This is a genomic window from Pseudomonas koreensis (assembly GCF_024169245.1).
Lineage (GTDB): Bacteria > Pseudomonadota > Gammaproteobacteria > Pseudomonadales > Pseudomonadaceae > Aquipseudomonas > Aquipseudomonas koreensis_F.
In genome coordinates this window covers 3,205,825-3,261,831 of sequence record NZ_JALJWP010000001.1, presented here as the reverse complement: position 1 = coordinate 3,261,831, position 56,007 = coordinate 3,205,825, and the positions used below count along the sequence as shown (strand labels likewise).

General features: G+C 59.0%; 57 protein-coding genes, 1 tRNA gene and 1 pseudogene (1 of these 59 only partly in view). 29 read left to right on the top strand and 30 right to left on the bottom strand.

The annotated features are described in order from the left end of the window. The first annotated feature begins 90 nt into the window (after window positions 1-90). On the top strand, window positions 91-1,434 hold the full coding sequence (gene pabB / locus J2Y90_RS14710) for an aminodeoxychorismate synthase component I (RefSeq protein ID WP_253500615.1): 1,344 nt from the start codon (window positions 91-93) through the stop codon (window positions 1,432-1,434). Between the two features lie 54 nt (window positions 1,435-1,488). Here pabB and thrH read toward each other — a convergent pair whose 3' ends face one another. After that, window positions 1,489-2,106, bottom strand: a complete 618-nt coding sequence (gene thrH, locus J2Y90_RS14705; protein WP_253500614.1) for a bifunctional phosphoserine phosphatase/homoserine phosphotransferase ThrH — start codon at window positions 2,104-2,106, stop codon at window positions 1,489-1,491. Window positions 2,107-2,270: 164 nt separating this feature from the next. Here thrH and J2Y90_RS14700 point away from each other — a divergent pair, with 164 nt between their 5' ends. From J2Y90_RS14700 to J2Y90_RS14690, 3 genes are all read left to right on the top strand, one after another. Then, on the top strand, window positions 2,271-3,011 hold the full coding sequence (locus J2Y90_RS14700; RefSeq protein WP_253500613.1) for a phosphoadenylyl-sulfate reductase: 741 nt from the start codon (window positions 2,271-2,273) through the stop codon (window positions 3,009-3,011). A 575-nt stretch (window positions 3,012-3,586) separates the two neighbouring features. After that, window positions 3,587-5,125 carry an NCS1 family nucleobase:cation symporter-1 gene (locus J2Y90_RS14695; protein ID WP_253500612.1) on the top strand — a complete coding sequence of 513 codons (1,539 nt, stop codon included), beginning with the start codon at window positions 3,587-3,589 and terminating at the stop codon, window positions 5,123-5,125. A gap of 54 nt (window positions 5,126-5,179) precedes the next feature. Further along, window positions 5,180-5,908, top strand: a complete 729-nt coding sequence (locus J2Y90_RS14690) for an aspartate/glutamate racemase family protein (RefSeq protein WP_253500611.1) — start codon at window positions 5,180-5,182, stop codon at window positions 5,906-5,908. Window positions 5,909-6,014: 106 nt separating this feature from the next. On the opposite strand, the gene J2Y90_RS14685 is transcribed toward J2Y90_RS14690, so the two are convergent. Next, on the bottom strand, window positions 6,015-6,938 hold the full coding sequence (locus J2Y90_RS14685; RefSeq protein ID WP_253500610.1) for a LysR family transcriptional regulator: 924 nt from the start codon (window positions 6,936-6,938) through the stop codon (window positions 6,015-6,017). A gap of 125 nt (window positions 6,939-7,063) precedes the next feature. Between J2Y90_RS14685 and J2Y90_RS14680 the strand changes: the two genes are divergently transcribed. Beyond that, entirely contained in the window at window positions 7,064-7,810 is a 747-nt protein-coding gene (locus tag J2Y90_RS14680; RefSeq protein WP_056784118.1) for a 3-oxoacyl-ACP reductase family protein, read from the top strand. Window positions 7,811-7,871: 61 nt separating this feature from the next. Here J2Y90_RS14680 and J2Y90_RS14675 read toward each other — a convergent pair whose 3' ends face one another. Next, window positions 7,872-8,567 (bottom strand): HAD-IA family hydrolase, encoded by a 696-nt coding sequence (locus J2Y90_RS14675; protein WP_253500609.1) that lies wholly within the window; start codon window positions 8,565-8,567, stop codon window positions 7,872-7,874. A 240-nt stretch (window positions 8,568-8,807) separates the two neighbouring features. On the opposite strand from J2Y90_RS14675, the gene J2Y90_RS14670 reads away from it, so the two are divergent. The 4 genes from J2Y90_RS14670 to J2Y90_RS14660 are packed head-to-tail and all read left to right on the top strand — an operon-like array spanning window position 8,808 to window position 14,842. After that, entirely contained in the window at window positions 8,808-13,601 is a 4,794-nt protein-coding gene (locus J2Y90_RS14670) for an RHS repeat-associated core domain-containing protein (RefSeq protein ID WP_253500608.1), read from the top strand. Continuing rightward, on the top strand, window positions 13,598-13,993 hold the full coding sequence (locus tag J2Y90_RS26630; protein WP_367399437.1) for an Imm50 family immunity protein: 396 nt from the start codon (window positions 13,598-13,600) through the stop codon (window positions 13,991-13,993). The genes J2Y90_RS14670 and J2Y90_RS26630 overlap by 4 nt, the downstream gene beginning before the upstream one ends. Window positions 13,994-14,047: 54 nt before the next feature. Beyond that, the gene (locus J2Y90_RS14665; protein ID WP_253500607.1) at window positions 14,048-14,446 is read left to right on the top strand and encodes a DUF6896 domain-containing protein; all 399 of its coding nucleotides are present in this window, start codon (window positions 14,048-14,050) and stop codon (window positions 14,444-14,446) included. Between the two features lie 21 nt (window positions 14,447-14,467). Continuing rightward, window positions 14,468-14,842, top strand: coding sequence for a hypothetical protein (locus J2Y90_RS14660; protein WP_253500606.1), 375 nt, complete (start codon window positions 14,468-14,470; stop codon window positions 14,840-14,842). A gap of 68 nt (window positions 14,843-14,910) precedes the next feature. On the opposite strand, the gene J2Y90_RS14655 is transcribed toward J2Y90_RS14660, so the two are convergent. From J2Y90_RS14655 to J2Y90_RS14640, 4 genes are all read right to left on the bottom strand, one after another. Continuing rightward, window positions 14,911-15,078 carry a hypothetical protein gene (locus tag J2Y90_RS14655; protein WP_253500605.1) on the bottom strand — a complete coding sequence of 56 codons (168 nt, stop codon included), beginning with the start codon at window positions 15,076-15,078 and terminating at the stop codon, window positions 14,911-14,913. A gap of 117 nt (window positions 15,079-15,195) precedes the next feature. Beyond that, entirely contained in the window at window positions 15,196-15,615 is a 420-nt protein-coding gene (locus tag J2Y90_RS14650) for a YMGG-like glycine zipper-containing protein (RefSeq protein WP_042608469.1), read from the bottom strand. A 135-nt stretch (window positions 15,616-15,750) separates the two neighbouring features. Continuing rightward, a complete protein-coding gene (locus J2Y90_RS14645) occupies window positions 15,751-16,122 on the bottom strand; it encodes a bacteriocin (RefSeq protein WP_123418714.1) in 372 nt (123 codons plus the stop codon). Between the two features lie 300 nt (window positions 16,123-16,422). Next, a complete protein-coding gene (locus tag J2Y90_RS14640) occupies window positions 16,423-16,611 on the bottom strand; it encodes a hypothetical protein (RefSeq protein WP_253500604.1) in 189 nt (62 codons plus the stop codon). Window positions 16,612-16,654: 43 nt separating this feature from the next. Here J2Y90_RS14640 and J2Y90_RS14635 point away from each other — a divergent pair, with 43 nt between their 5' ends. After that, window positions 16,655-17,104, top strand: a complete 450-nt coding sequence (locus J2Y90_RS14635; protein ID WP_253500603.1) for a hypothetical protein — start codon at window positions 16,655-16,657, stop codon at window positions 17,102-17,104. Window positions 17,105-17,166: 62 nt separating this feature from the next. On the opposite strand, the gene J2Y90_RS14630 is transcribed toward J2Y90_RS14635, so the two are convergent. The 3 genes from J2Y90_RS14630 to J2Y90_RS14620 form a co-directional block, all read right to left on the bottom strand. After that, window positions 17,167-17,487 carry a YbjQ family protein gene (locus J2Y90_RS14630; protein ID WP_016773801.1) on the bottom strand — a complete coding sequence of 107 codons (321 nt, stop codon included), beginning with the start codon at window positions 17,485-17,487 and terminating at the stop codon, window positions 17,167-17,169. Between the two features lie 150 nt (window positions 17,488-17,637). Then, window positions 17,638-17,727, bottom strand: a tRNA-Ser gene (locus J2Y90_RS14625). Next, window positions 17,723-17,959: a hypothetical protein gene (locus J2Y90_RS14620; RefSeq protein ID WP_253500602.1), complete on the bottom strand. Its 237-nt coding sequence runs from the start codon at window positions 17,957-17,959 to the stop codon at window positions 17,723-17,725. The genes J2Y90_RS14625 and J2Y90_RS14620 overlap by 5 nt, the downstream gene beginning before the upstream one ends. A gap of 64 nt (window positions 17,960-18,023) precedes the next feature. Between J2Y90_RS14620 and J2Y90_RS14615 the strand changes: the two genes are divergently transcribed. The 3 genes from J2Y90_RS14615 to J2Y90_RS14605 all read left to right on the top strand — a co-directional run bounded on the left by J2Y90_RS14615 (window position 18,024) and on the right by J2Y90_RS14605 (window position 20,762). Beyond that, the gene (locus J2Y90_RS14615; RefSeq protein WP_076566844.1) at window positions 18,024-18,713 is read left to right on the top strand and encodes a crotonase/enoyl-CoA hydratase family protein; all 690 of its coding nucleotides are present in this window, start codon (window positions 18,024-18,026) and stop codon (window positions 18,711-18,713) included. 220 nt (window positions 18,714-18,933) lie between these two features. Beyond that, the gene (locus J2Y90_RS14610) at window positions 18,934-19,656 is read left to right on the top strand and encodes a 1-acylglycerol-3-phosphate O-acyltransferase (RefSeq protein ID WP_253500601.1); all 723 of its coding nucleotides are present in this window, start codon (window positions 18,934-18,936) and stop codon (window positions 19,654-19,656) included. A 134-nt stretch (window positions 19,657-19,790) separates the two neighbouring features. Continuing rightward, a complete protein-coding gene (locus tag J2Y90_RS14605) occupies window positions 19,791-20,762 on the top strand; it encodes a magnesium and cobalt transport protein CorA (RefSeq protein WP_042608479.1) in 972 nt (323 codons plus the stop codon). A 69-nt stretch (window positions 20,763-20,831) separates the two neighbouring features. Here J2Y90_RS14605 and J2Y90_RS14600 read toward each other — a convergent pair whose 3' ends face one another. From J2Y90_RS14600 to J2Y90_RS14590, 3 genes are all read right to left on the bottom strand, one after another. Further along, entirely contained in the window at window positions 20,832-21,560 is a 729-nt protein-coding gene (locus J2Y90_RS14600; RefSeq protein WP_253500600.1) for an amidotransferase, read from the bottom strand. Between the two features lie 91 nt (window positions 21,561-21,651). Further along, window positions 21,652-23,796 carry a 3-hydroxyacyl-CoA dehydrogenase NAD-binding domain-containing protein gene (locus tag J2Y90_RS14595; RefSeq protein ID WP_253500599.1) on the bottom strand — a complete coding sequence of 715 codons (2,145 nt, stop codon included), beginning with the start codon at window positions 23,794-23,796 and terminating at the stop codon, window positions 21,652-21,654. A 24-nt stretch (window positions 23,797-23,820) separates the two neighbouring features. Beyond that, a complete protein-coding gene (locus J2Y90_RS14590; RefSeq protein ID WP_253500598.1) occupies window positions 23,821-25,026 on the bottom strand; it encodes an acetyl-CoA C-acetyltransferase in 1,206 nt (401 codons plus the stop codon). A 592-nt stretch (window positions 25,027-25,618) separates the two neighbouring features. Here J2Y90_RS14590 and J2Y90_RS14585 point away from each other — a divergent pair. Beyond that, window positions 25,619-26,425 carry a c-type cytochrome gene (locus tag J2Y90_RS14585; RefSeq protein WP_253500597.1) on the top strand — a complete coding sequence of 269 codons (807 nt, stop codon included), beginning with the start codon at window positions 25,619-25,621 and terminating at the stop codon, window positions 26,423-26,425. A 118-nt stretch (window positions 26,426-26,543) separates the two neighbouring features. Here the strand turns inward: J2Y90_RS14585 and J2Y90_RS14580 are convergent, their stop codons facing one another. From J2Y90_RS14580 to J2Y90_RS14535, 10 genes are all read right to left on the bottom strand, one after another. Next, a complete protein-coding gene (locus J2Y90_RS14580; RefSeq protein ID WP_253500596.1) occupies window positions 26,544-27,347 on the bottom strand; it encodes a transglutaminase family protein in 804 nt (267 codons plus the stop codon). Then, entirely contained in the window at window positions 27,344-28,294 is a 951-nt protein-coding gene (locus J2Y90_RS14575; protein WP_042608485.1) for an alpha-E domain-containing protein, read from the bottom strand. Before J2Y90_RS14575 ends, J2Y90_RS14580 begins: the two co-directional genes overlap by 4 nt. A gap of 12 nt (window positions 28,295-28,306) precedes the next feature. Continuing rightward, window positions 28,307-29,716 carry a circularly permuted type 2 ATP-grasp protein gene (locus J2Y90_RS14570; protein WP_042608486.1) on the bottom strand — a complete coding sequence of 470 codons (1,410 nt, stop codon included), beginning with the start codon at window positions 29,714-29,716 and terminating at the stop codon, window positions 28,307-28,309. A 532-nt stretch (window positions 29,717-30,248) separates the two neighbouring features. After that, window positions 30,249-30,596: a ribonuclease E inhibitor RraB gene (locus J2Y90_RS14565; protein ID WP_003223226.1), complete on the bottom strand. Its 348-nt coding sequence runs from the start codon at window positions 30,594-30,596 to the stop codon at window positions 30,249-30,251. Between the two features lie 208 nt (window positions 30,597-30,804). Continuing rightward, window positions 30,805-31,038 (bottom strand): hypothetical protein, encoded by a 234-nt coding sequence (locus J2Y90_RS14560; protein WP_253500595.1) that lies wholly within the window; start codon window positions 31,036-31,038, stop codon window positions 30,805-30,807. A gap of 220 nt (window positions 31,039-31,258) precedes the next feature. Next, window positions 31,259-32,134 (bottom strand): polyamine aminopropyltransferase, encoded by an 876-nt coding sequence (gene speE / locus J2Y90_RS14555; protein WP_016773785.1) that lies wholly within the window; start codon window positions 32,132-32,134, stop codon window positions 31,259-31,261. A gap of 241 nt (window positions 32,135-32,375) precedes the next feature. Then, on the bottom strand, window positions 32,376-32,567 hold the full coding sequence (locus J2Y90_RS14550) for a PLDc N-terminal domain-containing protein (protein WP_016773784.1): 192 nt from the start codon (window positions 32,565-32,567) through the stop codon (window positions 32,376-32,378). A gap of 71 nt (window positions 32,568-32,638) precedes the next feature. Then, window positions 32,639-33,169: a hypothetical protein gene (locus tag J2Y90_RS14545; RefSeq protein WP_253500594.1), complete on the bottom strand. Its 531-nt coding sequence runs from the start codon at window positions 33,167-33,169 to the stop codon at window positions 32,639-32,641. Window positions 33,170-33,299: 130 nt separating this feature from the next. After that, entirely contained in the window at window positions 33,300-33,818 is a 519-nt protein-coding gene (locus J2Y90_RS14540) for an ankyrin repeat domain-containing protein (protein ID WP_039763836.1), read from the bottom strand. 95 nt (window positions 33,819-33,913) lie between these two features. Further along, window positions 33,914-35,752 carry a long-chain-acyl-CoA synthetase gene (locus J2Y90_RS14535; RefSeq protein ID WP_253500593.1) on the bottom strand — a complete coding sequence of 613 codons (1,839 nt, stop codon included), beginning with the start codon at window positions 35,750-35,752 and terminating at the stop codon, window positions 33,914-33,916. 385 nt (window positions 35,753-36,137) lie between these two features. On the opposite strand from J2Y90_RS14535, the gene J2Y90_RS14530 reads away from it, so the two are divergent. After that, window positions 36,138-36,416 carry a DUF3509 domain-containing protein gene (locus tag J2Y90_RS14530; protein WP_016773780.1) on the top strand — a complete coding sequence of 93 codons (279 nt, stop codon included), beginning with the start codon at window positions 36,138-36,140 and terminating at the stop codon, window positions 36,414-36,416. Window positions 36,417-36,590: 174 nt separating this feature from the next. Here the strand turns inward: J2Y90_RS14530 and mtnC are convergent, their stop codons facing one another. The 5 genes from mtnC to aroC all read right to left on the bottom strand — a co-directional run bounded on the left by mtnC (window position 36,591) and on the right by aroC (window position 40,811). Continuing rightward, window positions 36,591-37,274: an acireductone synthase gene (gene mtnC, locus J2Y90_RS14525; RefSeq protein ID WP_253500592.1), complete on the bottom strand. Its 684-nt coding sequence runs from the start codon at window positions 37,272-37,274 to the stop codon at window positions 36,591-36,593. A 4-nt stretch (window positions 37,275-37,278) separates the two neighbouring features. After that, a complete protein-coding gene (locus J2Y90_RS14520) occupies window positions 37,279-37,824 on the bottom strand; it encodes a 1,2-dihydroxy-3-keto-5-methylthiopentene dioxygenase (RefSeq protein WP_038861971.1) in 546 nt (181 codons plus the stop codon). A 92-nt stretch (window positions 37,825-37,916) separates the two neighbouring features. Continuing rightward, the gene (locus J2Y90_RS14515; protein WP_253500591.1) at window positions 37,917-38,543 is read right to left on the bottom strand and encodes a methylthioribulose 1-phosphate dehydratase; all 627 of its coding nucleotides are present in this window, start codon (window positions 38,541-38,543) and stop codon (window positions 37,917-37,919) included. Then, window positions 38,540-39,685 carry an MFS transporter gene (locus J2Y90_RS14510; protein WP_253500590.1) on the bottom strand — a complete coding sequence of 382 codons (1,146 nt, stop codon included), beginning with the start codon at window positions 39,683-39,685 and terminating at the stop codon, window positions 38,540-38,542. Before J2Y90_RS14510 ends, J2Y90_RS14515 begins: the two co-directional genes overlap by 4 nt. Before the next feature lie 34 nt (window positions 39,686-39,719). Continuing rightward, window positions 39,720-40,811: a chorismate synthase gene (aroC, locus tag J2Y90_RS14505; RefSeq protein WP_253500589.1), complete on the bottom strand. Its 1,092-nt coding sequence runs from the start codon at window positions 40,809-40,811 to the stop codon at window positions 39,720-39,722. Window positions 40,812-40,941: 130 nt separating this feature from the next. Between aroC and J2Y90_RS14500 the strand changes: the two genes are divergently transcribed. Together J2Y90_RS14500 and J2Y90_RS14495 are read left to right on the top strand one after the other, a co-directional pair. Continuing rightward, window positions 40,942-41,895 carry an alpha/beta hydrolase gene (locus J2Y90_RS14500; RefSeq protein ID WP_253500588.1) on the top strand — a complete coding sequence of 318 codons (954 nt, stop codon included), beginning with the start codon at window positions 40,942-40,944 and terminating at the stop codon, window positions 41,893-41,895. A 99-nt stretch (window positions 41,896-41,994) separates the two neighbouring features. Continuing rightward, window positions 41,995-42,786, top strand: coding sequence for a hypothetical protein (locus tag J2Y90_RS14495; RefSeq protein ID WP_042608495.1), 792 nt, complete (start codon window positions 41,995-41,997; stop codon window positions 42,784-42,786). Window positions 42,787-42,920: 134 nt separating this feature from the next. Here J2Y90_RS14495 and prmB read toward each other — a convergent pair whose 3' ends face one another. Continuing rightward, window positions 42,921-43,829: a 50S ribosomal protein L3 N(5)-glutamine methyltransferase gene (gene prmB / locus J2Y90_RS14490; RefSeq protein WP_253500587.1), complete on the bottom strand. Its 909-nt coding sequence runs from the start codon at window positions 43,827-43,829 to the stop codon at window positions 42,921-42,923. Window positions 43,830-44,068: 239 nt separating this feature from the next. Here prmB and J2Y90_RS14485 point away from each other — a divergent pair, with 239 nt between their 5' ends. The 7 genes and pseudogenes from J2Y90_RS14485 to J2Y90_RS14455 all read left to right on the top strand — a co-directional run bounded on the left by J2Y90_RS14485 (window position 44,069) and on the right by J2Y90_RS14455 (window position 47,586). Then, complete coding sequence (locus J2Y90_RS14485; RefSeq protein ID WP_253500586.1) at window positions 44,069-44,659, top strand: cysteine hydrolase family protein; 591 nt, start codon at window positions 44,069-44,071, stop codon at window positions 44,657-44,659. A gap of 131 nt (window positions 44,660-44,790) precedes the next feature. Beyond that, the gene (locus J2Y90_RS14480; RefSeq protein WP_016773771.1) at window positions 44,791-45,111 is read left to right on the top strand and encodes a hypothetical protein; all 321 of its coding nucleotides are present in this window, start codon (window positions 44,791-44,793) and stop codon (window positions 45,109-45,111) included. Window positions 45,112-45,184: 73 nt separating this feature from the next. Then, window positions 45,185-45,742, top strand: a complete 558-nt coding sequence (locus tag J2Y90_RS14475; RefSeq protein ID WP_042608498.1) for a Smr/MutS family protein — start codon at window positions 45,185-45,187, stop codon at window positions 45,740-45,742. Window positions 45,743-45,852: 110 nt separating this feature from the next. After that, the gene (locus tag J2Y90_RS14470; RefSeq protein ID WP_253500585.1) at window positions 45,853-46,287 is read left to right on the top strand and encodes a low affinity iron permease family protein; all 435 of its coding nucleotides are present in this window, start codon (window positions 45,853-45,855) and stop codon (window positions 46,285-46,287) included. Window positions 46,288-46,299: 12 nt separating this feature from the next. Further along, a pseudogene (locus tag J2Y90_RS14465) lies at window positions 46,300-46,543 on the top strand (site-specific integrase); the annotation flags it as partial. Window positions 46,544-46,565: 22 nt separating this feature from the next. Beyond that, entirely contained in the window at window positions 46,566-47,111 is a 546-nt protein-coding gene (gene folE, locus J2Y90_RS14460) for a GTP cyclohydrolase I FolE (protein WP_064364569.1), read from the top strand. A gap of 103 nt (window positions 47,112-47,214) precedes the next feature. Continuing rightward, window positions 47,215-47,586 (top strand): glutathione S-transferase N-terminal domain-containing protein, encoded by a 372-nt coding sequence (locus J2Y90_RS14455; RefSeq protein WP_253500584.1) that lies wholly within the window; start codon window positions 47,215-47,217, stop codon window positions 47,584-47,586. A gap of 155 nt (window positions 47,587-47,741) precedes the next feature. On the opposite strand, the gene J2Y90_RS14450 is transcribed toward J2Y90_RS14455, so the two are convergent. Then, the gene (locus J2Y90_RS14450; RefSeq protein WP_253500583.1) at window positions 47,742-48,908 is read right to left on the bottom strand and encodes a PLP-dependent aminotransferase family protein; all 1,167 of its coding nucleotides are present in this window, start codon (window positions 48,906-48,908) and stop codon (window positions 47,742-47,744) included. Between the two features lie 81 nt (window positions 48,909-48,989). Here J2Y90_RS14450 and J2Y90_RS14445 point away from each other — a divergent pair, with 81 nt between their 5' ends. The 5 genes from J2Y90_RS14445 to J2Y90_RS14425 all read left to right on the top strand — a co-directional run. After that, a complete protein-coding gene (locus J2Y90_RS14445; protein ID WP_253500582.1) occupies window positions 48,990-49,433 on the top strand; it encodes a MarR family winged helix-turn-helix transcriptional regulator in 444 nt (147 codons plus the stop codon). A 295-nt stretch (window positions 49,434-49,728) separates the two neighbouring features. Then, window positions 49,729-51,078, top strand: coding sequence for an NCS2 family permease (locus J2Y90_RS14440; RefSeq protein WP_024012217.1), 1,350 nt, complete (start codon window positions 49,729-49,731; stop codon window positions 51,076-51,078). An 84-nt stretch (window positions 51,079-51,162) separates the two neighbouring features. Further along, window positions 51,163-51,792, top strand: a complete 630-nt coding sequence (locus J2Y90_RS14435; RefSeq protein ID WP_253500581.1) for a LysE family translocator — start codon at window positions 51,163-51,165, stop codon at window positions 51,790-51,792. A 198-nt stretch (window positions 51,793-51,990) separates the two neighbouring features. Beyond that, window positions 51,991-55,512, top strand: coding sequence for a calcium-binding protein (locus tag J2Y90_RS14430; protein WP_253500580.1), 3,522 nt, complete (start codon window positions 51,991-51,993; stop codon window positions 55,510-55,512). 92 nt (window positions 55,513-55,604) lie between these two features. Further along, window positions 55,605-56,007, top strand: the 5' portion of a protein-coding gene (locus J2Y90_RS14425) for a hypothetical protein (RefSeq protein WP_253500579.1). The gene runs 1,433 nt beyond the window's last position; 403 of the gene's 1,836 nt are visible here — the first part of the coding sequence; its start codon is at window positions 55,605-55,607; its stop codon lies off the right edge, out of view.

Below are 56,007 nucleotides of genomic sequence, written 5' to 3'. Positions count from 1 at the left end.
CATCTGCCAATCGCCGACATCCCCTCTAGGAGCAATTCCCGCAGAGGACTACAATCCCCACCCCGCCTCAACGGCCGATCTGCCCCGCCCATGTTGACCTGTTCCGTACACCCGCTGCCCTACCGCGCCAATCCCGCCGACTATTTCGCGGCCATCCGCCACGCTCCCGGCGCCGTGCTGCTCGACAGCGGCCGGCCGAGCGCCGAACGCGGCCGTTATGACCTGCTCAGCGCCTGGCCGCTGGAACAACTGGCGGTACTGCCGGACGAAAGCGGTGCGCATTTCCTCCAGCGCATGCGCGACAACCTCAGCCGCTTGGGCGAAGCACAATTGCCTGCCGGGTACGAATTGCCGTTCGCCGGCGGACTGATCGGTTACCTGAGCTACGACTTCGGCCGGCATCTGGAGAACCTGCCGAGTCAGGCGCTGGATGACCTGCAACTGCCCGATGCGCGTTTTGGTCTTTATGACTGGGCATTGATTAGCGATCACCAGGCGCAAACCAGCCAATTGGTCTTTCATCCATCGCTTGCTGACAGTGAACGGCAGCGACTGGTCGCGCTGTTCACTCAGCCTCAAGTTGACGCGCTGGCGCCCTTCAAACTGAATGCGCCGATGGCCGCTGATCTCTCGGCTGACGATTACCGCCAGGCCTTCGAGCGCATTCAGAATTACATCCAGGCCGGCGATTGCTATCAGGTCAACTTCGCGCAACGCTTCCGCGCTGAATGTCAGGGCGACCCATGGCTGGCTTATTGCGCATTGCGCCTAGCCTGCCCGACACCGTTCTCCGGTTTCCAGAGCCTGCCCGACGGTGGCGCGGTGCTTAGCCTGTCGCCGGAACGCTTCGTCAGAGTCAGCCAGCGCCAGGTCGAAACCCGTCCGATCAAAGGCACCCGCCCCCGCGGCCTGACCCCAGCCGAAGACGCCGCCAACGCCACCGAACTGTTGGCCAGCCCCAAGGATCGCGCGGAAAACCTGATGATCGTCGACCTGCTGCGCAACGATCTCGGGCGCACCTGCCGCATCGGCTCGGTGCGCGTGCCGGAGCTGTTCAGTCTGGAGAGCTATCCGAATGTGCATCATCTGGTCAGCAGCGTGACCGGTGAATTGGCGGCAGAGCGTGATGCGCTGGATCTGATCGCCGGCAGCTTCCCCGGCGGGTCGATCACCGGCGCACCGAAGATTCGGGCGATGCAGATCATCGACGAGCTGGAGCCGACCCGGCGCGGTTTGTATTGCGGATCGTTGCTGTACCTGGACGTGCGCGGTGAGATGGACAGCTCCATCGCCATTCGCAGTCTGTTGGTCAAGGATGGCCAGGTATGCTGTTGGGGCGGCGGCGGGATCGTCGCCGATTCCGACTGGCAGGCGGAGTATCAGGAATCGATGACCAAAGTCAGAATCCTCTTGGAAACCCTGCAAAACCTCTGAGGAATGATCATCGTGTGGGAGCGAGCCTGCTCGCGAAGACGTCCTTCCAGACGACTACAAACTTAACTCTCTATTAGAGGCCTTGAGAAATTCCTGCTTCAGCTCTTCAAACGTATGCACCGCCGGGAACTGCGGAAACTCGCGAATCACGTTGTCCGGCGCATGAAACAGAATCCCTGCATCTGCCTCACCGAGCATCGTCGTGTCGTTGTACGAATCGCCCGCCGCGATCACCCGGTAATACAGGCTCTTGAACGCCAGCACCGACTGACGCTTGGGATCTTTCTGACGCAACTGATAGCTGGTCACCCGCCCGCTTTCGTCAGTGATCAACCGATGGCAAAGCAGAGTCGGGAAGCCCAGCTGGCGCATCAGCGGCTGCGAGAATTCATAAAAAGTGTCCGAGAGAATCACCACCTGAAAGCGCTCGCGCAGCCAGTTGACGAACTCCACCGCGCCGTCCAGCGGTTTCAGCGTGGCGATCACTTCCTGAATGTCCGAGAGCTTGAGGCCGTGTTCATCGAGGATGCGCAGACGCTGCTTCATCAATACGTCGTAATCGGGAATGTCCCGGGTGGTGGCCTTGAGGGCGTCGATTCCGGTTTGTTCGGCGAAGGCGATCCAGATTTCCGGTACCAGTACCCCTTCAAGATCCAGGCAAGCAATTTCCACAGGACACTCCCGTTTGTAGTGATTATTGGGTCGAGCGAGGCCGAACTCTAGCCTTTGAACATGAGGCGCGCAACGCAGAGGACGCCCCGGGCGCGGCAGCTTTTTGTTACCATCGGCCCCCTATAGAGCGCCCGAGCGCCACTGACCTGTAGGAAGCCGCCCTGATGAGCCCAACGTTCGACGTCGTGGAACTCGCCACGACCTATGCCAACAAATCCGCCCAGGACATCCTCAAGCTCGCCTTCGCCGAATTCGGCGATGACTTGTGGATATCTTTCAGCGGCGCCGAGGACGTGGTGTTGGTGGACATGGCGTGGAAGCTGAACAAGAACGTCAAAGTGTTCAGCCTCGACACCGGCCGCCTGCACCCGGAGACCTACCGCTTCATCGAGCAAGTGCGCGAGCACTACCGGATCGACATCGAAATCGTCTCGCCGGACTACACGAAACTCGAACCGTTCGTGAAGGAAAAAGGCCTGTTCAGTTTTTATAAGGACGGCCATGGCGAGTGCTGCGGCATCCGCAAGATCGAACCGCTGCGCCGCAAGCTGTCCGACGTCAAAGCCTGGGCCACCGGCCAGCGCCGCGATCAGAGCCCGGGCACTCGCAGCGCTGTGGCAGTGCTGGAAATCGACACAGCTTTCTCTACGCCGGAACGCACTCTATACAAGTTCAACCCCCTGGCGCAGATGACCAGCGAAGAGATCTGGGGCTACATCCGCATGCTCGAACTGCCCTACAACAGCCTGCATGAGCGCGGCTTCATCAGCATCGGCTGCGAACCCTGCACCCGTCCGGTACTGCCGAACCAGCACGAGCGCGAAGGCCGCTGGTGGTGGGAAGAAGCCACGCAGAAAGAATGCGGGTTGCATGCGGGGAATATCATCAGCAAGAGCAAGGCTTGATCCCCTGCTGAATGACGTCCCCTTGTAGGAGTGAGCCTGCTCGCGATAGCGGTATATCAGTCGAAGAATTTATTGGCTGACACACCGCTATCGCGAGCAGGCTCACTCCTACAGTTATCTGATGCGATTCGAAAAAATGTGTACACAGAAATGTCACCATCGGTGCCATTTATGTGTGCACTTTCAGTTTTTAACGCCCTGAAAAGTTACATTCCTCAGCAGAGTTCCATCTGCCTGCCTTTCTGCAAAATCCCTCCCCGGAAAAAATACCTGTCCAGTCGATCAATTTATATCGCCGTTTTTTCAGCGACTTATGATCCATCGATAACTATTCGGAATGAGCCGCGGTGCCGCTAGATCTGCATCTGGCACAAATCTGGCTTTATCGCATACATGTTTTGTATACAAAACTGCAAAACATGCACACTTTCGATCCGCAAGCCTGAAGCGCCCTATCCCGTACAGGCTGCAGATGCCCCGTAATTAGTGATGGTTTCACCGCCGCGCCGAAGATTTGTCGAGCCTGAGCGCTCATGCACAGTCATCGCGGCGGTGAACGTCAGGAGCCTGCCGGAATGCGTACAAGTCTTTCGAATAACATTGCGCTGAATCTGCCCTCCTCCACGCTTGATCAACCGTTGCCCCACGACGGACTGAGCGAGCCTCTGCACCTCAGCCCGCGTTTGCACAACAGCGATCTGGCGCCGACCAAAGCCGAGGGCCGGCGCTGGGGTCAGTACAGCATCTTCGCCCTGTGGACGAATGACGTGCACAACATCGCCAACTACTCGTTCGCCATCGGCCTGTATGCGTTGGGCCTGGGCGGCTGGCAGATTCTTCTGTCGCTGGGGATCGGCGCGGCGCTGGTGTACTTCTTCATGAACCTGTCCGGCTACATGGGGCAGAAAACCGGGGTGCCGTTTCCGGTGATCAGCCGGATCAGTTTCGGCATCCATGGTGCGCAAATTCCTGCATTAATCAGGGCAGTTATCGCCATCGCCTGGTTCGGTATTCAGACTTATCTTGCCTCGGTGGTATTCCGCGTCTTGCTCACCGCCGTGCATCCCGGCTTCGCCGAATACGATCACAACTCGATTCTCGGCCTGTCGAGCCTGGGCTGGGTGTGCTTTGTGGCGATCTGGCTGGTGCAACTGGCGATCCTCGCCTACGGCATGGAGATGGTGCGCCGTTACGAGGCGTTTGCCGGGCCGGTGATTCTGCTGACGGTCGCCGCCCTCGCCGCGTGGATGTACTTCCAGGCCAATGCAACCATTGCCTGGTCGATCCGCGAGCCGCTGACCGGTGCTGAGATGTGGCGCAACATTTTTGCTGGCGGCGCGTTGTGGCTGGCGATCTACGGCACGCTCATCCTTAATTTCTGCGACTTCGCCCGCTCTTCGCCGTGCCGCAAGACCATCAAAGTGGGAAATTTCTGGGGCTTGCCGGTGAACATTCTGGTCTTCGCGGCGATTACCGTGCTGCTGTGTGGCGCCCAGTTCCAGATCAACGGGCGAATCATCGAAAGCCCGACCGAAATCATCGCCTCGATCCCCAACACATTCTTTCTGGTGCTCGGCTGCCTGGCTTTTCTGATCGTCACCGTCGCGGTGAACATCATGGCCAACTTCGTCGCCCCGGCGTTCGTCCTCAGCAACCTCGCGCCGAAGTACCTCACCTTCCGCCGCGCCGGGCTGATCAGCGCGACCATCGCCGTGTTGATCCTGCCGTGGAACCTCTACAACAGCCCGCTGGTGATCGTTTACTTCCTGTCGGGCCTCGGTGCCCTGCTCGGTCCGTTGTACGGGGTGATCATGGTCGACTACTGGCTGATTCGCAAAGGCCGGATCAACGTGCCGCAGCTCTACAGTGAAGACCCCGATGGCGCTTATTACTACAGCCGCGGCATCAATTTCCGCGCGGTGGCGGCGTTTATTCCTGCAGCGCTGATCGCCATCGTCCTGGCGCTGGTGCCAGGTTTCCACAGCGTTTCGCCGTTCTCCTGGCTGATCGGTGCCGGCATCGCCGGCATGCTTTACCTGATCATCGCCAAACGCCAGCCGCACTACGCCGAAGTCAGCGGCGAATGCATCGCTGTGGATAACGTCAGCCACTGATCCCTTCGCGGCCCGGTTTTCGGGCCGCACCACTGCCCGCAATAAGGATTTTCCATGCGTATTCTCGTGGTCAACGTCAACACCACCGAATCCATCACCGACGCCATCGCCCGCTCGGCGCAGGCCGTCGCCTCACCCGGTACCGAAATCGTCGGCCTGACGCCGTACTTCGGCGCCGAATCGATCGAAGGCAATTTCGAAAGCTACCTGGCCGCCATCGCCGTGATGGACCGGGTGATGGCCTACGACCACCCGTTCGATGCGGTGATCCAGGCCGGCTACGGCGAGCATGGCCGCGAAGGCCTGCAGGAATTACTCAACGTGCCGGTGGTGGACATCACCGACGCGGCGGCCAGCACCGCGATGTTCCTTGGCCATGCCTACTCGGTGGTGACCACGCTGGATCGCACCGTGCCGCTAATCGAGGATCGGCTGAAATTGTCCGGCCTGTGGGATCGCTGTGCCTCGGTGCGCGCCAGTGGTCTGGCGGTTCTCGAGCTGGAACATGAGCCGCAGCGCGCACTGGAAGCGATCGTGCAGCAGGCGGAATTGGCGGTTACCCAAGACAAGGCCGAGGTGATTTGCCTGGGCTGCGGCGGCATGGCCGGACTGGACGAGCAGATTCGCCGACGCACCGGCGTGCCGGTGGTGGATGGGGTTACGGCGGCGGTGACGATTGCCGAATCGCTGGTGCGCTTGAAGTTGTCTACGTCCAAGGTACGAACGTATGCGACGCCACGGCCGAAGAGCATTATTGGTTGGGGGCAGCGGTTTGCTCGATAGACCGCGTTATCGTTCATCGCGAGCAGGCTCACTCCTACAGAGGAACGCATTCCAATTGAAGGAGTGAGCCTGCTCGCGATAGCCGCAACTCGGTTTGATGCCTGGCTCAGACAGCACTAAACCGCCGCGCCAATCCCTGCTCAGCAAACTGCTCAATCACAAAATCCACAAACGCCCGGGTCTTGCCCGGCAACAATTTGTGCTCGGCGTAATAGATCGAAATGTTGCCGTCATCGACAAACCAGTCCGGCAGCACCCGCTGCAATGTCCCCGCCTGAAGGTACGGGACCGCAAACGGCATGCTCACCAGTGCGATCCCCAAACCTTGCATCGCCGTCGCACACGCCGCCTCGGAATCACTCATGGTCATCCGCGCCCGCAACGTCAGCGGACTGTGTTGTTGATCGCGATGGCTGAGTTGCCAGGAACGCACACGCCCGGTCTGCGGTGAGCGAATCAGAATACCGTCGTGCAGGTTGAGATCTTCGGGATGGCTAATCGGCGCATGGTTCTGCAGATAATCCTGCGACGCCACCAGCACCCGATGCGCCGGCGTCAGTCTGCGCGCAACCACGCCTTGTGGCAGTTCAAAGCCGCCGCCAATCGCCGCGTCGAAGCCCTGCGCAATGAGGTCGACCTGACGGTTATCGAAATGCCAGTCCGGGTTGATCGCCGGATAACGCCGCAAGAATTCGCCGAGCAGCGGCACGATATACAGACGCCCGAACACCGTGCCCATGCTGACTTTCAGCGTCCCGGCCGGCTGCCCTCCAGCGCTGGCCAGATTGGCCACGGCATTCTGGATGGTGGTCAGGCTGGCGCTGACCTCACTCAAAAACAGCTGCCCCGCTTCGGTCAACGTCAGGCTGCGTGTACTACGCTGGAACAGCCGCACGCCAAGCCGCGCTTCCAGTTTCGCCACACTTTTGCCTACCGCCGCCGGGGTCAGGCTCAAGCGCCGCGCGGCTTCGGCAAAGCTGCCGACCTCGGCGCTGCGCACAAAGCATTCGATACTGCTGAACGTTTCCATGATCGCCACTATAAACTTCTGGTTTACACAGACTATAGCAATCATGGTCTACACGGTTGTCGATGCCACGCCGATACTCGGCACCAACACCAAGGCATTCCGCCTTGAACACTTGGAGATCGAACATGACCACTCAACACCTCAGCGGCAAAGTCGCTCTGATTCAAGGCGGTTCGCGCGGCATCGGCGCGGCCATTGTCAAACGTCTGGCCGCCGAAGGCGCCGCCGTGGCTTTCACTTACGTCAGCTCCGCCGCAAAAGCCGAAGAACTGCAGAACAGCATCACAGGCAACGGCGGCAAGGCCTTGGCGATCAAGGCCGACAGCGCCGATGCCAGCGCGATTCGCCACGCCGTCAGCGCCACCGTCGAAGCGTTTGGCCGGCTGGACATCCTGGTCAACAACGCCGGCGTGCTGGCCATCGCGCCGCTGGAAGATTTCAAACTGGAAGACTTCGATCAGACCTTGGCCATCAACGTGCGCAGCGTGTTTATCGCTTCGCAGGAAGCGGCGAAGCACATGGGCGAAGGCTCACGGATCATCAACATCGGCAGCACCAACGCCGACCGCATGCCCTTCGGCGGTGGCGGCGTCTACGCGATGAGCAAATCGGCCCTGGTCGGCCTGACCAAAGGTCTGGCCCGCGACCTCGGCCCACGGGGCATCACCATCAATAACGTACAGCCTGGCCCGGTCGACACCGACATGAACCCGGCCCATGGCGAATTTGCCGATAGCCTGATCCCGTTGATGGCGGTGGGTCGTTACGGCACTGCCGATGAAATCGCCAGCTTCGTCGCCTACCTCGCCGGGCCGGAAGCCGGCTACATCACCGGTGCCAGCCTGACCATCGACGGTGGTTTCGGCGCCTGACAGACCGGCAAAAAAAACGCCGCCCTTCTTTATAGGAAGGGCGGCGTTTTTATCTGGGCGATCAGGCCAGTTCCAGCGTCGGCAGACCAAAAGCGCTTGGCCTGAAGTCTTTCAGCGAGCGAAGAATGCCGTCGGCGTGGGCATACTTCTCATCGGCCATCGCGGCGTCAGGGATGGCAATCGCGGTCATGCCTGCTGCTTTCGCCGCAGTGACGCCGAACGGCGAATCCTCAAACACCAGACAATCCTTGGGCGCAACGCCCAGCCGCCGGGCGGCGGTGAGGAAGATGTCCGGCGCCGGTTTGGCCGCGCCGACTTCCGGATCGTCCGCCGTGACAATGAAATCGAACAGCGCGAACCAGTCACGGTGCAAGGTGGTTTTCTGGCCGAACGACTGGCGCGACGAACTGGTGCCGACCGCAATCGGAATGTTATGCGCCTTGAGGTGACGCACCAGCGCCTCGGCCCCCGGCATCGCCTGCGCCCTGGGGAAACGCTCGCGCATCAGCGGCTCGCGAATCTCAAGAAACTCTTGTGGGGTGATCGGTAGCTCCAGCGCCTGCACCACGTAATTGGCCAGGTCATTGGCACCGCGACCAATGATGTTCTGCTTGACGCTCCAGTCAAAGGTTTTCCCGTAGCGCCCGGCAATCAGCGAGGTGACCTCGGTGTAAATGCCCTCGGTGTCGAGCAGCAAACCGTCCATATCGAAAATCACGGCCTTGATCGGGCCGAACGTCTTCAGCGGTGCATTCATCATCGGATCCGTTAACAAAGACATCCCGGGCGACAGGCAACGTGCCGCAACGCGGATCTGATTAATGGGTTCAGCAGCATAGCGAGGCCGATGGACATTGGGCAACGGGCAATCCCGTCGACGCGCTCTGCGCATTTAGCGAAACCTCCTACAGATACTGCCTACTTCCCCGACTTCTTTCCTTTTTGATCCCCCGCAAAGTCCGCGCTCCCGTTTCTTCCTATGCGCGAGCGACTGCGAATGTTTCAACCCGATCGGCTCCTGGCCCTGAACAACAGCATCGGATTGCTGGTGGTGGCCGCCCTGAATCCCCAGCAGCCAGATTTCGAAGCGCTGATCGATGAGTTCCGCCTGTGTCTGAACACCTACGAGACCTGGGCCGAGCAGTTCTGGAGCGGGACGGCGCTGGGCATCGAACAGGTGTTCAAGGTTGGTAACGACGTACAACTGAGCGCGCCGATCACCTCGCGCGCACCTGTCAGCTCATCGGTAGTCATGTGTTCGGCCAGCGGCCCGTTGACCTTGGTGCACATGTTTGAAGCGGCGCGCTTCGTGCCGATCGGCGACACCCCGGTAACCCTCGAACCGCTGCTCAGCGAAGTCGACGGCGTGCAGACCTACGGCGAGCCACTGCGCTACACCATCGGCCCGAGCGGGATCCTTGAGGTGACCGATTGCATGCGCGGCCAGCGCTATCGCGTCACCTTGTTTCCCGATGCTTCCACTGCCCACGTGCGCGCGCTGTATGCCTCTTATGAAGGTGTCATCGCCGGTCTGGAAAACTGGCTGCGCGTTGAATGGAAGGGCTTCCAGCCGCAGTGGACGGAGTTTTCCAGCGGCGGTTTTCTTGATCGTTACGGGCAGTTGCAACGGGCCGATTGGCGCGGTCTGGAAAAAGCTTTGAATGGCGTCTGGGATGACATCCAACAGCTGTTCGCCCTCCTCGCTGATCTGCAGGAGCACAGCGCAAAGCTCCTGGAATACCTGAGCGAAGTCGAACTTGAGGCGCTGCTTGCCGCTTCAAATGAAGCGATTGCCAACGCCTTGCTGATGCTCAGCGACGAGCCGTTGCTGTTCATTCATCTGGCGGCGTTCACCAGTTGGCTGAAGATGCTGCCGCCGCAATACCTCGCCGAAGTGGTAGCCGAAGTCCGTACCGAGTTGCTGATCAGTTTCCTGTTGATGCGCGTGGCGGGCGGTGCCGGCGTATCGCTGCGTCTGAGCAGCAAGGTCTTGGCCAGGATCAAGTCGCCACGGGCGCGGGAATGGCTGGTCGCTTCAGCCTTGCGTCTTGCTGAGCTGACTTCGACGCCGGAACTCAAGCAGCACGCGAGCACGCTAAAGCCGCTGATGATTCACGCCCGGAATGTTCAGCTGAAGCCGACGCCGTCGATTCCGCTGAACATTCGCCAGGCCGACGCGGTGGTGCTCAACGTGCCGAATCCGGCAACCCTCGCGCGGGAAAAATCCCAAGGCATGGCGCGCCTTGAGCGCCATGAGCCCCACGACGATGTCCCCGACCAGGCGAAAAACCCCAACGGCGATGCTGCCGATTGCGTGCCCAACACCTGCACCAACGGCTGTCCGGTGTCGATGGTCACCGGCGAAGAACTCCTGACCCTGACCGACGCGGTGCTCGACGGTGTGCTGCCCTTCGAGTTCACTCGTTTGTACCGCAGCAGCGCCGTCGAGATCGACATCGGCCTGGGTTTCGGCTGGAGCCATACCCTCGCCCATCGCCTGGCTTTCGACGGCGACAGCGTGATCTGGATCGACCACGAGAACCGCCGCACCCGTTTTCCCTTGCCCAATGTCGCGCGTCCGGCGATTCACAACAGCCTGTCGCGGGCGGCGATTTTTCTCGGTGATGAACCGGAAGAACTGATCCTCGCCATGGCCGGCGACAGCGCACGGTTCTATCACTTTCGCGCCGGCCGGCTGACGGCGATCAGCGATGTCTACGGCAATCGTCTGACCCTACACCGTGATCGCTCCGACCGCATTCAGCGTCTGGACAACGGCGCCGGCCGCTCGCTGCTGTTGCGTTATGACCGGGCGCAACTGGTGGCGGTTGATTATCAGGTCTTCGTGCAGGGTGAGTGGACCACCGAGCAAAACCTCGCCACCTACCGCTTCGATGCCCGCCAACGCCTGCTGACCGCGACCAACGCGGCGGGCGACAGCGAGCGCTACGACTACGACGACCACCACGTCATTCTCCAGCGCCAGCTCACCGGCGGCGCGAGCTTTTTCTGGGAGTGGCAACGCGAGGGCAAGGCGGCGCGTTGCGTGCGCCATTGGGCCTCGTTCTCGCAGATGAACACCCGCTACGTCTGGAACGATGACGACGCCAGCGTGACCGTGCATTACGTCGACGGCACCGAAGAAGTCTACGTCCACGACGAGCGCGCGCGGCTGGTGCGTCAGGTCGCGGCCGATGGCGGTGAGCAGCTCAAGGCCTATGACGAGCAGGGCCGCTTGATCGCCGAGCAGGATGCTCTGGGCGCGGTCACCGAATACCGCTACGACGAGGTCGGACGGCTGATCGCGCTGATTCCGCCGGACGAGGCGCCAACGTCCTACGAGTACCGCAACGGTTTTCTCCACAAGCGCTGCCGCGGTGATGCGGTGTGGATCTATCGGCGCAACGCCGAAGGCGCCGTCACCGAAGCGGTTGATCCTGACGGTCAGGTCACCCATTACTACTACAACCTGCGCGGTCAGTTGCTGTCGTTGCGTTACCCGGACAGCAGCCGCCATCGCTGGGTGTGGAACGAACTCGGTCAGCTCATCGAAGAAACTCTGCCCGACGGTGGCGTGCGGCGCTTTTCCTACGATGCGCTGGGCCGGCGGATTACCACCCAGGACGAATTTGGTGTCGTCAGCCGTCAGCAGTGGGACGCGGCCGGCCGACTGATCCTGACGACTTCTCCTACGGGAAGCACGCGCGCCTACAGCTACGGCGCCTACGGCCAGATCACCGCCGAACGCGATGAACTGGGGCGTATCACCCGCTATGAATATGACGACGACCTGCACCTGGTCTCGCGGCGGATCAACCCCGACGGCACCCGCGTGCAGTACCGCTATGACCATGCGCGGTTGCTGCTCACCGAGATTGAAAACGAGTCCGGAGAAAAGTACCGACTGGATTACACGCCGACCGGATTGATCCGACAGGAAACCGGGTTTGATGGACGTCGCACTGCGTACGTTTACGACCTCAATGGCCATCTGCTGGAAAAAACCGAGTTTGGTGATTTCGGCCCCAGTCTGGTCACCCACTACCAGCGCGACAAGGCCGGGCGTCTGCTCGTCAAAATCCTGCCCGACGGGATCAAGGTGCGTTATGACTACGACCGCCTCGGCCGCTTGGTTGCCGTCGATGACGGGCAAAATCATCCGCTGGCCTTCGAGTATGACCGTCAGGACCGCTTGATCACCGAGCATCAGGGCTGGGGCACCCTGCGTTATGCCTACGATGCTTGCGGTCAGCTCAAACGCCTGCGCCTGCCAGACAACAGCAAGCTCGATTATCACTACGCCAAGGGCGGTGCGCTTTCAGCCATCGACCTCAACGGCACGCCGCTGACCCGGCATGTGTATCAGTCAGGTCGCGAACAGCAACGCCAGCAAGGTCTGTTGCTCAGCGAATATGCCTACGACGATCAGGGTCGCTTGCTCGCCCACGCCGTAGGCCACCGCCACGCCTCGCTGTACCGCCGCGATTATGCCTACAGCGCCAACGGCAATCTCGAGCACATCGCCGACAGTCGCCACGGCCAGCGCACCTACGGCTACGACGCCCTCGATCGGCTGATCCGCGTCCGCCACTCACGCGACGAACTGCCCGAATCCTTCGCCCACGACCCGGCCGGCAACCTGCTGATGCAGGACCGTCCCGGCCCCGCGCAGATCAAGGGCAATCGCCTGCTGATGCAGGGCGACCGTCATTACGACTACGACGCCTTCGGCAACCTGATCCGCGAACGCCGCGGCCACGGCCAGACCCTGGTCACCGAATACCGCTACGACTGCCAGCACCGCCTCATCGGCCTGACCCGCCCCGACGGCCAGACCGCCAGTTACCAGTACGACGCCTTCGGCCGGCGCATCCGCAAAACCGTCGGCGACGCCGTCACCGAATTCTTCTGGCAAGGCGAACACCTTGTCGCCGAAAGCAGCGCCACGCAATACCGCAGCTTCCTCTACGAACCCGGCACCTTCCGCCCACTGGCAATGCTCGACGGCAAAGGCCCGAAAAAAGCCTGCCCGTTCTACTACCAACTCGACCACCTCGGCACCCCGCAGGAACTCACCGACTACAGCGGCGAAATCGTCTGGTCCGCGCAATACGACGCCTACGGCAAAGTCGCCGCCGTCACCCTCGCCGGCGAAGACTACCTCGACCAGCCGCTGCGTTTTCAGGGGCAGTACTTCGATGTTGAAAGCGGCCTGCATTACAACCGCCATCGGTATTACGACCCGAGGCTTGGGCGGTATCTGACGCCGGACCCGGTGAAGCTCGCGGGTGGGTTGAATCAGTACCAGTACGTGCCGAACCCGACGGGGTGGGTGGATCCGTTGGGGTTGACGTCCAATTGCCCGCCAAAAGGCCGAAAAACGACCGACTGTCCAAAACCTAATGAAGTCGAGCCCCCGCTGGTTTCTCGGCGAGGCGCGTTCAGAAAGGCAAAACTTGACTCGGGAATACCAAAAGGGCAGCAGCCCGACATTCAAGTCGATGAGGTCAGCGGCAAGCAGAAGCAATTCACTTATGCCAACATGACAGATAGGAAAGGCAATAACATCTTGGACAGTCGCGGAATACCAATCATAACTAGAGAATATAAATACACCAGAGAGGATGGCTTTATATTGATCCTCCAAGATCATTCCGCGGGGCATAAATACGGGGATATAAATAACCGGGGAGATCAAGGCCCTCACATAAATGTGCGACCTGCGGATGACAGGCGGAATGGCAAGGTAAAAAACACAAGCGATCATTACCCTTTCAGGAGATCACGATGAAAAACTGGAACGAAATAGAGGGCAGCAAATTTTTCAATATGGTATTCAGCAGACATATACCTATCTCAGAGATTAAGCTATTCGCCCTGAACATAGACAATAACCTTTCAACACTGACCTTGGCTTTTGACATCAGGGAGACACCAGACACTCCTCCAAAGAAATGGGATCTCATAGGATACAATGCTTGCCGGATCGGAATAACGTGCAGTGAAGTTCGAGGCTTGACAACATCAAACATTCCAACGCAAGAAACATTAAACCTATCCATCCAACTCATTGGGGATCGGTACTCTGTTTCCGCCACATCCATGTCGTCAGAGTTAAAATTCACTACATCATCATTAAGATTGAGAGAGCCAAGTGTGTACTTAACAGAAACACCTTTCTAGACCATTCAATCATCAAACGCTATTTTGCAGGTGACATTTTTTTCTCTTGAGGACTTGATCAAAGGCTTCCTCAGTAAAGTCGAAGAAGGAACAACGCTGCTGCAGAAAAAATTTGGTACACGAAACATTCTTAGGCTCTGGCGAAGTGGCCAAATAGAGCGTTGCGGAGAAATTATTGATGGCGTGGTGTATGAGTTGCATGGCGTAAGCTGTGCTATCCATTTCCCCACAGAGTTAGTAGATTTCGATTACGGACCAAACAACAGTATCGACGGCTTTGACGTGTGGCGTCTTTATATGTACGCCGCCGACAGGCCTGAAGAGTACAAAAAATACACTGACATCAATTTTCTTGAGAGCGAGTTCAAGTCTTATATAGACTCAGGCAGAATCAAAAAAATATCGCCCTCCGATGACCTCTATGAATTAATCGCCCCCCCGGAAAACCTCTGAAAACGAGAGCATGGCTCGCAGATGACTAAGAAATATCCCGCGTATATTGTCGAGGTCGACGCATTCATTGAGGAAATGGTCCTGCTCAGCGTCAACGGTGTGACTGTGAGATGCTTCGCAGGCTACTGCCCGTCAGTCATTGAAATAGGTGAGACCTACTCAGCCGAGTTTGAAATGGTGCTGCCAGACGAAATAGACATCTCAAAATGTGAAAGCAGCGAAACACGTGTCGAGATGCTTGACGATGGTTTCTCATGTGAGATTCATGGGCGCTTAGAAGGCGGTACCTTCAAGTCATTCGTCGAATTTGCGGATCAAGACATTCACTTCGATTTTCCGCATCTCAACGGGCAGTTTGTGAAAATTAAAGCAGAAAGAATCGACGTTTCGTTTTGAGGAACTGAGCCTCTGTAGGGCCTGCTGAGTCAGGCCCTTAAGCGATAATTCACATTCTCAACATCCTCTCACTGCTCATCCCCATCCTCCTCATACTCCATATCCGCCTCATCCGCATCATTCAACGGCACCGTCGCTTCATCCATCAGCGACCCCGGATCTTCATTCCCCGGGTCATTGATAAACGGCAGCCCATTAGGGCCCTTTTCTTCTTTGCCTTCGGTTTCAGGGGTCATGGCGCACCTCTTGAGCGTGTGGGATGTATGACGTTCGAAAAGCACTGCCGCCAATCGTTCCTCTTTCTGACCGCCAGACACGAAAAACCCGGCACCAAGCCGGGTTCCGTTGATCAATCAGCGATGTTTATTTTTGTGTTTGTTCTTGTGCTTGTGGCCGCCGGAATGATGTCCATCGTCGTCGCCACCAAGATTGTTACCTACCGCGCCGCCTGCTGCGCCGCCCAGGCCCGCGCCGATGGCGGAGCCGGTGGAGCCGCCGAGGCTGTTGCCGACGACCGAACCACCGGCTGCGCCAAGACCGCCACCAATTGCGGCTTCGGTGCGGTTGCGTTTGTTCGCGCCGACGGCGCTGCCGGCCGCGCCGCCTACACCGGCACCAACCGCCGCGCCCGTGCTGCCGCCGAGTTGTCCGCCAACCACATTACCCAGCGCACCGCCAAGACCGCCACCTACCGCAGCGGTGCCGTCTCCGGCGGCCATCGCGCCCTGCGCCACGACCAAGCCAAAAAACAGTGCAGATAATGACAATCGCATATGAACCTCGCAGTTCCCGAATCGGGACAGTCCGCCCAAGCGGGGCGTATGCAGATTGGAGATGATTTGCGGCGAAACGTTCAGCCATGAAAAAGCCCGACATCGAGTCAGGCTTCTTGTGACACGCGATCAGTTTCAGTGGCGCTTGTGACCTTTGCCCAGGTTGCTGCCGACTGCGCCGCCTGCCGCACCGCCCAGACCCGCGCCGATGGTGGCGCCGTTGCGGCCGCCTAAGCTGTTGCCGATCACCGAACCCCCGGCTGCACCGACACCGCCGCCGATCGCCGCTTTGGTACGGCTGCCCTTGCGTGCGGCGACTGCGCTGCCCGCTGCGCCCGCGACGCCAGCGCCAATTACGGCGCCGGTGCTGCCGCCCATTTTCTGCCCGACCACGTTACCCAGCGCGCCACCCAGGCCACCGCCAAGCGCCGCGGTGCCATCACCGGCAGCCATCGCACCTTGAGCAACCAGAAGGCCAAGAACCAGAGCAGGCAGTGTTAAACGCATGACGAAAACCTCAAATAAACGGGATGACGAGAAGGAGCGGGATTTAATGCGCTTGGCGCAGGAAAGTCCAGACGCAGGCAACAGCGTCGATTGGACCGCGATCAGGGAAAAGGTTTTATGCCGGACAAAAAAAAGCCCGCTGGGGAGACGGGCTGGAGACTTGCTTTCTAACGGATGGCTTCACACTACGTTGGCCAACGTGAAAAGTTTGTGAAAAAAAACCGACATTAATGTCAACGCCCGCCCCCTCATTCTTACGCGCATAAAAAACCCCGTTCAGTGACGGGGTGCGTGATGAAATCACTTTCTGGTCCTTGCCGTGACCTTGGGCAGGAATTTCGCTTTCGGCCCTTTGGGGGCTGTGGATTTGATTTTGCCGATGGTGACCGGATCCTCGCCAAACCCCGACTGATACTCCGACTGACCGCAGCGCACACAGTTGTTGAATGAAAACTCTGCGCCATCATCTTCGATAAATGGACCTGACATAGACTCTCCCCTACGCAACCGGGCCGACACCGGCAAAACAGTTTTGCCTGAAAAATATCGTCCCTCAGCGCTGTTGATACTAGCTGGTCACTACTGGACTTGCCGTTCAGAAAGGCTGATCACCGACGAATGGAAAAAGCGTCGCAAGCGATCATTCGCTAAAGATTTCCATCGAACGGCCGCTGCCCTTATTCCTAAAAATGAATCTCAAGGAGAGATCATGCAAATCAATGGATTCCCCAACATGCCAGTCGTAAAACTCACGGACGAGCAGATCGCTGCCGGCAAGGCCGGCGCGGAAAAACTCAAGGAAAAGATCGCCTCGGGTGAAATCACCATCAAATACCCGGATAAGCCCCTTCTGCAGCCGGGCGTCGTCTACCATCCCAGCGAGCCCGCACCATCGGCGCAGCCTGACGGGACACCGCCCCTCGTTGCCATCGATGCACCGCTGACCTATGACTCAAGAGGCGCTGTGTTGCTCAAGCCTTAAGGCTGATTGACGCGAAAAAAGCCCATTCCTCGTGCGAGTGGGCTTTGTCTTCAACGCAATGATCAACGGAGCTTCACCGCCGTTCCGGTGACAAACACCACAACCATACCGCCCTTGCCTGCCGGCATGCTGATCTCAAAATCCACGCCGACCACGGCGTCAGCCTGCAGTGCCCGCGCTCGATCCTTCAACTCGTCGGTTGCCTGAATGCGTGCTTCTTTGAGAGCCCGCTCCAACGTCTGCGACCGCCCGCCAAAGAAGTCGCGCATGCCGGCGAACATGTCGCGGATCACGTTGACCCCTTGCACAGATTCGGCGCTGACAATGTCCAGATAGGCCGTGATCTGCCGCCCCTCGACGGAATGGGTGGTGGAAATGATCATGGCAATTGTCCTACCCGAAAAATGAACGATGGATTGTAATGCCCGATCTGCGGTGGTGCCCATCCCATCGGACAATCACCGAAAACCCGTCGCCAAAAACCACAAAACCCCTGACTTCTTTCGAAATCAAGGGTTTTGTGTAATCAAATTTGGCGGTGAAGGAGAGATTCGAACTCTCGATACAGTTTCCTGTATACACACTTTCCAGGCGTGCTCCTTAAGCCACTCGGACACTTCACCGTATCTCTGCAGACATGTTCTGTCTGTCGAGGCGCGCTAATGTAGTCGAAAGCTTTTCCGATGGCAAACTTTTTTTCAGAATTTTCATGCGCTTAAGAGAGGCCGCTGCGTTCAGCCAGAGCGGGCGATGGCAAACCCGCCAATCTCGGGTGGGCCGCGCGCTTCCTTTATAGAAGGCAAGAGGCGCACGGCGCTGGCTGAAGCGCAAAACGGTGACCGGCAGGTCAGTCACGGCGCTTTACCTGGCCTGCGGCGGTGAGTAACGTCTGCCCATCTTTCTAATAAGGAATAGCGTCATGAGCGAGTTGATTGCCTACCACCTCGAAGACGGTATCGCGACCCTGACCCTGAACAATGGCAAGGTCAACGCGATTTCTCCGGATGTGATTGCGGCGTTTAACGCGGCGCTGGATCAGGCGGTGGCGGATCGCGCCGTGGTGATCATTACCGGGCAGCCGGGGATTCTCTCGGGCGGTTATGACCTGAAGGTGATGACGGCCGGTCCGAAAGAGGCCGTTGCGTTGGTGACAGCAGGTTCGACGCTCGCCCGTCGCCTGCTCTCTCACCCGTTTCCGGTGATCGTTGCCTGTCCGGGACACGCCGTGGCCAAGGGCGCTTTCCTGCTGTTGTCCGCCGATTACCGCATTGGTGTCGATGGCCCGTTCAGCATCGGTCTGAACGAAGTGCAGATCGGCATGACCATGCACCACGCCGGCATTGAGCTGGCACGCGATCGCTTGCGGCGTTCGGCTTTCCATCGCTCGGTAATCAATGGCGAGATGTTCGATCCGCAAAGTGCCGTTGATGCTGGCTTCCTCGACAAAGTCGTGACTGCGGAAGAATTGCAGGGCGCCGCCCTGGCTGCCGCGCGTCAGTTGAAGAAGATCAATATGCTCGCGCACAAGAACACCAAGCTCAAAGTGCGCAAGCAACTGCTGGAAACCCTCGACGATGCGATCCTGCAGGATCAGCAGCATCTGGGCTGATTCGTCCAGAATCTGCCGGTGACAGATAGCCCGACACTCGTGTCGGGCTTTTTCTTACGTTCAGCGTTGAAAATTCGCTAAAAGCTCTAGGACGCGCCTGACAGGCACCGCTGAAACATGCGCTTAAACATCGGCCATCTCCTGACTCTACAGGGGCAATTGCCGAAAACAGTGCACATCCGTACACTGCGCCACCTTTTGTCCCGGTGGGCCTGCAAAAATGCTGTTCGTGTTTCGTATGTTGTTGATGGGCCTGCACTTTATTCTGGCCGGCGTGCTGGGCGTGATCCTTGGCTTGTGCCGCCCGTTCAACCCGGACAACAGCCGACTCTGCGCCCGCCTCTACGCCCTGCCGGCGATGTGTATTTTACGTTTGCAGGTGAAGTCCGAGGTCAACGGCCTGATCAACAAGCCTGACAGTTGCGTGATCATCGCCAACCACCAGTCCAACTACGATCTGTTCGTGTTCGGCAACGTCGTCCCGCGCCGCACCGTATGTATCGGCAAGAAAAGCCTGAAATGGGTACCGCTGTTTGGCCAGTTGTTCTGGCTGGCCGGCAATGTATTGATCGACCGTGGCAATGCGCACAAGGCGCGGCAGTCGATGCTGACGACCACTCACACTCTGCAAAACGAAGACACCTCGATCTGGGTATTTCCGGAAGGCACCCGCAACCTCGGTGAAGATTTGTTGCCCTTCAAGAAAGGCGCCTTCCAGATGGCAATTGCCGCCGGCGTGCCAATCGTTCCGGTGTGCGTGAGTAGCTACGTCAAGCACATGCGCCTGAATCGCTGGCGCAGCGGCGACGTTCTCATACGCTCCTTGCCGGCTATTCCTACAGTCGGATTGAGCATGGATGACATGCCGCTGCTCATCGAGCGATGCCGCGAGCAGATGCGTGAATGCATCGAGTCGATGGATCGGCAACTGCAAGCCGCGTGAAAAAACAAACCCGCCCTGTGCGGGTTTTCTTTTGCCGGGTGAACTGTAGAAGTTTCACTGACTCTCAAGCAGCGACACGGCTAAGCTGAAGCCATGTTCCCCTGCCATCTGCCAAGAAGAAGTGAATCACCACCATGGGTCGAGTTGTTGCTGCTGCGGTGTACAGCGAAGGCAAGAAAGTTACCAATATCACGCTTGATGAAGGCGCGGCCTGGGCGGCCAAGCCGGGCCACTTCGTCTGGATCGGTCTGGAAGAACCGGACGCACAGGAATTATCCAACCTGCAACGCCAGTTCAATCTGCATGAGCTGGCCATCGAAGATGCGCTGGAAAAACATAGCCGGCCGAAACTGGAAACCTTTGGTGACGCTCTGTTTATCGTCACTTACTCGCCCGTTCGCGAACACGGCGTTTTGCAATTCATCGAGACGCATATCTTCGCCGGCAAGGGCTACATCATTACCGCGCGCAACGGCCACTCGGCGTCCTACGCCCAGGTGCGACAACGCTGTGAGGCGCGTCCATTGTTGCTGGAGCATGGCGAGGATTTCGTCCTGTATGCGCTGCTCGATTTCGTCATCGAGAACTATCAGCCGGTAGGCGAAGCGATCCACGCCGAGATCGATGAGCTGGAGCGCAACGTGCTGTGCAGCGCCCTCAACGAGCGCGACATTCAGAAGCTCCACGGTTTGCGCCGTGACGTGGTGCGCTTGCGTCGATACGCGGCACCGATGGTGGAAATCGGCGAAGAGCTGCAAAAACTCAGTTTCCCGTTCATCGACAAGAACATGCGCCCGTACTTTCGCGATGTGCAAATTCACGTAACGCGGCAGATGGAAGACCTCAGCACGCTGGCGGATATTGCCAGCCAGACCATCGAGATTGGTGTGTTGCTCGAGGCCTCGCGGCAGAGCGTGGTGCAGCGCAAGTTCGCAGCGTGGGCAGCGATTCTGGCCTTCCCTACGGCCGTGGCCGGGATTTACGGGATGAACTTCCAGAACATGCCGGAATTGACTTGGCATTACGGTTATTTTGCGGTGCTGGGGTTTATTGCGGTGGGGTGTGTGAGTTTGTGGGCGAGTTTCAAGCGGTCGGGGTGGTTGTAGCCGGGACCGCGTCGCCCCGGCGATTCGTGAGCAGGCTCGCTCCCACAGGGATTGTGGGAGCAGGCCCTTTTAGCGTTGCGCAGCTTCTGGTTTGTGCGCCACAAAACGCATCATCCACTCCGCCACCGTAGCGCCGTGGTGCTCCTGTTCCAGGCTGGCGACACCCTTGCTGTAAATCTGCGAACCCAGCGCTTCCTGGCGCAGATCGAGCAGCGCGCGCGAGTAATCGTGAATGAATTCCGGATGGCCCTGGAAGCACAGCACTTGATCGTTGATGTGATAAGCCGCGAACGGGCAGAAATCGCTCGACGCGATCACTGTGGCATTTTCCGGTAGCTCGGTCACTTGATCCTGATGGCTGATCAACAGTGTCAGCTCTTCGCGCACCGGGCTCATCCACGGCGCCTTGGCCGCCAGCTTGTAGTTGTGCGTGCCGACGCCCCAACCCTGGGATGCGCGCTCGCTCTTTCCGCCAAGCAGCAGCGCCAGCAATTGATGGCCGAAGCACACGCCGAGCAGTTTGTCGCCGCGTTCGTAGCGATTCAGAAGATAAGTCTTGAGGGTCTGAATCCACGGATCAGTGCCGAACGAATCGGCCTTGCTGCCGGTGACCAGATACGCATCGAACGTCTGCTTGTCGCTTGGGTATTCGCCATTCACCACGTTATAGACAGTGAACTCAGCGGCAATCGGTTGTTGCGAGAACAGGCGCTGGAACATCTGCCCATAACCCTGATATTGGTCAATCAATTCGGGCCGCAGGATGTCGGTTTCGAGAATGCAGATGCGCAGCGACATAAAAAATACCTGACACGTGATGGGAATAATGAACACCCAGAGCCTGCCTTGAAACACATGGCCAAGGCAAGCCCCGACATGTTCGCCAGCCCTAGAACATTTCACCTTTCGCCGCTTTGTCCAGCAACAGTGCTGGCGGCGTAAACCGCTCACCATATTGCTCGGCCAGATACTGCGCGCGGGCGATGAAGTCCTTCAGGCCATACTGGTTGATGAACTGCAGCGCACCGCCGGTCCACGGGGCAAACCCGATGCCGAAGATCGAGCCGACGTTGGCATCCGCCGTTGAGGTCAGCACGCCCTCCTCCACACAGCGCACGGTTTCGATGGCCTGCACAAACAACAGACGATCACGCACATCCTTCGCTGGAATCTGTCCGTCGACTTTCTCGAAACGCGTTTTCAGCTCCGGCCACAGATGCTTCTGGGCAGCCGCAGGATATTCATAAAAACCGCCTCCGGCCGCTTTGCCCGGTCGCTTGAACTCATTGAGCATCAAGTCAATCACGGCGAAGGCCGGATGCTCGATCAGCGGTTTCCCTTCTGCCTGTAAGTCCTTGGCCGTCTGCTGCCGGATATGGCTCATCAGGCTGAGGGAAACTTCGTCGGAGATGGCCAGAGGCCCGACCGGCATCCCGGCCTTGCGCGCTTCGGTCTCGATCATCGGCGCACTGACGCCTTCGCCGAGCATGGCAATGCCTTCGTTGGTGAACGTACCGAACACCCGCGAGGTGAAGAAGCCGCGACTGTCGTTGACCACGATCGGCGTTTTCTTGATTTGGAGGACGAAATCGAAACCGCGGGCGAGGGTTTCGTCGCTGGTCTGCGCGCCCTTGATGATTTCCACCAGCGGCATTTTTTCCACCGGACTGAAGAAATGCAGGCCGATGAATTTGCTTTGATCGGGCACGGCCGTCGCCAGGCCGGTGATTGGCAGCGTCGACGTATTGGAAGCGATGACAGCGTCGCCACCCACCACCTGTTGCGCGGCGGCAGACACCTTGGCTTTGAGTTGGCGATCTTCGAACACCGCTTCGATGATCAGGTCGCAACCGGCCAGATCGGCATCGCTTTCGCTGGCAACGATGCGCGTCAGAACCGCTTCGCGCTGCTCAACCGTCATCTGGCCACGGGCAACTTTTTTATCCAGCAGCGCCGCGGAATGTGCTTTGCCTTTCTCGGCAGCGGCGAGGTTGATGTCCTTGAGCACGACGTCGATACCGGCCGAGGCGCTGACAAACGCGATGCCCGCGCCCATCATGCCAGCGCCGAGCACACCCACTTTCTTGGTTTTATAAGGCGCAAAACCTTGCGGTCTTGAACCGCCGGCGTTGATCTCGTTCAACTGGAACCAGAACGTGCCGATCAGGTTTTTCGAGATCTGCCCGGTCGTCAGCTCTGTGAAGTAGCGTGTTTCGATCAGGTGCGCGTTGTCGAAATCGACCTGAGCGCCCTCCACCCCCGCGCAGAGAATCTTCTCCGGCGCTGGCAGCGTGCCTTGGGTCTTGGCGCGCAGGATCGACGGCGCAATCGCCAGCATCTGCGCGACTTTTGGATTCGATGGCGTGCCGCCAGGAATCTGGTAACCCTTGACGTCCCAGCGTTGCACTGGCGCCGGATTGGCGATAATCCAGGCGCGTGCCTTGGCCAGCAATTCATCTCGATCCGCTGCCAATTCATCGATCAGCCCGGCCTGCAACGCCTGTTGCGGGCGCACTTTCTTGCCTTCGAGCAAGTACGGCAGGGCTTTTTCGATGCCGAGCATGCGCACCATGCGCACCACCCCGCCGCCGCCCGGCAACAGGCCCAGCGTCACTTCCGGCAGACCGAGTTGCACCGAGGCGTCATCCACAGCGATGCGGTGATGGCAGGCCAGGCAGATTTCCCAACCGCCGCCCAGCGCCGCGCCGTTAATCGCTGCGACCACCGGTTTGCCGAGGGTTTCCAGGCTGCGCAATTGCGCCTTGAGGGTCAGCACCATGTCATAGAAGGCTTTGGCTTCGGGCTTGCCGACCTTGATCAGTTCATTGAGGTCGCCGCCGGCAAAGAAGGTTTTCTTCGCCGAGGTGATGATCACCCCGGCAATGCTGTCTTTTTCCGCTGACAACCGCGCCACGCAAGCGGCCATGGCCTCGCGGTACACGGCGTTCATGGTGTTGGCGCTCTGGCCCGGCATGTCCATGGTCAGCACAACGATGCCGTCCTGGCCTTTTTCGTAACGAATGGCTTCGCTCATAACAGGGTTCCTTGAAATCGGGGCTCAGTGGCGTTCGATGATGGTGGCAATGCCCATGCCGCCGCCGACGCACAGTGTTGCCAGGCCGTAGCGCAGGTGCCGCGCTTCCAGTTCATCGAGCAGCGTGCCGAGGATCGCGCATCCAGTGGCGCCCAGCGGATGGCCCATGGCGATCGAGCCGCCGTTGACGTTGACCTTGTCCGGGTCGACGGCCATGTCCTTGATGAACTTCAACACCACCGAGGCAAACGCTTCGTTGACCTCGAACAGATCGATGTCCTCCACACGCAGTCCGGCCTTGGCCAGCGCTTTGCGGGTCGCCGGCGCCGGGCCGGTGAGCATGATCGTCGGGTCGGTGCTGGTAACGGCGGTGGCGACGATCCGCGCCCGTGGCCGCAGACCAAGCGCACGGCCCTTGGCTTCGGAGCCGATCAGCATCAGCGCCGCGCCGTCGACAATCCCGGAACTGTTGCCCGGCGTGTGCACGTGGTTGATCCGCTCGACATGGCTGTAGACCCGCAACGCCGTGGCGTCGAAGCCCATCTGCCCGATCATTTCGAAACTCGGCTTGAGCTTGCCGAGGCCTTCGAGGGTCGATTCGGCGCGGATGAACTCATCGTGATCGAGCAGAACGATGCCATTCTGATCCTGCACCGGCACCAGCGACTTGTTGAATGAGCCATTGGCGCGGGCCCGCGCGGCTTTGTGCTGCGAGTGCAGCGCGTAGGCGTCGACATCCTGCCGGCTGAAGCCTTCGAGGGTGGCGATGAGGTCGGCGCCGACGCCTTGCGGGGTGAAGTGGCTGTGCAGGTTGGTCTGCGGATCCAGCGCCCAGGCCCCACCATCGCTGCCCATCGGCACCCGCGACATCGACTCGACGCCGCCGACTATCACCAGATCCTCGAAACCGGAGCGCACTTTCATCGCGCCGAGATTCACAGCTTCCAGACCTGAAGCACAGAAACGGTTGATCTGTACGCCGGCGACGCTGACGTCCCAGTCGGCGACTTGCACCGCCGTTTTGGCGATGTCGGAACCTTGATCGCCGATCGGTGTGACGCAGCCGAGGACGACATCATCGACCTGACTGGTATCCAGCGCCGTGCGTGCCTGCAAAGCGGTCAACAACCCCGCCACCAGGTTGACCGGTTTAACGCTGTGCAACGCGCCGTCGGCCTTGCCTTTGCCGCGCGGGGTGCGCAACGCATCGAAAATCAACGCTTCAGTCATGACGTCCTCGAACCTGATTCAGTGTCATTGCACTTTCGCGCTGCGCAGGTCGGCAAGCAATGACCACTTTGCTCAAAGCGCTTGACGCCCGCGCTCAGACGGACGGTCATCGGACCTCAGGTGAACCGGTTCAGGTCACCAAGTTGTCTAGCCAGCGGGCGGCAAAGAAGCTGGCAATACGCCTCATGCTTTTTTTAAAGCTTTTTTCAAGCGCTCCATATGAAATGGATCTAAGCCAATGCGGACGTGGGCCCTAAGGTGAACATGTACGCCATCGTCGTCGGGTTTTGCCGAGACGGGCGTCCTTCAACAGGAAGTGCAACGCGTGCCGTCATGGATCTGCAGTCAGGCACGCCTCAGGAAATAACAATAAAGGCGGTCAAGCCATGTTCAAACAACCGAAAGTACGTCAAGCAGGACTCATTCTTTTCGCCACGACGCTGTTGTTGATCTTGCCGAATCTGACCAAGATCATCGGCTGATTCAAGCGCCGCGTGCTGTAGATCGCCGCTGAAAATGTGACTGGCCCGCTACCCGGGCCAGCGTGGTTGTGCCAACCTTTGCGCACTTACACGACACGGACGGCGGTCATTTGAAAACGCTCATTGCGCTCAGTGCCTTGCTGCTGAGCTTGCCCTTGTCTGCCGCACAACTGGATCTGCAGTTGGGCGCAAACAGCCGCACCTGGCAGACCGAGGAATTGCTCAAGCATCCTCAACTGCAAACCCTCACCATCAACGATGATGTTTCCTACAAGAAGGCCATGACCTATCAGGCCGTGCCCCTGGCCGCGTTGCTGACCGGCGTCAGACCTGAGGATCATTTGCAAGCGGTGGCACTGGACGGCTTTGCTGCAGAGTTGGCCGCTGCGCCTTTGCTGAACAAGAATGGCGCGCGCGCATGGCTGGCAATCGAGGATCCGGCTCAGCCGTGGCCAGCGTTGTCCGCAGGCAAGAACAGCGCCGGGCCTTTCTATCTGGTCTGGACCGATCCGCAAGCCGGCAAGATCAGCCCCGAGCAGTGGCCGTTCGAAGTCGCCAGCATCAAGTTGATGGCGCCGGTGGCCCAGCGTTTCCCTGCCCTGCTGCCCGATCCGGCATTGAAGGCCGATGATCCGGTGAACCAGGGCTTTGCCTTGTTTCAGAAAAACTGCCTGGCGTGTCACCGGTTGAATGGTGCCGGTGATGCTCAGTTCGGACCGGATCTGAATATTCCGTACAGCCCGACCGAGTATTTTGGGGCGGATTTCCTGAAGCGCTACATCCGCGATCCGCAAAGTTTGCGCCAGTGGCCGCAGGCGAAGATGCCGGGGTTTTCGGCGCAGGTGTTGCCGGACGGGGATCTGGAGATGCTGGTGGGCTATCTGAAGCACATGGCCGGCCGCAAGATTAAGCCCTGACACCGCCCCCCTTGTAGGAGTGAGCCTGCTCGCGATAGCGGCGTGTCAGGCGATACAGATGTGACTGACTCACCGCTATCGCGAGCAGGCTCACTCCTACAGGGGATTGTGCAGATCCTTATTGCTGCTGCACGGAGATAACCGGCGTCGGCGAGACGTACACTTTCGCGTGCATCTGCTCGCAGCCGCCGCCCCGGCGCATGCCGCGCACCGGGCAGGCATCGAGATAATCCAGGCCCACCGCCAGTTTCAGGTGCCGTTCCGGGCGCGCTAGCTGGTTGGTCACATCAAAGCTGTACCACGCGTCATCCAGCCACGCTTCCGCCCAGGCATGGCTGGCCAGATGCTCACAATCTTCGCTGTACAAATAACCCGAGACATAACGCGACGGCACGCCAAGGCTGCGCGCGCAGGCGAGAAAGGCGTGCGCATGATCCTGACAGACCCCGGCGCGACCGGCGAAAGCTTCGGCGGCACTGGTGTCGACCACGGTCGAGCCCGGCGTGTAGGTCATGTGCTGATTCAATGCGCACATCAAATCGATCAGCGCGGTGCGATCACGCCGTTGCTTGCAGTTTTTGTCGGCAAACTCGCGCAAGGCTTCATCGGCTTCGGTCATGCGCGTGAAGCGCAGGAACGGCAGCGCTGACTGGCTTTCATGTTCGGCCTCGCGCAATTCATCGATATCGACCTGACCACGGGCACCAATGATGATCGCTTCGTGCGGCTCGTCCATGGTCAACACATGCAGAATGTTGCCGAACGGATCGAGCTGCGCCCGCACCGGGCGCGGTAAATCGAGCTGCCAACTGAGGACATGCTGACGTTCGCTGTCGTGAGGTGTCAGGCGCAGGTACTGGATGCTCGCGCGCACCTGATCTTCGTAGTGATAGGTGGTCTCGTGGCTTATGGAAAGTCTCATGCAGCCTCCAGGTAGGAACTGTGAATGGCGTTGCCCAACTGGCGCACCAACGGGATGAATTCGGTCAGCCAGGCGTGCAGGCCTTCTTCGAGGATTTCGTTGATGCCGGTGTAGCGCAGGCGCGCGTCCATTTCCGCCGCCAGGCGTTGTGCCGGGCGGCCGTTGGCGCCGGGCAGTTGCGCGAGGATCTGGTCGATTTCTTCGGTACAGGCACGCAACGAACGGGGTACATCGGCGCGCAACAAAAGCAATTCGGCGACGTGCCGGGCGCCGGGCGCATCGCGGTAGATTTCGGTGTAGGCCTCGAACGACGACAATGCCCGCAGCAGCGCACTCCACTGGTAATAGGCGTGCGCTGTGCCGTCACTGACCGCTTCGGCCTGATCGCCGGCCATTTCGTAGCGGGCATCGAGCAGGCGCAGCGTGTTGTCCGCGCGCTCGATGAACGTGCCCAGACGGATGAAGCGAAACGCGTCGTTGCGCATGATCGTGCCGTAGGACGCGCCACGGAACAGGTGCGAGCGCTCCTTGATCCATTCGCAGAAACGGCTCATGCCGTAGCGGCTCAGACCCTGTTCGGCGATGCCGCGGATTTCCAGCCAAGTTGCGTTGATGTTTTCCCACATGTCGGCGGTGATTCGCCCGCGCACCGCATGGGCACTGGCCCGCGCCGCGCCGAGGCAGCTGTAGATGCTCGCCGGGTTGGCCGCGTCCAGCGCAAAGAAATGCAGCAGGCGTTCGGCGTGCAGATCGCCGTGGCGGTCATGGTAATCATCGAGAGTGCCGGTAATCAGCAACGGCATGGCGAGTTCGTGCAGACCATCGCCGCGCCCGTCCTGCGGCATCAGCGACAGTGAATAACTGATGTCGAGCATGCGTGCGAGGTTCTCCGCACGCTCCAGGTAACGCGACATCCAGTACAGATCCGAGGCAGTTCTACTTAACATGGCAAGCTTCCTTCAATCCTCGACTACCCAGGTGTCCTTGGTGCCGCCACCCTGGGAGGAATTCACCACCAGGGAGCCTTCACGCAATGCGACACGGGTCAAACCACCGGGCACGACCCGGGTCTCGCGGCCGGACAGTACGAACGGACGCAGGTCGATATGGCGCGGCGCGATGCCGTTTTCGACAAAGGTCGGGCACGTCGACAGCGACAGCGTCGGCTGCGCGATGTAGGCATGGGGCTTGGCTTTGATGCGCTCGCGAAAGGCATCGATTTCCGCGCTCGTCGCGGCCGGCCCGACCAGCATCCCGTAACCGCCGGAGCCTTGGGTTTCCTTGACCACCAGATCCGGAAGATTGGCCAGCACGTGGGACAGCTCGGACGGGTTACGGCATTGCCAGGTCGGCACGTTCTTCAGGATCGGCTCTTCGTCGAGGTAGAAACGGATCATGTCGGTGACAAACGGGTAAACCGATTTATCGTCCGCTACTCCGGTGCCGATGGCATTGGCCAGCACCACATTGCCGGAGCGATAGGACGACAGCAGCCCCGGCACGCCGAGCATCGAATCCGGGTTGAATGCCAGCGGATCGAGGAAGGCATCATCGAGGCGGCGATAAATCACATCGACCGCTTTCGGGCCGTCGGTTGTGCGCATGAACACCTTGTCGTCGCGCACGAACAGGTCCGCGCCCTCCACCAGTTCAACGCCCATTTCCCGCGCGAGAAACGCATGCTCGAAGAACGCGCTGTTGAAGCGCCCCGGCGTCAGCACCACCACGCTGGGGTTGTCGATCGGACTCGAGCTTTTCAGGGTGTCGAGCAGCAGATTGGGGTAGTGATCGATCGGGGCGATGCGCTGAGCGGCGAACAGCTCGGGGAACAGGCGCATCATCATCTTGCGGTCTTCGAGCATGTAACTGACGCCGCTGGGTGTGCGCAGGTTGTCTTCGAGGACGTAATAAGTGCCATCGCCATCGCGCACCAGATCGACGCCGGAAATATGCGAATAGATGTCGCGGTGCAGATCCAGGCCCTGCATTGCCAGCTGGTATTGCTCGTTGGCCAGCACCTGTTCGGCGGGAATGATCCCGGCCTTGATGATGCGCTGCTCGTGGTAGAGGTCGGCGAGGAACATGTTCAGCGCCTTGACCCGCTGGATACAGCCGCGCTCCACAATTCGCCACTCACTGGCAGGGATGCTGCGCGGAATGGTGTCGAACGGAATCAGCCGCTCGGTGCCCTGCTCGTCGCCATAAAGCGTGAAAGTGATCCCGGCACGATGGAACAGCAGATCAGCCTCGCGTCGGCGTTGCGCAAGCAACTCATCGGGCGTCTCGGCCAGCCAGCGGGCAAATTCCCGGTAATGCGGGCGAACCAGTCCGCCAGCATCGTACATCTCGTCAAAACAGGTGCGGATCATGCCGTACTCCTTGTCACTCCGGACATACAGGCCTTCGCAAGGCCCGTGCCATCGGCATAAACGCTTTGAATTCAATCGGTTGTGGATCCACGCCAAAGGCAGCGCACCATTCCTGTGCGGCAAATGCCCCGGCCCGATTGCCCCCGCTTCATTGCGACGCACTGCATCGCCTATCACCAGCATAGTCAGAGTTGATTTCACTGCCCGGCAGCGGCTGCGGATAATCCGCACATTCGCTGCAAAACTTCATTGGCACGGCGCCGCGAAGTAGCCAGCTCAATTGATCCGGACAGCCTTGGCGGCCCCGTCCCGCCAAGACTTCACTGCACACCCGTCTTCCCTTTTAGCCACCCTCTCCGGTGGCTTTTTTTGTTTTTTTGAAATATTTTGAATGCAAAAGCACAAGATCGCAGCCTTCGGCAGCTCCTACACGATCACCTGTAGGAGCTGCCGAAGGCTGCGATCTTTTGATCTTTAAAACGACAACGGCCGACCCAAAGGTCAGCCGTTGCCCGCCAAACAATGCGCAAGATCAATTCAACCGGTAACGATTGCGCACCTCCTGCTTCACGCCCCAACCCTCGATAATGCCGCCCAGCGGTTCGACCACGGCAGAAAAGCCCTGCTCGAAATCGCCAATGTCGTCGTAGGTTGCGTACATCACTTTGCTCAATTCCAGCGACCAGGCGCCGTCGTCGCGCGCACTGACCTGGGCATTGATGGACTCACCGCGAAATTTGCCTGCTGCCCTGCGCGCCCGCTCCTCGTCCGGGAAAATCGCGTAGAACTCGATGGGATGGAACCGGGAAAAATCGAAACCGCCTTCTTTCATGCGGCGCAGAACGTTGCTGCTGATGTCTTCTTGATAGGCTGTGCTCATGAATCGTCCCCCTCGATTGATGGATAGACTTTCCGTATTCCCGCCCCGGGCCTTTGGCCTAAGTACTACGGCAACGTGGTTGCGCGCGGGAAACAAGCATGTAGCTGACAAGACCAGACCTTAGCGATCCATTCGCTGATCTCGCTTGCAGAGTAGCCCCAAGAGAGCGCCGCTGCCAAGGCCTGGTTTACGAGATGACAGGAAGTGTTCAGACAGGTTTGATGCTGCGGATTTCGATGCCGTTCTGGGTCTTGAGGTTTTTCACCTCGGCATCGGTGGTGCGCCCTTGCAGATCGTTGAGATCCAGCTGGGCGGCGACCGGAAGAAGCCGCTCCTTGATCAGCCGCGCGGCTTCATCATCGGACGGGCATTCCTCACGTTCGAAGACTTCATCGACAATTTCACCATGATCATCCACGAAAGTGACTTTCCACTTTTGCATCAGTGCCTCCTCGATCAACCCGTAAATGGGCTTACCTCTATCTCGACTTTTTTCCGCGAGAGTTGGTTCAAAAGGATTACAGCACTTAGTCAGGAAAAACGGATGAGCATTGTGGGAGCGAGCCTGCTCGCGAAGGCGGCGCGCCAGTCGCCATTGAGTTGGCTGACAATACGCTTTCGCGAGCAGGCTCGCTCCCACAAAGAGGTTTTGCGGGGAAGTATCAGTCGTTGCTTGGCTTGTTCACCGCTTGCAGCACGTATTGCGGCAGGGCGAATGCGCCGATGTGGATTTCCGGGTTGTAGTAGCGGGTAACGATGCCGCTGCCGATGAAGCGCTGTTGCAGGGTTTCACGGCTGAGCTTGCGGTAGGCCGGGTTGGTCGAGCCCCAGGCGAAGGTCATCGAGCCGCCGATGTAAGTCGGCACGGCGGCCTGGTAGAAATGCCAGTCCGGGAACAGGCTGCGCAGGCGGCCAGCGGTGGTTTTGACTTCGTCGATCTGCATGAACGGCGTGCCGTTCTGGGTGACGAGGATGCCGCCTTCGTTCAGGCAGCGGTGGCAGGCCTGATAGAAGTTTTCCGAGAACAGCACTTCGCCCGGGCCGATCGGATCGGTGGAGTCGGAAATGATCACGTCGAATTTTTCAGTGGTGGTGGCGACGAAACGCATGCCGTCGTCGATCACCAGGTTCAGGCGCGGGTCGTCGTAGGCACCGGCGGAATGGTTCGGCAGAAACTCCTTGCACATGTCGACCACGGTGCCGTCGATTTCGACCATGGTGATGTGCTCGACGCCGGCGTGTTTGGTCACTTCGCGCAGCATGCCGCCGTCACCGCCGCCAATGATCAGCACGCGCTTGGCAGTGCCGTGGGCAAGGATCGGCACGTGGGTCAGCATCTCGTGGTAGATGAATTCATCGGCTTCGGTGGTCTGGATCACGCCGTCCAGCGCCATCACCCGGCCCATGCGCGGGTTCTGGAAGATCACCAGATGCTGGTGCTCGGTGCGCACTTCGTGCAGCAGTTTTTCCATGCGAAAACGCTGGCCGTAGCCTTCGTAGAGGGTTTCCAGGTACTCGCTGGTCTTGGTGACGGTCATGGTCAAGTGCTCCGATAAATGCGCGGGCGCCATCGTGGGGACGATTGCCCGGGAAAGGCGCGCATTCTACGTTGCCGAAGATGACAGGTCGAACCTCACTTGATCGGCTGCACACCTAACCTGTGTAGGCGTGAGCCTGCTCGCGATGGCTATTTCCCAGTCAATCAATCTGTGACTGAAAAACCGCTATCGCGAGCAGGCTCACTCCTACAGGGGTATTGCAGTGTTCTCGGGATTTGCGTCAGATCCGGACGTTGCCCCGTGGCCCGGCAATCGCCCAGATGATCAGGCCCAACACCGGCAGGAGGATGATCAGCAACACCCAGACGATTTTCATCCCGGTGGAGGCGCCGCTTTTCAGCACGTTGATGATGGCCCAGATGTCGAGGGCAAGGATGATCAGGCCAATCAGACCGTTGAACGTGGAACCCATGGTGTCGCTCCAGAATAGTGGCATGCACTTTTAGGATAGACGGTCGCGCGCAGGGTTCCCTTTTATTGCGTTCAGACGTGAACGGCGACCTTCAAGGCCTCCAGTGCCGGCGCAGCGGCGATGCCGACCTCGGCGCACAACTCGAGCACGCGAGGCACATCGTTGCCGTAGACCAGGACCATTTGCAGTTCATCGTCGAGCAATTGGCTGAAGTTCATCAGCGTGTACCCGCCGTTTTCCTTGTTCAGGCTGCTCATCTGCACCTGAATGCGGTTGAGCGCGGTCAGCGCTTCGGTCTTCGCCAGTTGCTTGGGCTTGAGGTTGAAATCCACCCCCGGACCGAACGAGGCAACGATTTGTGCGAACAGATCGACGTAGGTGTCGGCCTGGAACAGCACGGTTTCCGGCAGGCTGCCGACCACCACCCACTCACCCAGCGGAATCGGGAAAGTGTCGTCGTAGTTGATGTCCGGATTGGCTGTCAGAAAAGCATCGGCATCGGCGTAGGCCTGCGCGGCTTCGTCGGCGACTTTCAGGATCTCGTCCTCGCCCATGCAGCCGGAGCTGATTTTGCTGATGAGTTCGACGAGTGCGGCTTTCATGAGGCGGATCCTGTGATGGAGGTAGATTTCGCGGGCGCGAAGAATAGCGCAGAAAAGCAAAAGATCGCAGCCTTCGGCAGCTCCCACAGACTCTGCGTGTGCCTGCGGACCGGCTGCGATCTTTTGACGTTTATGCCAACAACTTTTCCAGCTGCGCGGTGGTATCGACTGCGCCCATGGTTCGGGCCGCGTCCAGCGCGGTCACGCCATTGGCGTCCTTGGCTTTCGGATCAGCGCCCTGGCCGATCAGGTAATCGACGATTTCAACGCGGTTGAACATCGCCGCCATCATCAGTGCCGTGCGGCCGTCGAACGACGAGCCTTCGATTTCGGCGCCCGCCTCGACCAGCGCTTTGACCACCGCCAGATCACCTTTGAACGCAGCGCCGGCGATCGGACTCTGGCCGTTGCCATTGCGCATTTCTGGATCGGCTTTGTGTTTAAGCAGGACCTTCACCGCATCAACATGGCCGTAGTAGCTGGCGAGCATCAATAACGTGTCGCCCTTGCTGTTTTTCAGGTTCACCGGCAGCCCGGCGGTCACCAGGCGATCGAGCATCTCGGCATCACCGTCGCGCGCCTTGTTGAAAACCTGCTCGGTGAATTCGGCAGCTTCCTCAGGGGTCATCTGGCGGCTTTGGTCGGACATGGGGCACTCCATTTCGGTCTATCGGAAAGCCGACAGTTTCCCGAGCGCCACGGTGGCTGTCACTCGGTTTTTTCCGAGCGCTCTGATAGCCACACTCAATATCGATGTTTGCCTTGTTGAATTTCGGCGAGTATTTCCTCACTGACATGCACATAGGTTTCACTGCCGGGCAGCCAGGCGAAAATCGGGTCATCGCCCGTGAGCCCGGGGTCAAAGCCTTCCTTTTTCAGGCGAGTCTTCTGGTATTTGAAGGTCCCGGTGGTTTCCATTTTCACTTTCACCCGGAGGAACAACGGCACGGCATAGGCCGGCATGCGTTGCCGGGCGAAACTCAGTAGTTCGGCGAAATCCAGCGTGGCCAGGGATTCGGCGGGAGTAATTGCGGCCATTCCCGCACGCCCGTTTGTATTGGGGATTTCCACCCCATAGGCCACGGCTTCAGAGATCAATGGATGCTGCAGCAACAGGTTCTCGACTTCGGTGGTCGACACGTTTTCACCCTTCCAGCGATAGGTATCGCCGAGGCGATCAACGAACTGCGCGTGACCGAAACCGATGTTGCGCAGCAGGTCGCCAGTGTTGAAAAAGCGATCACCCTTGTTGAACACATCGTGAAGAACGACGCGCGCGGTTTTCTGCGGATCGGTGTAACCGTCCAGCGGTGCCTTGTCGTCGATCCGCGCCAGCAGTAAACCCTGCTCGCCCTTGCCGACCTTGCGCATGAAACCATCCTCGCCGCGCAAAGGCTCGCCACTGTCGTGATCGTAGGCGACCAGTTCCCAGGCCATCAGCGAAAAACCGACGGTGTTGTCGAAATTGAGGATATTGCTGAAACCGATGTTGCCGTCGCTCGCGGCGTACAGCTCACAGATGTGCTCGACGGCAAAACGCGTCTTGAACTCGCCCCACGCGCCGGGGCGCAAGCCATTGCCGATCATCTTGCGTACGTCGTGGCGGCTGTCATCGGCGCTGGCCGGTTGCTCGACCAGGTAGCGGCACAACTCGCCGACATAGCCGATAGTGGTCGCGCGATAGCGGCGCACATCATTCCAGAACTGACTGGCGCTGAATTTGCGCCGGATGGCAAAACCCGAAGCGCCGTTGATCGCCGAGCCCCAGCACACGCACAGGCCGGTGGCGTGATACAGCGGCAAGGTGCAGTAGACGACGTCGTCCGGGCGCATATCGAGGGCGATCATGCCGAAGCTTGCCGAGCTGCGCATCCAGCGTCCGTGCTTGAACACTCCAGCCTTGGGCAGGCCGGTGGTGCCAGAGGTGTAGATGTAGAAACACGGATCGTCGAAGAAAATCTCCGCGCTGCTCGGCGGGTTGGCGCTGCTGGCGTCGGCACTGGCGCTGATCAGATTGACGTAACCCTCGGGCGCTATGCCCGGATGGCTGTAAGTGTCTTGATCGGCGACAAACCATGTGCGTGGTGCAGCTATGGAGACTTGATCACGCACGCCGGCATAGATCGCAGTCAACTCTTCGCCGACCACGATAGCCACCGGCGCGACCAGATTGATGCTGTGGACAAGCGTGTCGCGCATCAGCGAGGTGTTGAGCAGCGCACTGACCGCACCGAGCTTGGCCAGCGCGAGAATGGTCACCAGCAATTCCGCACGGTTCTCGATGAATACCGCGACCACATCACCCTTGCCGATACCCTGCTCGCTCAGATGATGCGCGATGCGATTGGCCCACTGGTTGACCTGCGCGTAGGTCAGCGCAACGTCATCCTGCAATAACGCCACGCCATCAGGGTTGCGCAGCGTCGCTTGCTCGAAGGTCCAGCCGAGGCCACACGTTTGGGTCGGATCCGTGACGTTGGCCACTTTCATGCCTTTGACCACGCGCGGGATGGCTTTGGCAATCATCGGCAGTTTGCGGAGCATCATGCCCCAGGTAATCGTGTCGCTTGGTGCGTGACGCATGAAAGCTCCCCGTTCGACCTTGAAGTGCAGATCGCTGTTCTTGTTATCGGGTAATGGCTGCGACCGACGCATTTTGTCGAAGGTCGAGAGGGAAAGTACGTCAGCGCTCGCGAGGCTGTACACGCGGTTTTTGCAATGATTTGTATCCCGTCGCGCTGGATGGGACAGCGTGGATTCTGGTACGAACGTTTGGTTCCGTTGTTCCAGGAAAAATCACGCAAAATGCAGGATGCACGATGGCCATTCATGCAGATTGCACGACACCTGCAAAATGCAACGATTGCAACTAATTGATTTATAAGGTTTTTTATTCGCATCAATACTGGCACAAACGCTGCAACTACCTCCGCATGCTTGCCATTCAAGTACATACGGAGCTGATGACATGAGCCTGATTCAAGAAAAATTTACATCGCTGTTCTCCAACTACGAAGTCAGCACTGCCCCACGTCCTGACGGTGGCATCCTGCTCACTCTGCGTAGCAGCGACGGCAAAGTCTTCAAACGCGCACTCTCGTATCAGCAACTGCACGCCGGTGACCAATTGTCCTGGGCGATCAGCGCGATTCGCCGTGACCTGGCCGAACAGGCCAGCGAGTTGCCGCAAATCGCAATGCTGCAGAGCCAGCAGCGCTTTGCCCTGCCGACGTATCACTCGCTGTAATTTGCTTTAGACAAAAACAGGCCGTGGAGCATGCGCTTCACGGCCTGTTTTTTGTGCGCATGATCTTTGTAGGAGCTGCGGCACGCGGCGATCTTTTGATCTTGATTTCATGCGTAAATCGAAAGATCGCAGCCTCGTTTCACGAGGCAGCTCCTACAGGGATTTGTGCAGTGATCAGAACGCTTCCGGTTCGATTCCGGTAAAGCTGTCCACCGTGACGTGCCCCGGCAACTCCCCGCCTTCACGCGCCAGGCCGCAGGTCTTCATGCCCGCTGACTGCGCAGCATCGAGCTCATCGACGATGTCCGAGAGGAACAGGATTTCATCTGCTTCAACACCCACCGCCTGCTGAATATTGCGATACGACTGCGCCTCACGCTTGGGCCCCGACGTGGTGTCGAAATAGCCGCTGAACAGCGGCGTCAGATCCCCTGCCTCCGAGCAACCGAAGATCAGCTTCTGCGCCTGGATCGAGCCGGACGAGTAAACAAACAGTTGATAACCCGCCGCATGCCAACGTTGGAGCGCTTCAACCGCATCCGGATAAACGTGGCCTTTCAACTGCCCAGCCTGATAACCCTGTTCCCAGACCATGCCTTGCAATGCCTTGAGCGGCGTGGCCTTGCGGTCTTCGGCGATCCAGTTCAAGAGGATTTCAACAACCCGTTCAACATCGGCCTGCGGCTCATTGCTGTCGCGGCGCACGGCGTCGAGCTGTTCGGCAACATCAGTGCGGGAAGCGTGCTGGCGCACGAAATCCGGCAAGTGTCTGGCGGCGTACGGGAACAGCACGTCGAAGACGAAACTCACCGCGCTGGTGGTGCCTTCGATGTCGGTGAGGATGGCTTTGATCGGCACGGTTTCAGTCCTCCAGGCGCGGGAAGCGGCCGGCGATGTCTTCGCCGGTGAAATTGGCAACCCAGCCTTCCGGGTTGTTGAACAGACGGATCGCCACGAAATGTGGATGCTCGCCCATGTCGAACCAGTGTTTGGTGCCGGCCGGAACCGAGATCAGGTCATTCTTTTCGCAGAGCACGGCATAGACGTAATCGTCGATGTGCAGGGTAAACAAGCCACGACCGGCGACGAAAAATCGCACTTCGTCTTCGCCATGGCGGTGTTCTTCGAGGAACTTGGCGCGCAGTTCGGCTTTTTGCGGGTGATCACTGTTGAGGCTGATCACATCGACCGTGATGTAACCGCGCTCGGTCATCAGCTTGTCGATCTGCTCTTTATAAGCGCTGATGACTTCTTCCTGACTGGCGCCGGGCTGGATCTTCGCGGCGGCCTGCCAGCGGTCGAAACGCACGCCCTGCTCGGCCAGCGTCGAAGCGATGTCTTCGAAATGGGTCAGCACCTTGTTGGGAATCTCAGGGCTGGAAACGTGATAAACGGACAGGCTGCTCATGGGCAATTCCTCGGTAGCGGCGGCGCCGTCCGGCTCTTCAAGACCGGTCGGGCGCCGCATGTCATCAGGCAAACGGGCTGTTTCTGGTGAACTCAGCCTTGGCGGTTCATGAAGCTGCGGGTTTTCAACTCGCATTCAAACAGGAATTCAAAGGCCTCGATCTGCCGCAGCGCGTCGCTCATCTGCGCGCCCCAGGTGTACAGGCCATGGCCGCGAATCAGATAACCGACGCAGTCGGGATGGGTGTCCAGCCAAGGCTGCACCTTGGCGGCGAGGCGCGCAATGTCCTGATCATTGTCGAAAATCGGCACGCGCACCCGCGATTCGTGGGTGGAGATGCCGCTGAAAGCTTTTTGCAGTTCGTAGTCTTCAAACTCGATGAAGGCTTCCGGGGTCAGGCGCGACAGCACCGTGGCATTAACCGAATGGGTGTGAAGCACCGCGCCGATCTCCGCGCGCCAGCTGTAGAGCTGGGTATGCAACAACGTTTCGGCGGAAGGTTTCTTGCCCGGCTCCAGGCTGTTGCCGGACAGATCGGTGGCGAGCACGTCATCCACGCTCAACTGGCCTTTGTGCTTGCCCGACACTGTCAGCAACGCTTCGCTAGGCGACAGGCGTGTCGAATAGTTGCTGCTGGTGGCCGGCGACCAGCCACGACCATAAAGAAAGCGCCCGGCATCGACGATTTGTTGGGCGAGCTGTTCACGGCTAAGGCTCATGGCCTGTCCTCTTGCATACGTGTGGCAATGATAACGGCAGCGGCAAGCGCTGCGAGACTGGCAATACTAAAGGTCAATGTCGGGCCGAGGGCATTCCAGCTGTAACCGGAATACAGCGCGCCGAGCGCCCCGCCGGTGCCGGCCAGTGCTGCATACAGCGCCTGGCCCTGCCCTTGCTGACGGGCGCCGAAACTACGTTGCACGAAAGCGATGGCAGCCGCGTGAAAACTGCCGAAAGTCGCTGCATGCAGCACTTGGGCGAACAGCAGCACCCAGAGAAATTCAGCGAACGAACCGAGCATCAGCCAGCGCAACGCCGCCAGCAGGAAACTCGCCAGCAGCACCCGGCGCAGGGAAAACCGCGCCAGAATGCGACTCATGGCCATGAACATCAGCACTTCAGCCACCACCCCGACGGCCCAGAGCATGCCGATGACGCCACGGCTGTAACCGAGCCGTTCAAGATGCAACGTCAGAAAGGTGTAATACGGCCCGTGGCTGACCTGCATCAGCGCAACGCAGGCATAAAATGCCAGCACGCCGGGATGGCGCAGTTGCTTGAGGAAGCCCTCGCCCGTCGGCCGATTGCCTTGCGCCGGTTGCGCATTCGGCACCCACAGGCTACTCAGAACGATACCGGCCATGATCAACACCAGTGCCGCCGGGTAGATGTCCAGGCTCAGCCATTCGAACAGCCGCCCCAAGGCCACCACGGTGATGATGAAGCCGATCGAGCCCCACAGGCGAATCTGACTGTAGCGCGAGGTCTGACCCTGCAGATGCGCGAGGGTGATGACTTCGAACTGCGGCAGCACCGCGTGCCAGAAAAACGCATGCAGGGCCATGACCATCGCCAGCCAGGCATAGGTCTGGCTGACGAAGATCAGCGAAAAGGTCAGCAACGTGCAGACCGCGCCAAAGCGCACGATGGCCAGACGCCTGCCGGTGTAATCGCCGAGCCAGCCCCAGATGTTCGGCGCCACGCAGCGCATCAGCATCGGAATCGCCACTAGCTCGCCGATGCGTGCGGCGCTGAAGCCGAGGTGATCGAAGTACAGCGCCAGAAACGGCGCCGTCGAACCGAGCAAGGCGAAATAGAACAGATAGAAACTGGACAGCCGCCAGTAAGGGAGCGCCGCCACGCCGGTTATGCCGCGACGGCTTTGAGCGCAGCCATCAGAGCTGGCCCAGCACCGGCGTGCTCACGTGCACATCGGCGTTCTGCCCGCGGTGGCGCAACAGGTGATCCATCAGCACGATGGCCATCATCGCCTCGGCGATCGGTGTCGCGCGGATGCCGACGCATGGATCGTGGCGGCCCTTGGTGATCACGTCGACCGGGTTGCCGTTCACGTCGATCGAGCGCCCCGGCGTGGTGATGCTCGAGGTCGGTTTCAACGCCAGATGCGCAACGATCGGCTGACCGGACGAGATACCGCCGAGGATGCCGCCAGCGTTGTTGCTGAGGAAACCCTCCGGCGTCAGTTCATCGCGGTGTTCGGTGCCGCGCTGGGCGACACAGGCAAAACCGGCGCCAATCTCCACGCCCTTGACCGCGTTGATGCTCATCAGCGCGTGGGCCAGTTCGGCGTCGAGGCGATCGAAAATCGGCTCGCCAAGGCCCGGCATTACTCCTTCGGCGACGACGGTGATCTTCGCTCCGACCGAGTCCTGATCGCGGCGCAACTGGTCCATATAGGCTTCCAGCTCCGGCACCTTGTCTGGATCGGGACTGAAGAAGGCGTTCTCCTCTACCGAGTCCCAGGTCTTGAACGGAATCTCGATCGGACCCAGCTGGCTCATGTAACCGCGAATGACGATGCCCTGACTGGCCAGATACTTCTTGGCGATCGCCCCGGCCGCCACGCGCATCGCGGTTTCCCGCGCCGAACTGCGGCCGCCGCCGCGATAATCGCGTTCGCCGTATTTGTGGTGGTAGGTGTAGTCGGCGTGGGCCGGGCGGAACAGGTCCTTGATCGCCGAGTAGTCCTTGGACTTCTGGTCAGTGTTGCGAATCAGCAGGCCGATCGCGCAACCGGTGGTGCGGCCCTCGAACACGCCGGAGAGGATTTCGACTTCATCGGCTTCCTGACGTTGGGTGGTGTGGCGGCTGGTGCCCGGCTTGCGGCGATCGAGGTCGCGCTGCAGATCTTCCAGGGAAATCTCCAGGCCCGGCGGGCAGCCGTCGACAATGGCGACCAACGCCGGACCATGGCTTTCGCCAGCGGTGGTGACAGTGAACAACTTGCCGTAGGTATTGCCGGACATGCAGGACGCTCCGTGAAATCAAACCCGAATTCTTGATGCGCGCCAGTATACGCAGGCTAACCGAGTAGTTCATCCTCGAACCTTAGTGGTGCTGGCGAGTCCAACCGGCACCTTGACCAATGATGGCGTGATGATGCTGCGAGTTCTGATCTTGAGTCTTACCCTCTTCACCGGCTTTGCCCAAGCGACAGTCCTACAACGCCCGGTCACTCTCGACACCGGCAGCGGCGAACTTTTCGGTTCGTTGTTGCTGCCCAAGTCCGACAGCCCGGTGCCGATTGTTCTGATCATTTCTGGCTCGGGTCCTACAGATCGCGACGGAAACAACCCGGACGGCGGACGCAATGACAGCCTCAAGCGTCTGGCCTGGGTGCTGGCCAAACACAACATCGCCAGCGTGCGCTACGACAAGCGCGGTGTTGCGGCGAGCCTGGCGGCCGCTCCCGATGAACGTAATCTGTCAGTTGAAGGCTATGCCGCGGACGCGGTGGCGTGGGGGCAGAAGCTCAAGGCCGATCCGCGCTTCGGCAAACTGATTCTGCTCGGCCACAGCGAAGGCGCACTGATTGCCAGCCTCGCCGCGCCGAAACTGGACGCAGCGGCGGTGATCTCGCTGTCCGGCAGCGCGCGGCCGGTCGATCAGGTGATCCGCGAGCAACTGGCGCGAAGCCTGCCGCCGCCGCTGATGCTGCGCAGCAACGAACTGCTCGACAGCCTCAAGTCCGGGCACACCGATGACAATGTGCCGCAACCGTTGCAGGTAATCTTCCGCCCGAGCGTGCAGCCGTACCTGATTTCGCTGTTCCGCCAGGATCCGGCACAAGCCTTTGCACAACTGAAAATGCCGGCGCTGATCGTCCAGGGCAGCAACGACATTCAGGTCGGCACCGAAGACGCGAAGCTGCTCAAGGCGGCGAAACCGGACGCTCGATTGGCGGTGATCGAAGGCATGAACCACGTGCTGCGCATCGTGCACAACGATATGAAGCGGCAATTGGCGTCCTACAAGGACCCGAATTTGCCACTGGCCGCCGAACTGGGCGCCGCCGTCATCGAATTTATTGACGGAATTCGCGCGAGTTAACTGCTGTTTGCCCTCCAGTCCGGCAGAAAACGGCCGATAAGCCTTTGTCGCCAGCGCAACGTCTGGCGGCAAGCAGGGCTTGGACAGGATCTCGCCGTTATGACTGACACCCAGACTTCACCCGACACTACCGCCGAAAAAGACGCTCCGCCAGCGGTCGAGCTGCCGTGGGCGGACGTGCAGGCCGAGCACCACAAGATGCTCCGACTCGCGCCGCTGCAGACCGATCGCAATACCGGTGGCCGGCCGTTGCGCTTCGTCGAATTCGGTTACGCCGAGCGCAACAGCAAAGAGCGCAGCCTGATGCGCATGGCGATCAAGCTGCCGAACCAGCGCGTGCGCAAAGAGCAGAATCATCTTGATGTGTGGGTCGACCACGCGACCAAACGGGTGAGCTTCGGTCCCGACAGCGGCTTGCAGATCGAACCGCTGAACCGCGGCATTGGCCGTTTCATGGCCGCGCAAGGCATCAACTGGGCGAAAAAGCGCTGGCCCGGTTACACCGTCGACGGCATGGACCTGAACAACAAGGACGCGCTCAACGAAGACACTCGTTTGCGTCGTGATCATTTTCTGCGCGTGCACGGCTTCGACGTGGCCTATGCCGACGCCCAGCATTTGAAAGGCAGCATCAAGGCTGTGCAGGTCGGTGACTTGCTTGGTGACTGGAACAGCGAAAAACTGCAGATCGTCGAGATCCTTGAAGCCGCGCAGATGCTGCAGCAGGCCGAGCAGAATCTGGCCGAACAGGAAGTGAAGCTAAAGAAGCAGGAAGAGAAAGTCAGCAAGTTCAAACGTGAAGACGCCGGGTTGCGTTTTACGATTACCTGTCTGGTGGCGTTTGCGGTGTTTCAGGCGGGGTTGTTGATCTGGATTGCTACCCACCGCTGACGGCTTGAGCGCGTACTGATCGTTCCCATGCTCTGCGTGGGAATGCAGCCCGGGACGCTCCGCGTCCCAAAAGCGGACGCAGAGCGTCCATTGATGCATTCCCACGCGGAGCGTGGGAACGATCTGTCACAACCTTAGACGCGAGCTGCGAAAAGCGCCTGATGCGCGCGGCACTGCTCCGCTGTCAGCATGAATACGCCATGCCCGCCGCGCTGGAATTCCAGCCAGGCAAAATCGACTTCCGGGTACAACGCTTCGACGTGGACCTGGCTGTTGCCCACTTCGACAATCAACAAGCCCTTCTCGGTCAGATGATCCGCCGCTTCGGCGAGCATGCGCCGGACCAGATTCAGACCATCGTCACCGCAGGCCAGGCCAAGCTCCGGCTCGTGCTGATATTCGTCCGGCATGTCGGCGAAATCTTCCGCGTCGACGTAGGGCGGGTTCGACACGATCAGATCGAAGCGCTGCCCCGGCAGGCCATCGAAGCCATCGCCCTGCACCGTGTAGACGCGCTCATCGACGCCATGGCGCTCGATGTTCTGGTTGGCCACTTCCAGCGCCTCGAACGACAGGTCCGCGAGCACCACTTCGGCGTTCTGGAATTCGTAGGCGCAGGCGATGCCGATGCAGCCGGAGCCGGTGCACAGATCGAGAATCCGCGCCGGTTCGTTGCCGATCCACGGCGCAAAGCGGTTTTCGATCAGCTCACCGATCGGCGAACGCGGGATCAGCACGCGCTGGTCGACGATGAACGACATGCCGCAGAACCACGCCTCGCCGAGCAGATAGGCGGTGGGAACGCGCTCTTCGATGCGGCGCTTGAGCAGCCGTTGCAAATTGACCAGTTCATCGTCTTCCAGCGCGCAATCGAGGTAGCTGTCGGCGATTTCCCACGGCAGGTGCAAAGCGCCCAGTACCAACTGGCGCGCCTCGTCCCAGGCGTTGTCGGTGCCATGACCGAAGAACAGATCCTCCCCATGGAAGCGGCTGACGGCCCAGCGGATGTGGTCGCGCAGGGTACGAAGTCGGGAAGTGATCACGGCGTAGAACTCCAGAAAAAACGACTGGCGATTCTAGCAGCCAAAACGCGCGACGACGATGCAGGAAAAACAGCGCCGCAACGGTAGGAGTTTTCTTTTTTTTGCATCAGGCATTGAACGGAACGTGTAACTTGACAAGGCTGCAGGCCAAGAACGACGGCGCCTACGATGGTAGCGATTCACAGAACCGCTCAGCCAGAGGACAATGTCGCAAAAGCCCCACCCCGAGGAGCCCCAGAATGTCCGTTCCAAAAACGATGTTTCAACTCAGCGGCCGCGGTTACGCAGCGGCCACACTGAGCCATGCCACCGTGGTCATCATCGATGCCCAGAAGGAATACCTCAGTGGCCCGCTCGCCCTGAGCGGCATGGACGCGGCCGTCGCGAACATCAAACAAGTGGTTGCCGCAGCCCGTGCCGCCGGTCGGCCGATCGTGCACGTGCGTCATCTCGGCACCGTCGGCGGCCTGTTCGACCCACAGGGCGAACGCGGCGAATTCATCCCCGGCCTGGAACCGCATGGCGATGAAACCATCATCGGTAAACTGCTGCCGAGTGCGTTCCATGGCACTGAACTGCTCGAGCGGCTGCAGAACCTCGGCTCGCTGGACCTGATCGTCTGCGGTTTCATGAGCCATTCCAGCGTCAGCACCACGGTGCGCGCGGCGAAAAATCTGGGTTTCCGTTGCACCCTGGTCGAAGATGCCTGCGCGACCCGCGATCTGCCGTTCAAGGGCGGCGTGCTCAGTGCTGAACGCGTACAGGAAGCGGAAATGGCGATCATGGCCGACAACTTTGCCACGCTGGCCAAGACTCAAGACCTGATCTGATCCCGCCCTTGTGAGCGGGGCATTGGCGCCGCTCATCCGCTATATCCGCTGATTTGCCGCAAATGCCATAGCCTCAGGAACAACCCGGTCAACTCCCGGTCGAAGGGCCGATACCATTGAGGAAGGTCGGAATGAAGTTATCCGATGGATTTGACGCACGCCGTTTGCGGCCCAAAGGCCAAAGCAACTGGCGTTTTCGATTTGGCGCGGCGATCTCGGCCATTCTGGCGACGTTCGGCGTGCTGCTGGCGATGGCCGGCGCCGCCAGCCTGCTCGGGCGCCCACCGGCGCTGGGTGACCTGAACGCATCACCGCTGGGCTCGGCAATCATGCTGGCGGTCGGTCTGCTGTTCCTGTACTTCGGCGTTGCCCTGTGGCGCCGCTGCCGCCGTCGCGCACGGCAATCGCGGGAACTGAACATGTCCCCGCATCTGATGAAAAAACACGACTGACCGACGGCCTGGCTTTTTGCCGGGCCGTTTTGTGTCGACTTGGGTAAACTGGCCGCCCTTCGCGGAGGCTGACATGCAAGACGACGATTTTTCTCTGTTCAAAAGTGCCATCCAAGGCGTCAAGCCGATCAAGCACGACCGCGCCGACACCGGCAAACCCAAGGCTGACCGCGCGCAGATCGCCAAGCTGCGTCAATCCGCCACCGTGCGCAGCGACACCACTATCATCGACGGCTTGTCCGACCAGTTCGTGATCGACGTCGGCCCGGAAGACGAGCTGATGTGGTCCCGCGATGGCGTGCAGGAAAGCCAGATGCGCAAGCTCAAGGTCGGGCAGATCCCGTTCGAAGGCAGCCTCGACCTGCACGGCATGAGCGTGGAAAAAGCCCGCGAGACGCTTTGGGCCTTTCTCGCCGAAGCGACCCGATTCGAAATCCGCTGCGTCCGCGTGACTCACGGCAAGGCGGTGCGCCTGGATGGCAAGCGCCCGATGATCAAAAGTCACGTCAACACCTGGCTGCGCCAGCATGCGCAAGTGCTCGGTTTCTGCTCCTGCCAGGCCCGCCACGGCGGCGCCGGCGCGGTTTATGTGATGCTGAAACGCACGATGATGGAAGGTCGCGACGAATAAGGCCGCCACACCTGATTGCAGAGCGTGTGCGCCACGGGGCAAGAGTTGTAAAAAAGAATTTCAATGATCGGGCGTGGTCAATCGCGTACACCCATCATGGATTTACCGTTATGACATTCTCCAAATTTTGCCAAGGGCTATCGAACTGGGCAGGAAGCTCCAAGACTTTTCTGACCGCCATTTTGCTTATCGTTGCCTGGGCTTCGACCGGACCGTATTTTCACTACAACGACACGTGGCAGCTGATCATAAATACTTCGACCACGATCATTACCTTCCTGATGGTGTTCCTGATCCAGAACACTCAGAACCGGGACAACGACATCCTTCACCTCAAACTCGATGAGCTGATCCGAGCCTCCAAGGATGCGCAGAATGCCACTTTGTCGCTCGACAAACTGGGGGCCAGGGAGCTGCGAGAATTGCGCAAGCGTTACAGAGAAATGGGTGAAGGCGATGAAGTCTCGGTAGAGGTGGATGTCAGCGCGGTGATGACAGTCAATGACAAACCTTCGTCGGCCAACCCGGATACACCCGCAGTGTGACTTGCAGGCTGCCTGACCGAATTGGGCATTCACGCCCGCCGGCAATACAACTGCCGACACACATACGCTACCATGTGCCTCATGGCGGGTATGAAAGCCTGCGTTTATTGCCACTCAGCTCGGTCATAGCGCTCAGATGTTGCTATCGACATACGCCCGATGGATAAACTCCAGCACTGACTGGGGCGAACTCGGAAAGCTCGAAAACTGCTTGATTGGTACAAAATGGGTACAGGCAGAAACAGTACCCCTCTGAAACCCTTATGGAATCAGCCCCTGTGACACTGGAACAGAACTACACCGCGATTCTCGGCCAATTGGGCGAGGACGTGTCCCGCGAGGGCCTGCTCGATACGCCAAAGCGTGCCGCCAAAGCCATGCAGTACCTCTGCCGCGGTTATGCGCAGACGCTCGAAGAGGTCACCAACGGTGCCCTGTTCAGCTCCGACAACAGCGAAATGGTGCTGGTCAAGGACATCGAGCTGTATTCGTTGTGCGAACACCACTTGCTGCCGTTCATCGGCAAGGCGCACGTCGCGTATATCCCGAGCGGCAAAGTACTGGGCCTGTCGAAGGTCGCGCGGATCGTCGACATGTACGCCCGCCGCCTGCAGATCCAGGAAAACCTCAGCCGTCAGATCGCCGATGCGGTGATGCAAGTCACCGGCGCGCTGGGCGTCGCCGTAGTGATCGAGGCCAAGCACATGTGCATGATGATGCGCGGCGTCGAAAAGCAGAATTCGTCGATGATCACCTCGGTGATGCTGGGTGAATTCCGCGAAAACGCGGCAACCCGTAGCGAATTCCTCAGCCTCATCAAGTAATTCGCAACAGAAAAGAGCCGGCGTTGATCGCCGGTTTTTTTTCGCCCGTGAAAAATCGGGTAAGCTGCGCGCCTTTCTTCATTTGTACCGTGAGGCTTTCAACGTGTTCGTCAAAGCGCTTCGTGTCGGCCTCGGCCAACTGGTTATTTTCGCCGATTTCATTACCCGCCCGGGCAAGCAGAAACGCCCCGCCGCTGCTCAGGCTCAAGTCGACGCGGCCGCGAAAGATCTTACGCTGTACCAGTTCCACGCCTGCCCGTTCTGCGTGAAAACCCGCCGCGCCCTGCATCGCTTGAACGTGCCGGTAGCGTTGAAAGACGCGAAGAACAACGCGCAAGATCGCCAGACGTTGCTCGAACAGGGCGGCAAAATCAAAGTGCCTTGCCTGCGTATCGAAGAGAATGGGCAGACCACCTGGATGTATGAATCCAAGGTGATCATTGATTATCTGGATAAGCGGTTTGCTGCTGTCTGACATTTCCGGGGAATGCCGTAAGCGCTATCGCGAGCAAGCTCACTCCTACAGGGGGACGCATTCCAACTGTAGGAGTGAGCCTGCTCGCGATGAGGCGATTACAGGCCCCCATAATCTCAGACCAAAAACCGGTCCTTGTGCCGTTTTATTTAGATTCACGCCGCCCTCTCCAGCTGCGCCCGCCGCACCACCGCCGCCAACCGCCTCACTCCCTCATCCAGCCGCGCCGGATCGATGTGGCTGAAATTCAGGCGCAAATGCCCATGATGCTTGTCCGGTTCGGGAAAAAACGGCTCACCCGGCATGAACGCGACATCATTGGCCAAGGCCTCATTGAGCAAAGTGCGCGTATCCAGCGGTTGCTTCAGCGTCAGCCAGAAAAACAACCCGCCCTGGGGCATGTTCCAGTCGGCCAGATCGGCAAAATGGTTCTCCAGCGCCAACTGAAACGCATCGCGCCGCTGTCGATAGAAATCACGCAATTGGCTTAAATGCTGCTGATACTTCTCTGAGCCGATCCATTGCAACGCTTGCCATTGACCGATGCGATTGGTGTGCAGATCCGCTGATTGCTTGAGTTTGAGCAGGTGCGGAAACAGATCCGGACTGGCAATCAGGTAACCGACACGCAAGCCCGGGAGCAAAGTTTTCGACACGGTACCGGTGTAGATCCAGCTGGCTTTTTTCAGGCGCGCGGCAATCGGCCTGGCAGTGCCGCCATCAAATGTCAGCTCGCGATACGGCTCGTCTTCGATCAGGGTGACGCCGAATTCGTCGAGCAATGCGGCAACCGCAGCACGTTTGGCCTCGCTGTAGCGCACGGCGGATGGATTCTGGAAAGTCGGGATCAGGTAGATAAACGCCGGGCGATGCTGTTCCAGACGACTGCGCAGCTGCGCCAGGTTCGGGCCGTCGGCTTCCTGCGCCACGGTCAGGCAATCGGCGCCGAACAGCTGGAAGATTTGCAGCGCGGCTAGATAAGTCGGCGCCTCCAGCAATATTTCCGTGCCCTTGTCGATGTACAGCTTGGCTGCCAGATCCAGGGTTTGCTGCGAGCCGCTGACCACCAGCACCTGACTCGCCTGGCATTCAAGGCCTAGCGCCCTCGCCTCTGCCGCCAACGCCTCGCGCAAGGCCGGCTCGCCTTCGCTCATGCCGTACTGGCCCAGCGAGATCGGCATCTCGGCCCACTCCACTTTTGGCAACATCGCCTCAGCCGGCAAACCGCCAGCGAACGACATCACTTCCGGCCGCTGGGCCGCCGCAAGGATTTCTCGAATCAAAGAACTTTTCAGGCGTGAGGCACGTTCGGAAAAAGCCATGGAAGTCACCGTAGCGAGGCATGCGAAAAATGAGTCAAACTGGTTGACTGAAACTACGACAGCTTGAGCGAGTACGTCAACATGCTTGACCTTAAAAACCCCACCAGTCAGCAACAGGCCATGGAAGCTTTTTTCTTCGGCTACCAGGCGTTCACGGCCAAGGCTGATGAAATGCTTGAGCGCCGCGGCCTCTCGAGGGTGCATCAGCGGATCGTATTTTTCATCGCGCGCTATCCGAACCTGAGCGTGAAGGAGTTGCTGGCTTTACTCGGCGTGAGCAAACAGGCGTTGAACATGCCGCTGCGCCAGTTGCAGGAGATGCATCTGGTCGACAGCGTCGCTTCGCAGACCGACAAGCGTAAGCGGCTGTTGGAGCTGACTGCGGAAGGTTCCAGGTTCGAACAGGCGCTGCGCCGGGAACAGGTGAAGTTGCTGGAGCGGGTGTTTGCCGATGCTGGCGAAGCGGCGGTGAATGGCTGGCTGGCGGTGAATCTGGCCTTGGGGGGGCAGCCTGGCCAATCTTGACTGAATCAACTGGCGCTTTCGCGAGCAAGCTCGCTCCCACAGGGGAACGCACTTTAAATGTGGGAGCGAGCTTGCTCGCGAAGGCGTCCGAACAGGCGATATATCGCTATCGACGGAATTTTCGAAAACAAAACAAAAAACAATATTTGCTTTATTTGTACACAAAAGCATAATCCACTGCGTGCGAGTTCCTGACTATACGGTCAACAAATTCGCGTATGCCTCAAAGGGCCGCTGCCACCCCTCATGGGTCCGGCCCTGGAAATAACAATAAAACTCTTGAGGAGTACTCGCTGTGGAAAGCCGCAAATCCGAAGCCCCGCCGCTCGAGCTCACGCCGCCATTACGCAATGGCCTGCTGGAGCGTCTGTTCAAACTCAGCTTGCATGGCACCACGGTGAAGACCGAGCTGATTGCCGGTCTGACAACCTTCATCACCATGGCTTACATCATCTTCGTCAACCCGAACATCATGGCCGATGCCGGCATCGATCACGGTGCGGCCTTCGTCGCCACCTGCATCGCCGCCGCGCTGGGCTGCCTGTTGATGGGCCTCTACGCCAACTGGCCGGTCGGCCTCGCGCCGGGCATGGGCCTCAATGCGTTCTTCACCTACACCGTGGTCGGCACCATGGGTTACAACTGGGAAACCGCTCTCGGCGCGGTATTTGTCTCGGGTGTGCTGTTCATGTTCCTGACCTTTTCGCGGATACGCGAATGGCTGCTCAACAGCATTCCGGTCAGCCTGCGCTTTGCGATGGGCGCCGGCGTCGGGTTGTTCCTTGGCCTGATCGGTCTGAAGACTGCCGGTATCGTTGTCGACAGCCCGGCCACGCTGATCAAACTCGGCTCTCTGCGCGAACCCGGTCCGCTGCTCGCAGCGATCTGCTTCCTGATGATCGCGATCCTCAGTTACCACCGCGTGTTCGGTGCAATCCTGATCAGCATCATCACCGTCACCCTGGCCGGTTGGGGTCTGGGCCTGGTGCACTACGAGGGCATCATGTCCGCGCCGCCAAGCCTGGCGCCGACCTGGATGGCGATGAACGTCGCCGGCGTGTTCAACGTCAGCATGATCAGCGTGGTGCTCGCCTTTCTCTTCGTGCACATGTTCGACACCGCCGGCACGCTGATGGGCGTGGCTCAGCGCGCCAACCTCGTCGCCGCTGACGGTCGCATCGAGAACCTTTCCCGAGCCATGAAGGCCGACAGCGCATCCAGCGTATTCGGTGCCGTGGTCGGCGTTCCGCCTGTGACAAGCTACGTGGAAAGCGCCGCTGGCGTGGCCGCTGGTGGTCGGACTGGTCTTACCGCCGTCACCGTGGGTGTGCTATTTATAGCCGCAATGTTCTTCGCACCGCTGGCTGGCATGATTCCCGCTTACGCCACCGCTGGTGCACTGATCTATGTGGCAATGCTGATGATGGGCGGCATGGCCCACATCGAATGGGACGAAGCGACCGACGCCATCCCGGCGATCGTCACGGCGATCATGATGCCGCTGACCTTCTCGGTCGCCGACGGCATCGCGCTGGGCTTCATCACCTATGTGGCGTTGAAGGCCGGCACCGGCAAGTACAAGGAAATCTCCGTGAGCCTGTGGGTGCTCTGCGCGATCTTCATCGCCAAGTTCATCTTCCTGTAAGCGCTGCGCGGTTCAGATTTCAACCAGCCTCACCCTTGCGGGTGGGGCTTTTGTGCATCTCGATAACAACAAAGGAGCAAAGCGATGAGTCTGGAAACCTGGCTGCTGTTCAGCGGTGCTGCACTGGTGGTGATCCTGATCCCGGGACCGCTGTCGTTGCTGATGATCAGCAACAGTCTGAATTACGGTTTACGCCGGTCGTACCCGGCATTCCTCGGTGGGGTGATTGCCTCGATCTGCCTGCTCAGCGCATCGGCACTGGGGCTTGGCGCTCTGTTGCTGGCCTCGGAACAGCTGTTCAGCGCATTGAAAATCGTCGGTGCGCTGTACCTGTTCTATCTCGCCTGGCAGAGCTGGCAGCAATCGCGTCAGCCTGCGGTGGGCGCCGAAGTGCCTCAAGCCGCACCGGTGCCACGCTTTCGCACACTTTTTGGGCGCGCCTTTGTGCTGGGCGCCAGCAATCCGAAAGACATCCTGTTCTTCGCCGCGTTTCTGCCGCAATTTCTCAGTGCACAGCAGCCCTTTCTGCCGCAGTTGCTGATCATGATCGCGACCTGGGTGGTGCTCGATCTGTGCTGCAAACTGGCCTACGGCCTGGGCGCCCATGGTGCCGCGCGATATTTGCGCAGTGGAAAGGGACAGAGCTGGTTCAACCGGATCAGTGCCGGATTGTTTGGTGGTGCTGGCGCTGCATCGTTGCTCAGTAGTCATTAAGCATTACTGCGGTTAACCATCCTGCCTGAACGGAATCACGTCGGGATGGTGCTGTTTTTACAAATTAAACCCGGCGCGCCACCGTGTAATCATTGACATGCAATACACGGCAACAACCACTTCGTGTACAGCGTTCGAAAGAGCGCCGTAAGATCCGCTTCGATTCAAAATACAATCTGCCTGGACAAGGAAGTTCCAATGGCCACTTTGATACGCGAAGCTTCAGTACAAACTGATCCTGCAATAAATCCCAACAACCAGAAAGTTACCGATACGGTCGTCGTCACAGATATGCGCTTCGAGACCAACGAGCGCACATCCTCAACTATCGACCTTCCCGAAACAACACAGACTTCGGGCCAGCTCAAGTTTGCCGACGAAGTATTCGGCCCTTTGCGAATTGGCGACATTTCGATAACCCGAGTGGCGCTGGACAGTTTGGGAGCAACCGTCGACAACCAGCCGTTGAATGGTCGAAACACCTTCAGCCGGGTGCTCAAACGCTCCTTTATCAATGCCCTGCAATTTGATCTCGAGAAAGTCGAACACGCGATTAAAACCGCCACCGGTAAAGACAGTTACCTGTTGCCGACGCTGCTTTTTGAAATGGCCAGTCAGCGCCCGGTGACCGCGCCTGCCCTGTTCAACGCGCGCAGTGCCAATGAGAGCGACCCGGGCTATTACGGCCTCAAGCTGGTGAAACTTGCGAATGCAACGCAGGCACTCGACCTGCAGCATGTGCATCTGCCCAAACACCATCCACGCTGGAAGACATTGACCAAAAGCTACGCAACGCTCGGCTCGAGCGTAGGTATCCAGGGTTTCGGCCTGTTCATGGGCCTGCGGGGAGTAGTCGATGCGATCAAGACCGATAACCGCGAGGAGGTTGCGATAAACAGTACGGGCATCGCTTCGGAACTCGGGTCGATCGCTGTCGATGTTGGCGTCAGCAAGATTGCCACTCAGATGCTCACGGCCGGGCAACATGCCTACCGGGACTTTGCCAGGACACGAATGGCGCTCAGGCTGGGGCGTTCGGGGGGGCTGGTCGGTGGCGCGCTGACGTTGCCCTTCGATATCTACACCGCGGTACGGTCCATGAATGCCGCCGAGAACGCGACGGGCAAGGAAGCGATGGATCACTATGTCAGCGCCGGTCTGAGTATTACCAGCGCGGCCATGACCGTGATCCTCGGCGCGGCGGCGATGGCCGGATTCTCATTCGCCGGCCCGGTCGGGCTGGCTGCCGGTGCGATTCTTGCCATTGGCTCGCAGGTTTATGGCGCGGTGCGCATCGTTGACGACATCGACGACTATATCGAGCTCACCCTCGATGAGCGGTGGCGCACCGGATGGTTTGCGTTCTGTATGAAGGATATCGATCAGGACATCCAGGACCGCTATGCCAAGGCCAAGACCTTGCTGCAGCACTCCGCCCAATTGAAAACGACCGCCAGGCGACTGCTCGATGGCCCTCTCAAGGACAGCACCGAAGCCATCGTCAATGGCCAGTTCGAAGTCCGCCTGAGGCCAACCCGGGTCTGGAAGCGAAACTGGTGGACCAAACAGGATGCCTGGGAATCGATACATGTCCCTGAAACAGTCGGCATTGACGACACCATCGATGCGCGCGAAGGCGTAACAAAAGACACGCCCGGTGCACAATTGGGGATTGCGGCAGACAACAAGAGCGTTCTCTGGCTGCTTTCCGAAGGCCGCGACTCGATCAGGGGGGTCGAAAAAAAACCGAATGTCTTTCATTACAAGTCAGGAAAGAAAGACCTGACCGGGGGTGAGAAAGACGATCAATTCGTGTTCGACAACGCGGCGGACTTTCTCAAACAAGGCACGGACGCCACGGAGTATTCGACACTGCGAGGCGGCGAAGGCAACGACACACTGGTACTCGGCGGCCATTACTCCAATTACCGCACGGATAAAACCGGCTATTACGTCGACTTGCTGGCCGGTACGCTCCAGATCATTTCGAACGACCAGTCTGCCGAACAGGGCAAGAAACATGTCCTGCACAGCCTGATAGACAGCATTGAAAACGTTGAAACCGTCGAACACGCCACAAGCGTCGTGACCGGCACAGCGCAAGCCAACATTATCAAGGGCCGCGGTAGCGACGTAATCGAAGCAGGTGCCGGGGATGACCAGATCTACCTGTCGCACAAGGATGCTCAGGCATCCGGCGAAGCGGGCGCCGATCAGTACTTCATTGCTCACGTGGAGGGGCACTTCTCGATATTCGAAGATGGCAAACAGCCAAGTTACGTCGTACTCAACTGGAAGAAAGAGTTGATTGAATCATGGCAAGTCAAGGGCAACGACTTGATCGTGACGTCCGGATTCGAATTTCATGACATCCCCAAGAACATATTGAGCATTCATGATGTTTACGAACAAAACGCCGATGTTCGAAGCCTGATCCATAAGAACCTGACGTTCATCACCAGCGACGGCTACCAATTCCAACTTGATCTGCCAGAGACAATCACCGAGGAGCACACAGAGGCTTTTTCCGAAATCTTTATCAAACTCGGCCAGCCGCAAAGACCCATCATCGTTTACGCAGATGAATGCTGGATCAGACATCAGCAGGAAGCGAGTTACTACCTGCCGCGCTCCAGCAACATGACCACTTTCTACTCGGTACTTCGTTCTGGAATAGTCAGCAAAATCTATCTGGACTACGACAGTGATGAACTGACAAAAGCCGAGGCGCATTTTTTTGCAGTGAAACCTGAATCCTATCGGCTGACAGCAGGTTGCCATCTCGTTTATCACTTCGGCGAGAAACGTATCAAGTTGAATTATTTCGCCGCCGCCCGTAATGAAGATGGTCACGACAATCTGACTAAAATCATGCGCACCATGGCGGTCCGGCCGTTTTTTCGTTATGTACTGATCTTCAGGGACGGAGTTGCCTTGAATGCCGGCCTCACGGATGAAACCGCTGCCCTCCCGGGCTTTTCCGATTACTCCGTGCCAAGGGAATGGATCACTCCGATGACCCTGCCCCTCGCCGTTCGCTCTCGGCGTTACAGTTATGCGTTGCCGGAAAACCAGGCCTACGAAATGGGCAATCGACCTTGCTGTGCCACCCTCACTGCCCTGACCGTGCAAACCGGCATGGAAAGCCTCATAGGTGAAGGCTCGACGTATCTGATTCATCTCGCTGCCGACACGACCATCAAACTCTCGACACCGGGCGCACTCGCCGAGGCCAGCGTGCGGCTCGCGCATTCATCCACGTGGGAACTCGACGCGACGCAACTCGGCACGGTCGATATCAGACTCGCCGACAATCGTTTATCCATCGGCACCTGCACTGTTCATCTACCGGTGTATGAAAGCGAGGACTTGATCGATCAGATCCGCGTCATCACTGCGAACGGAATCGTGCATACGGTCGATCTGGTGTTTGACCAGGTCTATGCGGACGGCCTGGATGCACGTTTTTTTGAAGCACCCGATGCTACGAAACCGATCCCTGCAGCACTCGCTTCAATGGCCAATGATGTGGTCAAGGTCAGGAACGCTGAGTGGATTGTCGATGAGACAGCTGCGCTGAGTTACAACTTCGCCGCCTACGGTTGGGTGCTGCGTGCCGACAACTCACGCATTGAAGCCTCCGAGCTGCGAATGACGAATCGCTGCAGTCACCAATCCGGCATCTTCTTGCCTATGCCGCAGATCACGCCGTCCGCGTAACGTCGAGAAATTTATACCGATCCCTCTTGCGAAGGTTGCGTTCAGCCAAGCGCCTGCACGCGCCTGCGTTTTCACTTTATGAGTATTTCAGAATGGCCAAACCACCCAAAAAAGTGTCTGTCACGACAAAAGCCGACATGCACGACACCTCAGGTCCAGGTTCACCAACGCGCAGCATCAGCGTCGGGCTGCACATGCCCGACGCCCTGTTGCGGGGTATTGAGCCGACGCCACTCAGCCGTGGCCCGGATATCCCGGCAGCGGGCGATAGCACGCCCGCAGTGAGCATTCACGAGATGCCGCCAGCAGTGGAGAATTTCAGCGCGACTCGCAGCGCGACCGCTTGGCCGCAAGAGCGATTTCACGAGCTGGTTCCCGCGCCGGACAACGACGGACTGTTCACCGGTCCGGATCAGCGAACGTACGCACAAGTCGCTGGCGAAGGACAGTTTTTGGTCGAACAGGATCAGCGCGGCAACTACCATTTGCCGCTGA

Bases quoted from the DNA above. Each gene is read 5' to 3' on its own strand.
- pabB (WP_253500615.1), top strand. From the start codon at position 91: ATGTTGACCTGTTCCGTACACCCGCTGCCCTACCGCGCCAATCCCGCC.
- J2Y90_RS14700 (WP_253500613.1), top strand. From the start codon at position 2,271: ATGAGCCCAACGTTCGACGTCGTGGAACTCGCCACGACCTATGCCAAC.
- J2Y90_RS14695 (WP_253500612.1), top strand. From the start codon at position 3,587: ATGCGTACAAGTCTTTCGAATAACATTGCGCTGAATCTGCCCTCCTCC.
- J2Y90_RS14690 (WP_253500611.1), top strand. From the start codon at position 5,180: ATGCGTATTCTCGTGGTCAACGTCAACACCACCGAATCCATCACCGAC.
- J2Y90_RS14685 (WP_253500610.1), bottom strand. From the start codon at position 6,938: ATGGAAACGTTCAGCAGTATCGAATGCTTTGTGCGCAGCGCCGAGGTC.
- J2Y90_RS14680 (WP_056784118.1), top strand. From the start codon at position 7,064: ATGACCACTCAACACCTCAGCGGCAAAGTCGCTCTGATTCAAGGCGGT.
- J2Y90_RS14675 (WP_253500609.1), bottom strand. From the start codon at position 8,567: ATGAATGCACCGCTGAAGACGTTCGGCCCGATCAAGGCCGTGATTTTC.
- J2Y90_RS14670 (WP_253500608.1), top strand. From the start codon at position 8,808: ATGTTTCAACCCGATCGGCTCCTGGCCCTGAACAACAGCATCGGATTG.
- J2Y90_RS26630 (WP_367399437.1), top strand. From the start codon at position 13,598: ATGAAAAACTGGAACGAAATAGAGGGCAGCAAATTTTTCAATATGGTA.
- J2Y90_RS14660 (WP_253500606.1), top strand. From the start codon at position 14,468: ATGACTAAGAAATATCCCGCGTATATTGTCGAGGTCGACGCATTCATT.
- J2Y90_RS14655 (WP_253500605.1), bottom strand. From the start codon at position 15,078: ATGACCCCTGAAACCGAAGGCAAAGAAGAAAAGGGCCCTAATGGGCTG.
- J2Y90_RS14650 (WP_042608469.1), bottom strand. From the start codon at position 15,615: ATGCGATTGTCATTATCTGCACTGTTTTTTGGCTTGGTCGTGGCGCAG.
- J2Y90_RS14645 (WP_123418714.1), bottom strand. From the start codon at position 16,122: ATGCGTTTAACACTGCCTGCTCTGGTTCTTGGCCTTCTGGTTGCTCAA.
- J2Y90_RS14640 (WP_253500604.1), bottom strand. From the start codon at position 16,611: ATGTCAGGTCCATTTATCGAAGATGATGGCGCAGAGTTTTCATTCAAC.
- J2Y90_RS14630 (WP_016773801.1), bottom strand. From the start codon at position 17,487: ATGATCATTTCCACCACCCATTCCGTCGAGGGGCGGCAGATCACGGCC.
- J2Y90_RS14615 (WP_076566844.1), top strand. From the start codon at position 18,024: ATGAGCGAGTTGATTGCCTACCACCTCGAAGACGGTATCGCGACCCTG.
- J2Y90_RS14610 (WP_253500601.1), top strand. From the start codon at position 18,934: ATGCTGTTCGTGTTTCGTATGTTGTTGATGGGCCTGCACTTTATTCTG.
- J2Y90_RS14605 (WP_042608479.1), top strand. From the start codon at position 19,791: ATGGGTCGAGTTGTTGCTGCTGCGGTGTACAGCGAAGGCAAGAAAGTT.
- J2Y90_RS14600 (WP_253500600.1), bottom strand. From the start codon at position 21,560: ATGTCGCTGCGCATCTGCATTCTCGAAACCGACATCCTGCGGCCCGAA.
- J2Y90_RS14595 (WP_253500599.1), bottom strand. From the start codon at position 23,796: ATGAGCGAAGCCATTCGTTACGAAAAAGGCCAGGACGGCATCGTTGTG.
- J2Y90_RS14590 (WP_253500598.1), bottom strand. From the start codon at position 25,026: ATGACTGAAGCGTTGATTTTCGATGCGTTGCGCACCCCGCGCGGCAAA.
- J2Y90_RS14580 (WP_253500596.1), bottom strand. From the start codon at position 27,347: ATGAGACTTTCCATAAGCCACGAGACCACCTATCACTACGAAGATCAG.
- J2Y90_RS14575 (WP_042608485.1), bottom strand. From the start codon at position 28,294: ATGTTAAGTAGAACTGCCTCGGATCTGTACTGGATGTCGCGTTACCTG.
- J2Y90_RS14570 (WP_042608486.1), bottom strand. From the start codon at position 29,716: ATGATCCGCACCTGTTTTGACGAGATGTACGATGCTGGCGGACTGGTT.
- J2Y90_RS14565 (WP_003223226.1), bottom strand. From the start codon at position 30,596: ATGAGCACAGCCTATCAAGAAGACATCAGCAGCAACGTTCTGCGCCGC.
- J2Y90_RS14560 (WP_253500595.1), bottom strand. From the start codon at position 31,038: ATGCAAAAGTGGAAAGTCACTTTCGTGGATGATCATGGTGAAATTGTC.
- speE (WP_016773785.1), bottom strand. From the start codon at position 32,134: ATGACCGTCACCAAGACCAGCGAGTACCTGGAAACCCTCTACGAAGGC.
- J2Y90_RS14550 (WP_016773784.1), bottom strand. From the start codon at position 32,567: ATGGGTTCCACGTTCAACGGTCTGATTGGCCTGATCATCCTTGCCCTC.
- J2Y90_RS14545 (WP_253500594.1), bottom strand. From the start codon at position 33,169: ATGAAAGCCGCACTCGTCGAACTCATCAGCAAAATCAGCTCCGGCTGC.
- J2Y90_RS14540 (WP_039763836.1), bottom strand. From the start codon at position 33,818: ATGTCCGACCAAAGCCGCCAGATGACCCCTGAGGAAGCTGCCGAATTC.
- J2Y90_RS14535 (WP_253500593.1), bottom strand. From the start codon at position 35,752: ATGCGTCACGCACCAAGCGACACGATTACCTGGGGCATGATGCTCCGC.
- J2Y90_RS14530 (WP_016773780.1), top strand. From the start codon at position 36,138: ATGAGCCTGATTCAAGAAAAATTTACATCGCTGTTCTCCAACTACGAA.
- J2Y90_RS14520 (WP_038861971.1), bottom strand. From the start codon at position 37,824: ATGAGCAGCCTGTCCGTTTATCACGTTTCCAGCCCTGAGATTCCCAAC.
- J2Y90_RS14515 (WP_253500591.1), bottom strand. From the start codon at position 38,543: ATGAGCCTTAGCCGTGAACAGCTCGCCCAACAAATCGTCGATGCCGGG.
- aroC (WP_253500589.1), bottom strand. From the start codon at position 40,811: ATGTCCGGCAATACCTACGGCAAGTTGTTCACTGTCACCACCGCTGGC.
- J2Y90_RS14500 (WP_253500588.1), top strand. From the start codon at position 40,942: ATGATGCTGCGAGTTCTGATCTTGAGTCTTACCCTCTTCACCGGCTTT.
- J2Y90_RS14495 (WP_042608495.1), top strand. From the start codon at position 41,995: ATGACTGACACCCAGACTTCACCCGACACTACCGCCGAAAAAGACGCT.
- J2Y90_RS14485 (WP_253500586.1), top strand. From the start codon at position 44,069: ATGTCCGTTCCAAAAACGATGTTTCAACTCAGCGGCCGCGGTTACGCA.
- J2Y90_RS14480 (WP_016773771.1), top strand. From the start codon at position 44,791: ATGAAGTTATCCGATGGATTTGACGCACGCCGTTTGCGGCCCAAAGGC.
- J2Y90_RS14475 (WP_042608498.1), top strand. From the start codon at position 45,185: ATGCAAGACGACGATTTTTCTCTGTTCAAAAGTGCCATCCAAGGCGTC.
- J2Y90_RS14470 (WP_253500585.1), top strand. From the start codon at position 45,853: ATGACATTCTCCAAATTTTGCCAAGGGCTATCGAACTGGGCAGGAAGC.
- J2Y90_RS14450 (WP_253500583.1), bottom strand. From the start codon at position 48,908: ATGGCTTTTTCCGAACGTGCCTCACGCCTGAAAAGTTCTTTGATTCGA.
- J2Y90_RS14445 (WP_253500582.1), top strand. From the start codon at position 48,990: ATGCTTGACCTTAAAAACCCCACCAGTCAGCAACAGGCCATGGAAGCT.
- J2Y90_RS14435 (WP_253500581.1), top strand. From the start codon at position 51,163: ATGAGTCTGGAAACCTGGCTGCTGTTCAGCGGTGCTGCACTGGTGGTG.
- J2Y90_RS14430 (WP_253500580.1), top strand. From the start codon at position 51,991: ATGGCCACTTTGATACGCGAAGCTTCAGTACAAACTGATCCTGCAATA.